This is a genomic window from Pyxidicoccus sp. M15, assembly GCF_056858435.1.
This window is the reverse complement of record NZ_CM166495.1, coordinates 971,642-1,028,525: the sequence shown is the minus strand read 5'-3', so window position 1 is coordinate 1,028,525 and position 56,884 is coordinate 971,642. Positions and strand designations below refer to the sequence as shown.

Below are 56,884 nucleotides of genomic sequence, written 5' to 3'. Positions count from 1 at the left end.
GCTCGCGCCGCCATCACCGCGGCGCGCACGGTGAACCTGCTCCAGTGGATTGCACCGAAGGCCCTGGAGAGGGACCGCGAGTGGGCCCCGGGCTTCTCCGAGCGCGCGGCGCTGCTGCGCCACCTCGCGCGCTGCCGCACCGTGCTGGAGCCGGTGAATCCCGTGCCCGCGCTGGCTCGCACGCTGGCGTCGCTGGAGTCGCGGCTCAAGGAGCGGTGGGCGGACACGCCCGCGTTCGTCTGGCCCGCGTTCCAGTAGGACGGCGGGCGCGATTCAGGACCTACCCGCCCGAGGGCCTGGGCTGCCCACCGGGCGACAGCGCCAGGTCCGCGCTGCCGTAGAGCGTGTAGACCAGCCCCAGTGGGTTGTACCGGAACATGAGCGCGCGGCGCGCCTCCAGCAGCGCCTGTCCCGCCGACGTCCGCTTCAGGAAGCGCTCGAAGAACAGGCGCGCCATCTCGGTCGCGAGCCCCTCCCAGATGGCCACCTCGGTTCCGATGATGCCTCCCGCGCGGGCCGCCATCAGGTTGAGGATGAGCTGCGCAGGCCGCGTGGAGTCGAAGGCCGCCGTGCCGCACCCGTTCAGGAAGAACAGCGGCTGGTGGCTCAAGGGCGGAAGGCTGGCGAACCCCGAGGCGGTAATCCACCCCACGGCCCCCTTGGCCCCCAGCGCCAGGTGGGGCTCGTCCGGCTGGGAAGCCGTGCCCTCCGGCGACGGCGGCCTCTTCGCGTAGGCGTGGCAGTAGAGGTAGACGACGTCCGGAGCGCCCTGCGTCGCCTCCAGCAGGTCCAGCAGGTCATCCCGCCCCTGCGCGACATGGAGGTTGGCCAGGCGCGGGTTCGTCTTCTCGAGCCAGTCCGTCAGCTCCGTGAAGTGCTGCGCGGCCAGCGACAGGCCCTCATGCCGGCCCGTGAGCACCGTGACGGGGTCGCCGCTGGGGATGACCGGAGGGAGCGGGCGGGGAGCCTCGCCCAGGTGCACCACCTGCTGCGGCGGCACCTCCACGATGTGCCGGAAGCCCCAGAAGTGACGCGGGCAGGCCACGGTCTTCTTCGTGTGGCCCGTCGTGGCCCGCTGCTTCTCGTGGAGCGGGCAGCGCTCGGACTCGCCGCACCGCGCGGCTCCCGGGCTCCCATCCGCGCCGGGCAGCGCCGCATCGCACGCGACGGGGGCGGGAGTCTGGCGATCCGCATCGAAGTCCCGGTCGTAGACGAGCGCCCAGGGGATGACGTTCTCCAGGCTCATGTGCGCCACGTTGATGACCTGCCCATCCTCGGCGAGCTCCCCCTGGACGGCGGCCCTGGCGACGGATGAGGGGACGAGCTGGGTGAACAGACTCCAGCCGTGCCGGGCCAGCTCGAGCAGCGTCGTCTTGAAGTGCGCGGGGTCGCCGCGGTTCAGCTTTCCCTGGAAGAAGTACCCATAGTTTCCCTGCGGGTTCTTCGAGGACTCCAGGAGCGTCTTCCGGAGCGCGTCCACCACCGGCCCCAGGTTGCCGCCGACCTGCACGTGGAAGAGCTCCTTCCCCTTGACGGTGACCACGTCCTGACCGGCGCTGCGGTTGACGGCGAAGCTCAGCGTCCGGGGCGGCGCGTCGGGGCTCTCCTGCAGCTCCCCCACCGCGCTGTATTCGAGCCGGACGAGGGAGCCCGTCTCTGCCACCCGGAGCACCTCCTCCACGTCCACGCCGAGCCCTTCCGCCAGCCTCAGGGCACGAGCCGCCCAATCCTCCTTTGTTGTCCCGGGGCGCCGCACCCGCGCCACGAGCCGGAACGACTGCAGCAGGTTGCCGCGCTGGTAGAGACACAGGCGCAGGCGGGCCACGCCCTCGACACGGGTCTCCGGGTGCAACGCGAGGGCGAAGACGACGGCGTCGCTCGGGCCCTGCCTCGGCAGCCAGAGTGGCTGGACGGGCGAGCCCAGCACGTCGAAGTCCATCCCCGTCACCCCGATGTCGAGGAACTGTCCCGCCTGGTCGAGCGTCCAGTGCAGCCCCTCCTCCAGCAGGGCCATGGAGCCGATGCCGGGAATGCCCTCACGCAGCGAGGCAATCCGCACGCTCAGGTGCACCACCTGCTCCGGCTCAAGCAGCGTGGAAGCCGCTTCGAGCTCGCGGAGCCCACCGTCCTCGCCTTCGACGTGCAGGGACGTGTTGACCTGCCGCGGTGGTGTGTAGGACTCCGGGATGGGGCTGGGCGAGGTGGACTCGAGCCCCGGCGTCCTGGAGAAGCTGAGGAGACCTGGCACCCGGGGCAGCGCGGCCTTCACATGGCTGCGCAGGGTTCCCAGGAGACGGGACAGCGGCAGCATGCCTCCCGACTCGTGGTCGAAGTTGAGCGAGGCCAGCAGGTTGGTCACCTCACGGAACTCCGCGCGAAGGACAGGCTCCGCCTTCGGGTTCGCACGGATGAGGTCCGCCTCGACGACCGGCCGTGCCAGCTCCGTGGCGATGGTGGACGGCCGCAGCAGGTCCTCCCGTCCCGCGCCCCCGAGGAGCACGCAACCGGGAGCGCGCAGCGCGTCCAGGGGCCGGTCGTGGACGAGCTGCTCGTAGAGCTGCGCGCGCCACCCCGGGTTCCCGGCCGGCCCGAGCAGCACCGCCGGCCCGCCCCGCCCCACCAGCGCGTGTGCAAGGCGGAGGAGGCCGAGCGCGTCCTCCTGGCCCTCATACTCGAGCACCACCAGCCGCGTCTGCCACGAGTCCGTCAGCCGGAAGAGCCAGCCCAGCGTTCCAGGCGTGTCCGGGGCAGCCGTCGACAACAACCTCTCCGACCGGAAGAACCCCGCATCCGAGAAGTGCAGTACCTGCACCGAGGGCCAGCTTCGCAGCCGGAGAAAGGGTTCGAGCACCTCGGGGTCACAGGCCTCCACGTCCACGGCCTCCGCCCAGCCCGGCAACGAGCCGAAGACCGAGGACACGAGCCCGGCGATGGCGCCTCGCCTCTCGCTTCGGGAGTCCAGCTCCATCACCCGCACCGGAAGCGTGAGGGGAATGCGCGCCACGCGGGGACGCACCGGAGAGACCCGGACGGCGGAAAACGTCATGGCGAGCCAGGACGCGAACCCGCGAGCCCTCGCCTCCACCGGCTCACGCAGTGCTTCCAGGTTGAAGACCTCCCACCTCGGGTCCCGGACCTCGAACACCAGTCGCGGCAGGGAGCGCTCCCAGGGGTCAGTGGGTTGCTCTCGGGAGTAGCGCGCCACGAGCCTCTGGGCCGCGTGTGGCAGCCGGAGCGCCTCGAGCAACTCATCCTCCGCGGGCCCCCTGACTGACTCCCACCGCTCGACCTCCTCCGGACTGAAGTGGTGCGCGAAGAGGAGGCCCCTCATCCAGGTCTCCGCCCGGGTACCGCCGTCCTCCGAGCGCTGGAGGACGATGCGGATGTCGAAGCGGCGGTAGCGAATGATTGCCATCTCAGCTCCCTCCCGCCGGAGGCGCGGGCGCGGCCGGCTGTGGCGTGCCCTGCGCCGGAGTGATGATGCGCTGGATGAGGGGCGCGAGCCCGGGGTGCACGAGCTGGTGGAGTCCGAATCCCCAGAGCAGCGCGACGAGCCAGTCGCCCCATCCGCCCCACATCAGGTCATCCACCCAGAGGAGCTTCAGTCCCACCAGCGAAGCCAGCGCGAGCGTGAAGACCATGACGATGAGGTCCGAGAGCCAGAGCCTCCTGCCAATCCAGGCCATGCCCTGCGCGGGCGTGCGCCCCTCGAGCCACGGCGTGCGCCCCAGCCGCAGGCTCTGGGACAGCGACTCGGGCAACGACTCCAGCGACACTCCGGCTGGCGTGGCCCCGGGCGCCGCCCCCCCGGCTCCCATCATTCCGCCCGCTCCCGCCGCCGGGGGAGCTGTGCCCACGTCGTAGTTGGCGCGGGCCTTCTCGTAAGCGACCTGCGCATCCGAGAGCTTTCCCTCCTCCGCGAGCCGCACCGCGTTCTCGGACCCGGTGCGCGCCTCCTCCAGGGCCTCCTTCGCCGCATCCGAGAGCCCGGCCGTCGGCAGCCCCTTCACCTTCTCGAAGAGCGCGGTTCCCACCGACCGCAGGTAGTGCTTCATGGCCTGCTCGTAGGCCGTGACGGCCGCCTCCGTGTCGAGCACGGGGCCCGCCCGCAGCGGGGCCAGGAGGCCGTTGACGCTCGCTCCGAGCGAGGCCCACTCGGCCAGCGTCATGAAGGCGGGAGGCGCGCCCGCGAGTCCGGCGGTCAGCTCGTCCGCCAGCAGGCTCGCATAGGCCGCCCGCGCGGTGTCGAGCGCCCGGGACGCGGCCTGGGAGTCACGGTCGAGCTCCCGCTCCGCGACCTCCAGGCTCGGCACCACCCGGCTCGTGAGCAGGAGGACCGTGTTCGACGTGGGCGCGGCCCGCTCGGCCGCCTTCACGCGGTCTCGGAGGCTCTGGATGCCCGTGGCGAGGTGCTGCCGGACCAGCTTCTGCAGCTCACCGGGAAGCTCCCTGAGCGTCTTCTCCGCGCCGTCCATGTCCGTGGTCGTCGCGTCCGGAGTCACCAGCTTCGCTCTCACCTCCTCGAGCTTCTTGAGGGGCTCGGCCTGGAGCTGCGCCGGCTGCATGGCGAGGACGGCCTTGCGCAGCCGGACCCAATTCCGCGCCGCCGTCACCTTCCGCTCCAGCACGTCCAGCTTCGAGCCGAGCGCGTCCACGCTCACGAGGACCTGCCAACGGGAGATTCCCAGGCGGAGGGTGTCGACCTGCTCCCGGAGGTTCTTCGCCAGCGTGCGCCCGGCGTCATCGCACTCGGGGGAGGCCGCCAGGTCATCCAGGGACTGGAGCTGGGCCAGCGTCCGGTGCTCGAGCAACAGCCGTGGGCGCTCCGACGTCTGGTAGGTGCGGATGCCGAAGGACACGAGCACGCCCAGCAGGATGAGCAGGAACGCCACCCAGGAGGACTGCCGCAGGTACAGGGTGAAGGTCGCATCCAGCGGCGGACCTCCGGCGGAGGCGATGCGCACCTTGCCCTTGTAGAGACCGGCTCCCGGCAGGTCCGAGTCGATGTCGAGCAGGACGGGCAACACCTGCCGGCGCCCGAGCACCAAGGAGCCTTCCGAGGCCGTTCCGCCATCGGCCAGCAGGGTCTTCGCCGTGGCGGGCACGTGGAACGCGGTGGCCGTGTCCGCGGCATCCTCCTGGAAGGTCAGGCTGGTGAGCACGGGCGGGTAGAGGCTCGCGGGAGAGCCTGCCGTCTCGCGCAGCGTGAGCGGGATGCGCACGGAGTCGTTGCCGGTGGTGTCCCGCACGCGAATCGCCGCCTCGGCGAGCTCGACGTTCAGGGCAGGTCTGGGCCAGGTGATGATGACCTCGGTGGCGGACTGCTCGCGTTCCCCCTGGAGCAGCGCGATGCGGCCACGGTACGTCCCGGGCTGGTCGAGGCTCGTCCGGAGCCTGACGGAGACGGACTCCATGGCACCGAGCGACACCGCGCCCAGCCCCGCGTCCTTCTCGTCCAGGAGTTCCACCGGGCCGGCGCTCACCCCCGACTCGTCCCGCAGTCCGCTGGCTCGCAGCCGCACGCCTTCAGCCCGGGCATTCCACATCTCGTCGAGCTGGAGCGTATGGGTCACCACTCCGCCGTCGCTCCAGAGCCGGAGGGGCTGTCCGTCGGAGTGGCCGCGGAAGACGACCTGCCCGGCCGCGAGCCCCGCGTCGGCGCCGCCGTCGCTCCCCGCGTCCACACCCGAATCAGGAACCGTGGGTCGCCCCGCGTCGGTAGCCGTGAGTCGTCCCGCGTCGGCAACCGTGGGTTGCCCCGCATCCTGTGCCGCCGCGGGCACCGCGAGCAGCAGCACCAGGATTGCCATACAGACGCCAGCGCCACCCCACGGACCGCCCGAATGCTCGTGCATCGAAGCCCCCAGCGAGAAACCGGTACGTCGTGCCCCCGGCCCCGCAGCATATGCCAGCGGTCATGCCCTGACGCGGGCGAACACGGATGTGTCCCCAAAGACCCGCCTCGGCGTTGCCGCGTCTGTGTATGGGGTTGCTCCCAGCCTGAGCGGCCGCGAGCGCCAGGCGGAAGCCGAGGCACGGCGCCACTTGCGTCTGCTCGGCCCCGAGCGCGAAGCCGAAGCGTGGCCCCACTTGCGCCAGGCGGAAGCCGAGGCACGGCGCCACTTGCGTCTGCTCGGCCCCGAGCGCGAAGCGTGGCCCCATTTCCGTTCCGTTCGGCCCGGACGCGGGGCGGAAGCCGTGGCGCGGCTCCTCTTCCGTTGAGGGCCGAGGGTGCGGCCGGGGGCCGGGCGGCCTTCTCGTGGAAGGAACGTTCATTCCACGGCCCGCCCATGCACGGCGGCCGCGAGGGCTTTATCGCCAGGGACGCCGATTCAACCCTGACGCAATCCACGGATTGCTCTGTTCCCACGCATGCCGATTCTCTTCCTCCTGCTGACGCTGGCCGCGATGCTCGGACTGGGCACCGCCGCACTGGCGGGCCGCCCCCAGACCGCGCCGAGAGAGACCACTCCGGCCGAGGCTCCAATCGCCCCGGCCGCCCTGCGCACGCCCATCCGCTATGCCGCCCTGGGCGCTTCCGACACCGTCGGCGTCGGAAGCCGCTCGCCCGCGAGCGAGAACTGGACCGCGCGCCTCCGCGCCGCACTGCCCGAGGGCACGGTGTATGACCGCTTCGCGCGCAGCGGCATCACGCTCGCGGAGGCGGAGGATGTCGAACTCCCCCGCGCCATCGCCTTCCACCCCACGCTCGTGACGATGTGGCTGTCGGTGAACGACGCCCTCCGTCCCGTGCCGCTGCCCACCTACCAGAAGACCCTCCAGGCCACGCTCGAGCGGCTGATGCGCGAGACGGATGCCCGGGTGGTGCTGCTCAACGTCCCGGACCTCGCGACGCTCGCCGGCTCACATGCCACGTCCGAGATGCGCGCGAAGCTCCGCGAGCAGGTCAGCGCCTGGAACGCGGCCATCAACGAAACGGCCCGCCCCTTCGGTCCGCGCGTCCTCGTCGTGGACCTGCTGCCCGCCTCGCGCGAGCTGGCCGTGCATGACGAGTGGCTCTCCGCCGACGCCTTCCACCCGAGCCCCGCCGGCTACCAGAAGCTCGCCGACGTCACGCTCCAGGCCATGCAGCGCGCCGGGTGGCTGCCGCCGGCGCACTGACCTTCCCGCGCCTCACCGCATCCAGCGCGCGCGAATCCGGCCGTTGACGACCTCCACGCCCATCCAGTCGTCGGCGAAGGCGGCGGAGCAGTCACAGCGCACCACCGTGAGGTACTCGCGAATGATGCGGAGCTTGAACCCCCGGGGCGTCTTCAGGACGGCCACCGCGCCGTCCTTCGAATGTCCGAGCCGCTGCTTCACGTCGAGCACCTTCCCCGTCGCCGCGTCGATGAGGACCACGCCCACCGAGTCATAGCCGGGGCGGTCATCCTCGATGAAGAACACCAGGGCCCGGTGGTCATCCACCGCGTAGGCGGAGGCGCCGCTGTTCGGCACCGCGGTTCCGGCGACCGTGCAGATGGACTCCCCGTTCGCGAGGTTGGAGATGGGGCCGTACCAGGCCTTCTCCAGCGGGACGTCGGCCTTCGCACCTGACTTCTCCACGAAGACCCGCATGTCGTCCTCGGGGCACTCTCCCGATTCGGAGTCGAAGCCCACCGAGAACGTGTGGGCTCCGACCTTGCACTCCAGGCGGAAGTCACAGTCGGACGCCGCGGGCTCGGAAGCGTGCGCCGTGAAGGCGCCACCTGTCAGGGCGCCCATCCCCAGCATCGACACCACCCGCCAGCCGCGCATCATCAAGGCCTCCATGAAGAGGCCCCACGCGGGCCCGCTCAGTGGCCAGCCTGATAGACTGCGTCGCGGAGGGCAACGGGGAAGGCGCCCCACATGCCCTCGAACGTGGTGTTGGTGAGGGCAACCACCGTCAGCCCCTGCTTCGGGTCCACGAACCAGCTGTGGCCGTACGCGCCCATCCAGTTGAACGTCCCCACCGACTGCGGGCTCTTCGCCTTCACCGGGTCCACGAGCACGCCGACGCCCAGGCCGAAGCCCCAGCCCGGCCCCGCACTCGCCGCCTCGGGCCCCACCTGGTCCGTCGTCAACTGCTCCGTGGAGGCCGCCTTCAGCACCGGCGCTCCCCCCGTGCGCAGCGCCTCCAGCAGCTTCAGGTAGTCCCCGCCGTGCCCACCATGCCCGCGCCTCCGGACGGGAAGGAGCGCGCATCGAAGGCGCGGCCCGGCACGAAGGTGACGCCACCGGCGCCGTTGGGCACCAAGAGCGACTCGCCGATGCGCACCGGCTCCGGCTTCCCGTCCGCGTACGGCGTCGCCAGCCGGGACGCGTCCTTCACATGGAACGCCGTGTCCTTCATGCCGAGCGGCTTCGTGACGAAGCGCTCCACCACGGCGGGCAGCGGCGCTCCCGCGGCACGGGCCACGACTTCACCGAGCACGTCGGTGGCCATCGAGTACCCCCAGCGAGCCCCTGGCGTGTAGACCAGCGGCGCCGAGGCGAGCCGGCGGAGGTTCTCCTTCATGGAGAGGCCCGGCTGGTCGAGCCCGTTGGACACGCGGGCCTTGTGGTACGGCCCGTCCGCCGGCTCCATGAAGTCGTACGTCAGGCCCGCGGTGTGCGTCATCAGGTGGCGTACGGTGATGACGGGCTCGGCGCCGTCCGCCAGCTTCGGACGGAAGGTGGGAATCCACTTCGTCACCGGGTCTTCGAGGCCGAGCTTGCCCTCCTCGAGGAGCTTCAGCGCGGCAACGGACGTCATCGCCTTGGTCAGCGATGCCAGGCGGAACAGCGCATCCTCCTTCATGGGCTTCTTCGCCTCGCGGTCGGCGAAGCCGGCGGCGCGCTGGTAGACGACCTTCCCGTCCTTCGCGACGAGCACGACGGTGCCGACGATGCGCTTCTCCGCGAGGGCGCGGTCGACGACGGAATCCACTCGCGCCTGGAGGGCGGCGTTTCCAGGCGGGGCGGCGGGGGCAAGTGCGAGGCTGGCGGCCACCACGAGGGCGGCGATGGCGGAAGTCATGGGGTGCTCCTGTGAGCGGTGACGACGACGCTCACGATGTACGTGGCGCCTCCGGGCCCGGCAGCCCATGATTCCGGAGGGTGCCTATACGAATTCGTATGGGGCGATGGGGAGCACCGTGGACTGGGACGATTTGAGAATCGCGCTCGCGGTGGCGAGACACGGCTCGCTGAGCGCTGCCGCGCGGGCCCTGGGGACGACGCAGCCCACCGTCAGCCGCAGGCTCGATGCCTTCGAGCGGCGTACGGGCGCGAAGCTGTTCGAGCGCGGGAAGAAAGGGCTCACGCCCACTCCGCTGTGCGCGGCCCTCATCGAGGGCATGGACCGCATGGAGGAAGGCGCGCTCACGGTGGAGCGCAGGCTCGCGGCGCGCGACACGGGCCTTCAGGGCAGCATCACCGTGACGAGCCTCGACTGGCTCGGAGACCACGTGATTGCGCCCATCATGGCGAGGTTCGGCGGGCGTCATCCGCTGGTGAGCCTCGCCCTCATCAACGATGGGCGGCGCTTCAACCTGTCCCGCAGCGAGGCCGACATCGCCTTCCGCCCCGGGATTTTCGACCAGGAGGATGTCGTCGAGCGCAAGGTCGCCGACGTCGCGTATGGCCTGTACGCCTCGCCTTCCTACCTGGAGCAGCACGGGCTTCCGGACTTCGCCTCGGGCTGCGCCGGTCAGTCCATCGTCGTGCTGCACGAGACGCCGCCCCGGGCTCCCATGACGGAGTGGATGCGGGACGTCGCGCCCAACGCGCGGTCCATCCTGCGCACCAACAGCATCTGGTCCCAGCTCGCGGCCGCCGAGGCAGGCGAGGCGCTCGCCGCCCTGCCCCGGGTGCTCGTGGACCGGAGGCTGACGCTCCGGCGCATCGAGACGCCGCGCCCGGGCCCGGTGCTCACCGTCCGCATGGGCGTGCACTCGGACATGCGGAGGACGCCGCGCGTGCGGGCCTTCATGGACTTCGCCGTGCGCGAATTGGAGAAGCGAGCCGCCGAGCTGAACCCGCGCTGAGCGTCCCCTGTGCGGTACACTGCGTACATGTTCAACCCCGCCCCCCTGCTGGCCCGGCTTCCCGATTTGCCTGACCGGGTCTGGCCGCGTGGCGCACTGCTGAACGCGGGCGCGGACGCCATCGCGTGGAGCGACGGCAGCTCAGCGCTGCTCAACGATGACGGTGAGGCCTGCATCGTGGGCAAGCCGCCCAGGCCGCAGCTCCTCGCGTTCCTGGAGCGGCTGCCTCCCGGCACGGAGGTGGTGCTGTCGCGGCAGAGCGCGCGGATGCTCGAGCCGCTGCCGGGCTGGGAAGAGGAGGTGGTGGTGGTCCACATCCAGCAAGGCCCACCGCCACCGCCGCCCGTCATCCGGGGCGAGGCACGGGTGCTCCAAGCGGGCGAGCCGCTGGACCTGGGCCATCTCCCCGAAGACCTCGCCAGGGAGCTCACGCACGCGCGCGCTTCCTCGCCGCTCGGAGTCGCCTTCACCGAGCAGGGCCTGCCGGTCGCCTTCAGCTACTCCGGCAGCGCAACGGAGACATGGTGGGACGTGTCCATCGACACGGTGGAGGCGTGGCGACGGCGAGGGTACGCATCGGCGGCGGCGCATGTGCTCATCGAATACATGCGCGCCAGGGGCAAACGCGCGGTATGGGCGGCACTCGAATCCAACACCGCGTCGCTCCAGCTCGCCGCCCGGCTCGGGTTCACCCCGGACACCCGGGTGGTCTCCCTCTTCCGCGAGGGCAGCGAGCGATAGCCGCCGCTCACCGGATGAACGCGGTGAGCGCCTTCAGCCAGATGACCACCGCCGCCGCGCCGGCATCAGGCACGCCGAGCGCACGCTCGCCCAGGTAGCTCGCACGGCCCAGGCGCGGCTGCATGCGTGACGTGGCCTCCGCGCCCTGCTCGGCCTCGCGGACACAGGCGGCCCAGGCATCAGCCACCGAGCGCCCCGCCTTCACCTCCCGGGCAAACGCATCCGCCGCCGGCCGCAGCGCGTCCAGCATGGTGCGGTCTCCAGGACGCGCACCGCCCAGCTCCGACACCGCATCCACTGCCACGCCAAAGGCCTCCGCCCACGCGGTGGCGTCCGGCGTCCGGTCCACCATGTGCCGCGCGGCCCGCAGCAGCGCGGTGGCATAGAAAGGCCCGGAGCTGCCGCCGATGCTGCGGCGCAACGCATTGCCCATCGCATTCAGCGCCCGTACGGGGCTCGTCCACGACGACTCCGGCAGCGCGCGAATCGCCGCCGCGCCGCGCTGCATGCTGAGCCCCAGGTCTCCATCCCCCGCCGCGCTGTCCAGCGCCGTCAGCCGGGACTCCGCCGCGTCGAGCGCATCCGCCACCGCCAGCGCCGCCTTCTGGAAGCGCTCCATCCCCGGCTGCCGCTCGCCAGCCTCCACCGGCACCTCCCGCTCGGGCGACACCCGCCGGGGCTCACGCACCGGCGCCACGCTCCCCACCCCCGGCCAGGCCGGCGCCGTCGTCGCGCTGTCCAGCCGCGCCAGCCGCGCGTCGTCCACCTTCAGCAGCGACAGCGAGCACCCCGGCATCTCCAGCGCGGACAGGAACGTCCCACTCCACGCCCGCTCCACGCGCACACCCGCCTCGCGCAGCACCGCCAGCGCCCGCCGCGCGACGATGGCCAGCTCCATGGGCGGCGTGCCTCCCAGCCCATTCACCAGCAGCGCCACCCTGTCACCCGAGGAAATCCGCCGGTCCTCCAGAATCGTGGTCAGCAGCGTGTCCACCAGCGCATCCGCCGGCTGCATCGGCACGCGCCGCACGCCCTGCTCCCCGTGGATGCCCAGGCCCAGCTCCAGCTCGTCCTCGCCCAGCGTGAAGCCGGGCCGCCCCGCCGCCGGCACCGTGCACGGCCCCAGCGCCACGCCCATGGTGCCCAGCTCCGCCGCCGCGGCCACGGCCTCGCGCGCCACCTCCGCCAGCGACGCCCCCGACGCGGCGGCCGCCCCGGCCACCTTGTGCACCAGCACCGTCCCGGCGATTCCCCGGCGCCGCGCGGGCTCCACCGTGTCGTGCAGGGCCACGTCGTCGGCCACCACCACCGTCTCCACCGGAATCCCCTCCGCGCGCGCCAATTCCGCCGCGAGCCCGAAGTTCAGCCGGTCCCCCGTGTAGTTCTTCACCACCAGGAGCGCGCCCGCCGGGCCGGACACCGCGCGGATGGCGGCCAGCACCGCGTCCGTGCTCGGCGAGGTGAACACGTCCCCCGCCACCGCCGCGTCCAGCATGCCCGCGCCCACGTAGCCCGCGTGCGCCGGCTCGTGTCCGCTGCCGCCTCCGGAGATGACGGCCACCTTGCGCTGGCGCACGTCCGGCGGCGTGTCCGCGCGCACCACCACCGTCTCCCCCTCCAGCAGGGCCTGTCCCGGAGCGAGCGCGACCAGTCCTTCGAGCATCTCCCGCACCACGGCGCGGGGCGCGTTGACGAGCTTCTTCACGGCGGTGTCCTCCTCGGTGAAGGGGGACGCCCAAGGTGGACGCGCCGCGTGGGCCCGTCAAGCACGACGCGTGTGGCTCGCCCTCAACACGTGCCCAAGCGTCACAATCCCATCCGCGAGTCCCGGTGATAGGGTCCGCCGCATGGCCAAGTCCCCGTGCCCCGTGACCCTGTCGCAGTTCCTCGAGAAGGCCGAGCCGCTGAAGGTCGTCATCAACGGCCAGGAGATGCTCGCCGAGGTGAAGTCGTTCTCCACCGGCTCGTTCGGCTGGTACATCAACGGCAAGACGCTCGTCACCGTGGATGGCAAGCCCGTCTCGGTCCAGATTGGAATGAACCTCACCGTCGTCGGCTCCAAGGAGGCCGACCGCGGCACGCCCAGCACTCCCAGCACCCCTCCTTCCGAGACGTAACACCCGGAGTGCACGGGAGGGCCCCACGCTCCCCGCGCACCGCGCGGCGCTTGTAGGATGTCGCCGCCTCTTCTCCTGGAAGTCATCGTCATGTCCCTGCTGGAGCGTCTGCGGTCCCTGTTCTCCGACTCCGCTGGCCCCTCGTCGTCCACCGACGCCGGGGCCGCGCCCGCGCAGCCCGGCACTCCGGGCGCGGCGGAGCCCCCCACGCCCGTGGTCACCCGCTTCCTCCAGGCGGGCCAGGTGGTGGTGAAGGAGGGCGACCCCGGCACGTCCATGTTCGTCGTCCTGGAGGGCCGCGTCGCCGTGGCCCGCGAGGCGCAAGGCCAGGAGCCCCGCATCGTCGAGCAGCTCGGCGCCGGGGAGTTCTTCGGTGAGCTGGCGCTGCTCACCGGCACCCCGCGCACCGCGAGCGTGGTGGCCCTGGAGGACGCCGTCGTCCTGGAGCTGTCCCAGACGGGTGACCGCGCGGCCTGGGCGGACTACGGCGTGGAGGGCGACAAGGTGGAGCGCACCGCCCGCGAGCGCTTCATGGCGGAGGCCATGCGCCTCAACCCGCTGCTCGCCACACTGTCACCTGAGTTGCAGAAACAATTGGGCCACGCCTTCGTCCCCGTCACGGTCCAGGCGGGTGAAACTTTGCTCACACGGGGTAAGCCCGGTGATGCGCTGTATCTGTTGCTGCGTGGCCAGTGTGAGGTGTTCCACACCCACGAGGACGGCACCCAGACGGCCTATCCCCGCCTGGAGGAGGGCGCCCTCTTCGGGGAGATTTCCCTCCTGCGCAGCCGCCTGGCCACCGCCACCGTCCGCACGCTCACCGTCTGCACGCTGCTGAAGCTGGAGCGGGAGGTCTTCGAGAAGACCATCATGACCCAGCCCAACCTGCGCGGCGCCCTGGTGCGGCTGGGGCTGGAGCGGCTGAAGCAGACGGTGCAGGTGATGGCCGAGCCGTCCCGTGCACCCGGAGACACGGAGTCCTGAGACGCCCGGTGGTTGGCAACGCGTTTGCTATGCCCTCCGCCGGGCAGCATGGGTTGGCGAGGTGGGCGATGGCGGCGCAGTCCGAAGTTCGCAGTGAGCTGGTGGCGAAGGCAGTGACTCTGTTCCCGAATGACACGGTGGTGCGAGCGCTCGCGGTGATGAAGCGCTACGGGCTGGAGCAGATTCCCGTCGTGGACGAGACGCGCGGAGAGCTGCTCGGCAATGTGACGACCGAGGACCTCCGGCAGGTGTGGGAGCACTCCCCGCTGGCCTGTATGTCGGAAATTCTTTCCCTGAAATCCTTGCAGGAGGACGTGGACGGCTCCTCCTGGCGCCCGCGGGTGACGCTCATCTCCCCGCTGGTGGACGTGTACCAGACCAGCAAGCGCTGGAAGCAGTAGCGCGTCGCCGGAGCTTCAACGGAGCTTCAGCGGAGCTGCTTCAGCCTCGCGCCGACCTCGACGATGGCGCGGATGGCCGGGAGCAGCTCCGCGCCCAGCTCCGTCAGCGAGTACTCCACCGACGGCGGAGAGGTGGGCAGGGCCCGGCGGCGGACGACGCCGCGCTGCTCCAGGGTCCGCAGGCGGGCGCTGAGGACCTTGGCGGAGATGCGGGGCATGTCCGCCCGCAGCTCGCCGAAGCGGCGCGGACCGGCACTCAGGTACCAGAGGACGTTGGGCGTCCACGCGCCACCGATGAGGGACATGCACTCCGTCAGCGCGCAGGTGGGCGGCGCAGGGGGGGCGCGGCTCTTTCGCCTGGGCAACGACATGGGCGGCCTCCAGTAACCGTCCGGTTACCACAAAGTGCGGTAACGCCTGCTTACACGCGGGGCGCGGAAGACCAGCGGCCCTTATCCTTGCCCCATGAGCGAGACATGGAGCGGCAAGGCAGGCAGCCAGACGGAGGCGGTGCGCCGCCTGGGCGTGAAGTACCCCATCGTCCAGGGACCGTTCGGTGGTGGACTGTCCACCACCCGGCTCGCGGCGACGGTGTCCAACCTGGGAGGGCTCGGCTCCTTCGGCGCGTATGGCCTGGCGCCGGACGAGCTGGGCCCGCTGACGAAGGAGCTGAAGTCGCTCACGGCGCAGCCCTTCGCCGTGAATCTGTGGGTGTCGGACCATGATGCCGGCGGGCTGAACCTGAGCCCGGAGGCGTTCGACCGCGCCTATGCGCTCTTCGAGCCCTTCTACCGCGAGCTGGGCGTGGACAAGCCCGAGCGGCCCGAGCGCTTCAGCCAGCGCTTCGAGGACCAGGTGGACGCGCTGCTGGAGGCACGGCCACCGGTGTTCAGCTTCGTGTTCGGCGTGCCGTCGGCCACCATCCTGGCGGAGTGCCGCAGGCGCGGCATCGTCACCGTCGGCGCGGCGACGTCGATTGCGGAGGCGCAGGCGCTCGACGGCGCGGGCGTGGACCTCATCGTGGCCACGGGCTTCGAGGCGGGCGGACACCGGCCGTCGTTCCTCGCGCGGGCGGAGGACTCGCTGATGGGGACCCTTGCCCTCACCCCGCTCGTCGCGGACCGGGTGAAGGCGCCCGTCATCGCCGCTGGCGGCATCAGCGACGCGCGCGGCCTGCACGCGGTGATGGCGCTGGGCGCGCAGGCCGGGCAGCTCGGCACCGCGTTCCTCGCGTGCGAGGAGTCCGGCGCCACGCCCGAGCACCGCGCCGCGCTGTTCAGCGACAAGTCCCAGGCCACGGTGCTGACGCGCGCCTTCTCCGGACGGCTGGCGCGCGGCCTGCGCAACCGCTGGAGCGACGAGATGAACGCCCGCGCCGCCCAGCTGCTCCCCTTCCCCGTCCAGGGCTGGTTCCTGTCGAAGCTGAAGCCCGCCGTCGTCAAGGCGGGGCGCACGGACCTCATCTCCCTGTGGAGCGGACAGGGCGCCCCCAACCTGAAGCACCGCACCGCGCCGGAGCTGATGGAGTCACTGGTGCGCAGCCTGACGCAACCGGGCATGTGACACGAGGGCGCTCCGGGTTTCAGCGCCCCCGGAGAAACCCTCCATCCGGCAACAACTGCTCCACCGAGTTGCAATAACTACCGCCTGGCGACGTTCCCTCTGTACCCGGACTTTCCCGGGAATTGCGGACAGGGACTCTCGAAGCCATGCAGAAGCTCATCCGACGTCCATTCATCGCACTGGGCTGCGCGCTCGCGCTGGGACTCCAAGCCTGTGGAGGCGCCACCGACACCTTCCCCGCGGGAGACGCTCCGCCCCCGGAAGTCGCGGCCAGCACAACCCCGGCCGCCCTCGACGGCGAGACGGACATCCTCGTCGCGCTGCGGTCCATCCCCGGCCTCACGGTGGTGCGCGAGACTCCCGTGCCGCAGCCCGGCTGGCGCTTCTTCGTCCTCACCTATGACCAGCCGGTGGACCACCGGCGCCCCCAGGGCGCGCGCTTCCAGCAGCGCCTGACGCTGCTGCACCGCGCGACGCAGAATCCCATGGTGCTGGCCAGCTCGGGCTACGGCATCGGCACGAATCCGGGCCGGACGGAGCCCACCTATTTTCTCGACGGCAACCAGCTCCTCGTCGAGCACCGGTTCTTCGGGCCGTCCACGCCGGTGCCCACCACGTGGGAGCACCTCACGCTGGGCCAGGCCGCGGCGGACCACCACCGCATCGTCACCGCCTTCAAGGCGCTCTACACCGGCAAGTGGGTGAGCACCGGCGCCAGCAAGGGCGGCATGACGTCCATCTACCACCGCGCCCTCTATCCGGATGACGTGGACGCCACCGTCGCCTACGTCGCGCCCAACAGCTACGGCCCGCAGGACCCGCGCTACATCCAGTTCCTGAGCCGCGTGGGCGACGAGGCCTGCCGCGAGCGCATCCGCGACTTCCAGCACGACGCGCTCACCCGGCGCGCCGAACTGGTGCCGCGGATGGTGCTGGCCGCCGCCGCGCAGGGGCTGAGCTACGACTTCCTCGGCGCGGACAAGACGTTCGAGTTCTCCGTCCTCGAGCTGCCCTTCGTCTTCTGGCAGTACAGCACCGCCGCGGAATGTCCCATCATCCCCGCGCCCGGCGCACCGGCGGACGAGGCGATTGCCGCGCTGGACTTCTTCGTCGGCCTCTACGCCTTCGCCGACGGCAGCATCGACTACTACGCGCCCTACTACTTCCAGGCGGGCACGCAGCTGGGCAGCTACCGCTCCGACGAGCGGCACCTGAAGGGGCTCCTGCACTACCCGCGGCAGTACGCGCCGGCCAGCCTCGTGCCCTTCTCGCTGGAGCCCTACCCGTTCGACCACCTGGCCATGCCGCTCGTCGCCGCGTGGGTGAAGACGCGCGGCGAGCGCATCCTGTTCGTCTACGGAGAGAACGACCCGTGGTCCACGAATGCCTTCGACGTGCGCGAGCGCAATGACTCGTACCGGTTCTTCGTGCCGGGCGGCAACCACGGCTCCTTCATCTCCACCCTCCCCGAGCCCCAGTACTCCCAGGCGGTGGAGCGGCTCACCACGTGGGCCGGCGTCTCGGCGCCGGGCGTCGCCTCCCGCGCGGCGTCCATCCCGCTCTCCGACGAGGAGCGCGCCGCGCTGGTCCGCGAGCGTCGCCGCGGGCCGCCCCAGGAGTAGGCCCACGCGCGTGACGGGCGGGTGATGTGGGTCCGCCCGTCACGGGCTTCCGGTATCCGTGTTTCTTTTGTACCTCGCATTGAATTCCGGACGCACTCCTCCGTCCACCTCCTTCTCTCGCAATGCCGGGCCGGAGGTATTTCGCGAGGTGGAGAGATGCATTACCGAGGTGTGAGAAGTCGTTGTGTCACGGGGCTCGTGGCGTGGATGACGCTGGCCGCCTGTGGTGAAGCGCCCCAGGCGTCGCAGGCCCCCGAGGGAGCGTCGACGGAAGCCGCGGCGCAGGCGCTGGCCACCGGGCCGGACTTCGTCGTGAAGTCGGTGACGGGGCCCGTGAGCATCCAGCCCTTCCAGCAGATGTCCCTCTCGGTGCGGGTCTGCAACCAGGGCACGCTGCCGGGCGGCGCGTATGTGGAGCTGTACCTGTCGAGCGACAACGTCATCACCCCCAACAGGCCGAACGCCCCCAGCCCCGACGCCTTCGCGGGAGTCGTCTACCTGTACCTCGACGTGGGCGAGTGCCGGACGGAGCAGGTGCCGGGCTACTCCGCGGCAGGCGCCGACGGGGCGTACTACCTGGGCGCCGCCGCGGACCCGATGAACGAGCTGGCCGAGACCAACGAGAACAACAACCTCCGGCTGGGCAGCCGCATCGGCGTGGGCAACCGGCCGGACCTGGTGGTGTCCTCCGTCTCGGGCCCCGTCAGCACGCAGCCGGGCCAGCCCTTCACGGCCTCCGTGTCGGTGTGCAACCAGGGCACGCAGCCGGGCGGCGGAAACGTGGAGCTGTTCCTGTCGCAGGACGCGGTCATCGTCCCGCCGCTCCCGCCGGGCACGTCCACCGACGTGCCGGTGGGGAACGTATCCGTCGCGCCGCTGGCTCCGGGCCAGTGCCGCACGGAGCAGGTGCAGGCCTGGCCCGGCGTGCCGGGTGACGGCGCCTGGTACGTGGGCGCGGTGGTGGACCCCGGCAACGCCACCCCCGAGCTCATCGACGACAACAACACCCGCGCGGGCAACCGCATGGGCGTGGGCTACCGGCCGGAGCTCGTCGTCACGGCCGTCACCGGGCCCGCCAGCGCGCTGCCGGGCGGCGCCATCAGCGTCACCGCGACGGTGTGCAACCAGGGCACGCAGATGGGAAGCGCGCCGGTGGAGTGGCACCTGTCCCAGGACACCGTCATCACGCCGCACGGCTCCGGGGACGTCTTCCTGGGAGTCGAGCCCCTCTCGCCGCTCGAGCCGGGGCAGTGCGTGACGCGCACGCGCGTGAGCGCCACCCCCAACGTCCAGGGCACCTGGTACGTGGGCGCCGTGGTGGACCCGGCCAGCTACGTGCAGGAGTTCTTCAAGGACAACAACACCCGCGTGGGCACCCGCATCGGCTTCGGCGAGCGGCCTGACTTCGTGGTGTCGTCCGTCTCGGGCACCACCGGCGTGATGCCCGGCTTTGGCATCAGCGCGGCGGTGCGGGTGTGCAACCAGGGGACGGCGCCGGACCAGGCCGACGTGGAGCTGTACCTGTCGCAGGACCCGGTCATCACCCCGACGACGACGCCGGGCCCGGGCTCGGACCAGCCGGTGGGCCTGGGCCACGTGGAGCTCGCGGCCGGCGAGTGCCGCACGGTGACGGTAACGGGCTCCGCGGGCGTCCCGGAGGGCACGTACTACCTGGGCGCCGCCGTGGACCCGCGCGGCTTGCGCACCGAGCTGTTCGACGACAACAACACCCGCGCGGGCAACCGCCTCGCCGTGGGCTTCCGTCCGGACTTCGTGGTGACGGCCGTCACCGGCCCGGTGAGCGCGCAGCAGGGCCAGAGCTTCAACGTCACCGCGACGGTGTGCAACCAGGGCACCCGCGAGGACAGCACCGACGTGGAGGTCCTCCTGTCACAGGACTCCGTCATCACCCCGAACAGCCCCCCGGGCAATGGCACCGACTTCCGCATCGCCTTCGGCCGCTCGAACATGCTCGCCCCGGGCGTGTGCCAGACGCTGACCCTGCCCGCCACCGGCTTCGGACCGGCGGAGGGCACGTACTACCTGGGCGCCGCCGCGGACCCGGCCGGCATGCTCCCCGAGCTGTTCGACGACAACAACACCCGCGCGGGCAGCCGCATGGGCCTGGGCTACCGGCCGGAGTTCGTGGTGACGTCCGTCACCGGCCCCACCGGCGTGCGGCCCGGCCAGCCGTTCAACGTCTCGGCGACGGTGTGCAACCAGGGCACCCGGGCGGAGAGCCTCACGGACGTGGAGCTCTACGTGTCCCAGGACACGACGCTCACCCCGAACCGCTCCGGCCCCGGGCCGGACTTCCTCGTGGCCTCCGGCCCCATCGGCATGCTCGCTCCGGGGCAGTGCCAGACGGTGACGCTGCAGGCGTTCGCGGGCATCCCGGAAGGTGCCTGGTACCTGGGCGCCGTGGTGGACCCGCGCGGCGTGGTCACCGAGTTCCTCGAGGACAACAACACGCGCGTGGGCAACCGCATCGGCTTCGGTGACAGGGCGGACTTCGTGGTGACGTCCGTCACCGGACCCGCGAGCACGCAGCGGGGGCAGACGTTCACCGCCTCGGCGCGCGTGTGCAACCAGGGCACCTGGGATGGCTTCACGGATGTGCGGCTGTACCTGTCCGAGGACAGCGTCATCACGCCGGACTCGCCGTCCACTCCGGCGTCCGACCTGTTCGTGGGCTCCGCGCCCGTCGCCAACCTCGCCCCGGGGCAGTGCCAGACGGTGACAGTCCATGCCTCCGCGGGCTTCAGCCTGTATGGCTCGCTCTACCTGGGCGCCGTCGTGGACGCGTACGGCCCCAGCAACAACGAGCTCATCGAGGACAACAACACCCGCACGGGTGGCCGCATCAGCGTCCTGCCCTGAGTCGCGGACGGCGGCGCGTGGAAGGAACGTTCCTTCCACGCACCACCTTGCGCGGTGGACGGCCCTCCTTCCGCGACGCGGGAGGGGAGGGCCCAGGCGTCAGAGCCCCAGCCCCTCGCGGATGCTCCGCACCACCACGTCGGGCGGCGGCGACACGTCCACCTCCAGCGCGTCCGCGGGCACCTCCAGCGCGGCCAGCTGCGTGTCCAGCAGCGACGGCGGCATGAAGTGGCCGTGGCGCTGGGACAGCCGGCGCGCCAGCACGTCATGCGGCGCGTTGAGGAATACCCACCGCACCCGCGCGGGCTCCGCCTCCAGCACGGCCCGGTAGGAGCGCTTGAGCGCCGAGCACGCCATCACCAGGTCCTCGCCGCGCCCCTGCGCGTCCTCCATCACCCCGCGCAGCACCTGGAGCCACGGCCAGCGGTCCTCGTCCGTCAGCGGCACGCCCGCCGCCATCTTCGCGATGCTGGCCTTCGGGTGCAGGTCGTCCGCGTCCACGAAGCGCCAGCCCAGCGCGGCCGCCAGCGCCTGACCCACCGTGGTCTTCCCCGCGCCCGACACTCCCATGACGATGACGACCATCCCGTGCGGCCTCCGGCGGCGGTGAAACGCACCGCCATCATTCGGCCACGGGCCCTCGCACGCCACCCCATTTGACGCCGAATGCACACCCCATCACGTCCTGGGAATGTCAGACCCCCCAGGTACTCTTCCTTTCGTCGCCGCGAGAGACGCGGCACGGAGGGGGAAGTCATGGCGGACATCGCGGACGGCGCGCAGCTCGCGCTCCAGGGTTCTGGCTCCAAGCCCTACATCCTCAAGAACACCGGTGGCGTGTACTCGTGCAGCTGCCCGGCGTGGCGCAACCAGTCGATTGCGATTGAGCGGCGCACCTGCAAGCACCTGCGCAAGGTGCGCGGCGACGCCGCCGAGGACGCGCGCACCGGCGCCGCGGCGTCCGGCACCGCTCCCGCCGCGAAGGGCGCGGGCAAGGCGAAGCAGGCCGGCGAGTCCTCGGAGTCCAAGGACGCCAAGGACAAGGCCCCGCCGCTGCTCCTGGCGCACTCGTGGGAGAACGACGTCGACCTCACCGACTGGTGGATGAGCGAGAAGCTCGACGGCGTGCGCGCGTACTGGGACGGCCAGCGCTTCTGGTCCCGCCTGGGCAACGAGTTCTTCGCGCCCGCGTGGTTCACCGCGGGGCTGCCGGACTTCCCGCTCGACGGCGAGCTGTTCGGCGGCCGCAAGCGCTTCCAGCGCACGGTGAGCATCGTCCGCCGGCAGGACCGCAGCGACGACTGGAAGGAGCTCTTCTTCGTCGCCTTCGACGCGCCGTCCGTGGACGCGCCCTTCGAGAAGCGGCTGGAGCACTGCCGCAAGTGGATGGAGGACGCGAAGCCCGCGTACGCGAAGTGGCACGCGCACGAGCGCTGCCAGGGCACGCCGCACCTGCGCGCGGAGCTGGAGCGCGTGGAGGGGCTGGGCGGCGAGGGGCTCATGCTGCGCAAGCCGGGCTCTCGCTACGAGGCGGGCCGCTCGCACACGCTGCTCAAGGTGAAGAGCTTCAAGGACGACGAGGCGCGCGTCGTGGGCCACGTCGCGGGCGCGGGCCGGCACAAGGGCCGCCTGGGCGCGCTGGAGGTGGAGCTGCGCAACGGCAAGCGCTTCAGCGTGGGCACCGGCCTGTCCGACGCCGAGCGCGAGGCCCCTCCGGCCGTCGGCACCGTCATCACCTTCCGCTACCAGGAGCTGTCCGACGACGGCGTGCCCCGCTTCCCCTCGTACGTGGGCGTGCGCATCGACGCGGCCCCCTTCGCCGCGGCGCCGAAGGCGAAGTCGAAGGCCCGCGCGTAGCGGCGCGAGCGCCTCGCGCCCCCGGGTGCAGCCCCCGGTCCGCTGGTCGACGGTGCGGCCTCGCAGTGCCCGCTGGCGAAAGGCAGGCGGGTTCAGCGAGCGGAGGCGTGCACGAATGCGCTGGACGAACCGCGCGCAAGCCGCCTTCTTGGAATCCAGCACATACAGCAGACGACCTCCGGATGGGTGTGCGCTAGCGGTCATCGCAACGGCGCGAACCGGCGTCTCGTACCGGAGGCCATCGTCCCGGGGCTGTGTGGGCGGTCTACAGACCAACGGTGCACATCCACCGTGCGGACACGGGAACCCGCATCCTGGTGTCTGCTTGAGCCGACCATGCGCTGCGAGCTCTGTCTGTCTGACCATCCCGAGGACGTGCTGTGCGAGAACGTGCACTGGACACAGGCGGCGCGGTCCACCCAAGAGGTGGAGCCGCCGACCGTGGACCTCACCGGCCAGACGCTCGGCCACTACCGGCTGATGCGCCGGCTGGGCGCCGGCGGCATGGGCACGGTGTACCTGGCGGAGCAGACCCGCATCTGCGCGCGGGTCGCGGTGAAGGTGCTGCACCCGCACCTGGCCCATGACGAGAGCCTGCGCGCGCGCTTCTACGCGGAGGCGCGCACCGTCAACGTCGTGGGCCACCCGCACATCGTCCACATCTTCGACATCAACGAGGCGCCGGGCGGCATCCACTACTTCGTCATGGAGTACCTGGAGGGCGTGCCGCTGTCGCACCTGCCCCGGCCGCTGGACGCGGGGCAGCTCGTGCTGCTGCTGGCCCAGGCGTGTGACGCGCTGGACGCCGCGCACCGCTGCGGCGTGGTGCACCGTGACTTGAAGCCCGACAACCTCTTCGTGGTGCGGCACGCGACGGAGCCGCCGTCGCTGCGGGTGCTGGACTTCGGCGTGGCCAAGGCCCACCGCCCGGACAACGAGGACGTGACGGCGGCGGGCATCGTCCTGGGCACGCCCGCCTACATGGCGCCGGAGCAGTGGGCGGGGCAGCCGGTGGACGGGCGCGCGGACATCTACGCGCTGGCGGTGACGGCGTACTACGTGGCCACCGGACAGCTGCCCTTCGAGCGCGGACAGATGGCGGAGCTGGCGCTGTCCCTGGGGCCGGTGGGCCCGCTGCCGCCGCACGTGCTGGTGCCGTCGGTGCCTCCCGCGCTGTCGGAGGTGCTGCTGCGCGCGCTCGAGCGCCGGTGCGAGGACCGCTACGCCACCGCGCTGGAGTTCAAGGAAGCGCTGCTCGCCGCCGCCGCGCCGCCCTCGGCCCGGCAGCACGCGGACATGCCTCCCATCGGCGACACGCCGGTGCCCGCGCCTTCACTCGTGGTGTTGGACGCGGACGCTCCGGCGCGCGAGCCGAGCGACGTCACCCCGCCGCTCACCTGGCTGGCGCGGGTGCGGCGTCGCGCGGGGACGGACGCCGTGGAGGTGCGCTGCACGGAGCTGAACAAGGGCGGCCTCTTCCTGTGCTGCGCGGAGCCCTTCCCGCGCCTGTTCCACCGTCTGGAGTTCACCCTGCTGCTGGCCGGCGAGGAGGTGGAGTGCGCGGGCGAGGTGGTGCGGCACGTGGACTCCGCCCAGGCGCGCGCGTGGGGCATGTCCCCCGGCGTGGGCGTGCAGTTCATCAGCCCCTCCGCCCGGCTCCGCGAGCTCATACACCGCGTGCAGCCCCACCGCCCGGGCACGCCGGCCCCGCCCGCCCCACCCCCAGAAGCCCACCTTTGAGCAGCGCCGTCGTCCTGATGGACAGGGTCCTCGGTGCCTGCCCGAAATCCACCATCGCCCTCCAGGGCCAGCGTTCCCTTCCCGACGTGCGCGGGCTTCCGTCGGCACGCGAGGCTTCCAGGCAAAACACAATCCGCTAGCCTTTGCGCATCATGAATCACGAGGTTGCCCACGAGGGCCGGAGGTACGTCCGGGCCACACGAGCCGTCAGTCTCCTGAGCGCGCTGTTCCTGCTGGCGACGAGCGCGTGCCAGGACGCGGCGACGGCGGCGGGGACGGCGCTGTACGTCACGGCGGAGTTCAACCCGCTTTTGCAGCTCACGCAGCTCCAGGTGTCCGGCACGGTGGAGGGTGGCGAGGCCATCAGTCCCACGCTGCTGCCGGAGACGCCAGGGCGCATCCTGCAGAGCGGGGAGACGTTCCGGGTGCTGCTGCCCGACGCGCCGGACGGCGCCCGGGTGACGCTGCGGCTGGAGGGGCGCAGCGGCACCGCGCTCGCGGCGCAGGGCACCGCGGAGGCGCAGCTCATCGCGGGGCGTGAGGTGGACGTGCAGGTGCGGCTGGAGCCCTCGTCGTCGGGGACGCCCGACTCCGGCACCCCGGGCGGGGGCGATGGCGGCACGTCCTGCGGCCCCGGCTGCGAGGGCTGTTGCCAGGACGGCCAGTGTGTCTCCACGGCCTTCACCCGGTGCGGCGCGAATGGCGAGGCCTGCGCGGCGTGTGACCCGGACCGCGCCAGCGCCTGCGCGCCGGACGGCTTCTGCGCCTGCGGTAGCGGCTCGGCTTGCACGCGTCCCGAGGTGGACCGGTGCGTGGCCGGCGAGTGCCGGTGCGGCACGGGCGCGGCGTGCGGCCCCAACGAGTCGTGCCTCAACGGCCGGTGCTGGTGCGGCACGGGCAGCGCGTGTGGCCTGGGACAGGTGTGCCAGGACGGCGCGTGCCGGTGCGGCGACGGCAACGCCTGCGACGTGGGCCAGGCGTGCATCAACGGCAAGTGCGCGTGCACCCCCGAGTCCTGCGCCAGCGGGTGCTGCTCCAACGGCCAGTGCATGCCGGGCACCGCTCAGAACCAGTGCGGCACTGGCGGCGCGGCGTGCCAGCAGTGCCGCAGGGAGTGCACCCCGGAGCGCATCTGCAAGTAGGACGCGCGCGGGCCGCCCCCCGGTGACGAGGGGCGGCCGCGGTGTGCAGCGAAGGCCGCGCTACTCCTTCGGCTTGTCCTTGTCCTTGTCGTAGCCCTGGTCGCCGGAGCCGCCGACACCGGAGGCGGGCTCATCCCCCCAGCCCGGCTCGAAGAAGGCCTTCCACTTCCACTGTTCGCCCTCCTTCACCAGGAGCCCGGCGCTGCGGCCGCTGCGCTTCACCCCGCCCACCGTCATCGTGTACTCGTCGGTGAAGGTGGCGAGCGAGTCGGACAGCACGGTGATGTTGCGCTTGTGCTTCACGTCCTTGACCTCGGGCCCCTGCTCCATCATGGGCCTCATCATCTCCGTGTACTTCTGCTGGTCGTACTCCTCGGCCTTCGGGACGCCCTTGCTGTCGTCGGTGGCCATGTAGATGGGGAACGCGCTCCGGGTGATGGTCGCCTGGAAGTCGCGCCGCTTCATGATGGCGTCCTCTTCATCGAGGAACTTCACCACCTCCTTCTTCGTCTTGGACTCCTGGGTCGGCTTGCGGGTCCACGGCCCCACCTTCGACATGTCCATGGGCGCGCCCGAGCCACCGGTGGCCGGGGGAGACTCCTGCGCCTCATCCTGGGCCCAGACGGGCGAGGTGAGCGCGAGCGAGACGAGACACACTGCGATTCGACGCATCATGTGATTTCCTCCTCGCCCGAAGGTGGTGGCGGCTCGCATCCCCGCAAGCCGGCCCGCCCAGGCCGCCCCGGACCGGAGGTCCTCCCGGGTGCGCGCTACCGGACGGAGAAGGCGCGCGACGCCCCCGAGTAGGGGCGCACGCGCCCATCCCACCCGGACTTCCAGTTCCCCTCGTGGACGAGCCGGTACGTGCCCGGCGCGGCGTCCGCGGGGATGTCCCACTCCGCGGTGACGTGCGAGCACGCCAGCGTGGGCACGCAGTTCTCCCGCCGCCACCGGTAGCGCGTCTGCCACGCGCTGTCGTCCGCCACGTCCCGCCAGGCGCCGTCCGGCTCCCGCCGCTGCACGCGCAGGTAGGTGCCCTCCAGGCGCAAGTCATTCTTCGGGTGGCCGCCCCAGAAGGTGACGCCCACCGTGTCGCCCCGCGCATAGGCGGCGCGGGCGTCGGTGACGACGTCGCCGAAGTCCACCCACAGGAGCTTGTCGTCGAACACCACGCCCGGCTGGAGGCTCGTCTGCACGGCGCGCAAGTCGCGGGGCGTGGGGCCCGGCGGCACGGGCCGCCCGTCCCGCAGGGCCGCGGCGAGCCCGTCGAAGCCCTGCTGGAGCGCGGCCAGCGTCCACGGGCCGAAGTGCGTGGAGGCGCCCTCGTAGGCCTGGCGCGCGTACTCCTCGCGGGTGGCGACATAACCCGCGTAGTCGTTGGCGAGCCCGGCGATGACCACCTCCGTCACCCCCATGGAAGCGAGCCGCTCCTGCACGGTGCGCCGCAGCCGGCGTCCGGCCATGGTCGTCAGCTCGAAGGGCACCGCCACCAGCGCCAGGCTGCCCACGGTGACGAGCTGCAGGGGCAGCACCTCGGGCGTCCACGGGTAGGGGCGCAGGCCGCCCGGCTCCAGCACAATCGGCTTCTCCGCCTGGCAGGGCGTGGTGAAGACGGCGCAGGTGAACTGGCTCCAGAGGTCATGGATGGCGGCGCACGACGCGCCCTCCGCGCCGAAGCCCGGCCCGTCCTCCGCGCCCGCGAGCATGGACAGGCCGATGGCGGCGGTGCAGGTGCGGCGCGGCGTGCCGTCCGTCCACGCGGGCGCCACGTCCACCGCGTCCAGCTTCACGTACGTGTGGCGGTACTCCACGCCGCCGGTGAGGGGCGCGTTGGCGATGGCCCACAGCCGCGCGGCGAAGTCGTACTGGCTTCGGGCGGACAGCTCCGTGTCCTCGAAGTCATTCGCGCCGCCGCCCCGCGTCCCCCCGAGGACGTTGGGCGTGACGTCGCCCGCGTTGGAGTTGGCGAAGGCGGCGACGAAGGTAGAGCCGCCGCCGGTGGGGCGCTCCCCGCGCGCGCCCTCGAAGAGGTACGCGGCCAGGCCCTTGTTGTCGCCGCTGATGAGCGTGTTGTCGTTGCCCATGGACGTGGCGTGCACGGCGAACCAGTTGATGAGGCCCACCTCGGTGCCGTCCGTGCGGGTGAGGCGCAGCAGCGTCATGCGCGTGTCCACGTCGGAGGTGTACAGAGCGCGCTCCGCGGGCGGGTTGAGGCGGTAGGCCTCCGGCGAGCGGTTGCGGCTGGCGCCGACCAGCTCCCCGGAGGACAGCCGCAGGGTGCCCTCCGCGAGGCGGCCGTCGGCGCGGACGATGGAGGTGACGATGCCGGAGACGATGGCGTCGAAGTTCTGCGGCACGAAGCCGAACGACGTCAGGTTGTAGAAGGTGTAGTGCGAGAACCCGCCGGGCCCCGAATGGGTGTGCGTGGCGCTCAAGAGGACGTTGTCGTCCGTGTAGCGGTCGCCGAAGCGCGCGCGCAGCTTCTCCAGCACCTGCTGCTTCACGCCCTGGAACACCATGGCCAGGTCGGCGCTGACGAAGGCCACCCGCCGGCCGTTGCACGGCGAGGCGATGACGAAGGCGCGCGAGCGCAGCCGCTGGTGGATGCCGGACGTCTGCTGTCCCACCTGGCCGTAGCCCATCATCCCCACCTCGGCGGCGGGGCCGGTGATGTCGCCGGTGCCGGCGCCGATGAGGAAGCGCTGCTGGCCCGCGCACGCGCCCGCCAGCCCGGCCCCCGTCCCCTCCGGAGGAGGCGGGGAGGCGGGGCTCGTGGCCCCGGCCGCCGTGGCGAGCACGAGGGCAAGAGCCAGCGGGAGCCGGACGGATGGAGTGCGCATACGAGCCTCCGGGGCGCCTGGGGAGGACGCCGCCACGGGAGACAAGGTGGTGACGGCCCCGGCGCGCGTGCAGGGCCCGCGCGGGAGCGCCGTCGGGCGGCCTACAGTGTCCGGACTTCCCGGCCCCGGCAAGGACTTCGGGTGTGCCCGCCACCGTCGGCGGGGACGCGGGACTTCCGCGCGCCGACACGGGCCCTGGACTTCCGGGCCCCACCGGGGGCTTCAGGCCTCCGCGCGCGGCCCAACACCGCGGGGGGAGGCGCCGCTCACACGCCCGGCCGGCTCGCCGTTTCCTTCGGCGGGGCGACACTCAGGGCCACGCGGAAGGTGGTGCCCGCTCCCACCGAGGACTCCACGGAGATGTGGCCGCCCATCCCGTTGACGATGGTGTCGCAGATGGACAGCCCCAGGCCCGTGCCCACGCCCGAGGCCTTGGTGGTGAAGAAGGGGTCGAAGATGCGGCGCAGGTGCTCCGGGGGGATGCCGTGCCCGGTGTCCCGCACCACCACCATGACGTGTCCGCCCTCGTCCAGGTACGTGGTGAGGCGGATTTCGTTCGTCTCGGACTGGCCCTCGTCGATGGCGTGCGCGGCGTTGATGACGAGGTTGAGGAACACCTGGAACAGCTTGCCCTCGTTGCCCCTCACCGGGGGCACCTCGCCGTATTCCTTTATCAACCGTGCGCGGGCGCGCACCGTGCTGGCCGCCATCTGCGTCACCGAGTCCAGCACCCGGTGCACGTCCACCGCCTCCTCCTTGCCGTCCTCCACGCGGGAGAAGACGCGCAGCTGGCGGACAATCTGCCGCATGCGCTCGGCGCCCTCGCGGGCGTCGTCCAGCACCTGGCGGCACTCCACCAGCTCATCGTGCGTGAGGGGCCGCGAGCGGGGCCCCACCGTGCCGTGGAGGTAGTCCAGGTTGGACAGCACGTAGGCGAGCGGGTTGTTCAGCTCATGGGCAATGCCCGCGGCCAGCAGGCCCATGGAGGCCATGCGGTCGGTGAGCATGAGCTGCGCCTGGGTGCGCTTGCGCTCGGTGAAGTCGCGCGCCACCGTCACCCGCGCGGGCGCGCCGTCGATGACCACGGCCAGCGTCACCAGGTCCGCCACCACCACCTCGCCGTCCCTGCGCATCAGCGGCATCTCCACCGCGCGCGCCGAGCGCTGGCTCTCCATCGCCTGCCCCAGGTGGAGCTGCGCCGCGCTCCGGTCCTCCGGCCGCACCAGCTCCAGCACGTGGCGGCCCACCAGCTCCGAGGGCTCGCGGTAGCCCAGGTACTGCACCAGGGCCGGATTCACGGACAGCAGCACCCCGTCCCCCACGTGCACCATGACGGGGTCCGGGAAGGCCTCGATGAGCAGGTGGACGCCGGCCTCGGTGCGCCGCAGCGTCGTCTCCGTGCGCACGCGCAGTGCGTTGTCGGTGCGCTGCTCCAGCGCCAGCGACAGGGCGCCGGCCGCGCCGGACAGGAGGTTGACCTCGACGGGCCCCCACGGCCGCGCCTCGCGGCAGTTGTCGAAGCCGATGACGCCGAAGAGCTGCCCGTGCACGTGCAGCGGCAGCAGCAGCACGGAGCGCACGCCCTGCGCCTCCACCACCGAGGCCAGCATGGCGGGGAAGTCCCGGGGCAGGGCCTGCACCGGATCCCCGCGCATGAGCCGCGCCGCCTGGTGGGGGTGCAGCGCCTCCATCAGCGGGAGGCCGTGCATCTCCGGGTCCTCCAGGTTGGGGGCGATGCCGGGCGCGCACCACTCCGCGCGCTGGGAGCCCAGCAGCGCGCCGTCCGGGGAGCGGTGCATCTCGAAGACGTAGACGCGGCTGGCGGCGGACACGTGGCCCAGCGGCTCCACGACGGCGCCGTACAGGTCCAGGGGGAGCTGGTGCGGCATCATCCGCCGCTGCACGTCCACCATGGTCTCCAGGTAGCGCTCGCGCGTGGTGATGGCCTGCTCGGCCTGACGGCGCGAGGTGACGTCCGCCAGCGTGCCCACCACCTCGCCCACCGAGTCCGGCAGGGCCCGGGCGGACAGCACCACCCAGCGGGTGCCGCGTCCCTCGGCCGCCTCCATGCGCAGCTCCTCGCGCGGCGCCAGGCTGCGCTGGGCGGCGGCGGACTCCAGCAGCGCGCGGGCGCGCTCCCGGTCCTCCGGGTGGAAGGCCTCCCACAGCGGGCGGCCCATCCACCGGGACACCAGCATGCCCGTCAGGCGCTCCCAGGGCTTGGCGAGCCAGGTGAGGCAGCCCTGCGCGTCGAGCTGGAAGGGCACCTCGCGCATCAGCTCATCGAGCACACGGATGCGCCGCTCGTCCAACGAGGCGATGGCGGCGGCAGGCGACTCCAGCGGCGCACGCGCTCCGCCCCCTCCGGGGTACGGCTCGGGAACCGGCCCTGCGGGGGCCTCGTCTGGCCCCGTTTCCCGCTGCTCGTCCGCCAAATCCGGCCTCCTGCGCCCTCGGAGAGGGGCCGGTGTCCTGACAGCGCACATGGCTGCCGGGAGCGATACCAGACCCTGTCCCCTCCCGGTGGCGACCTCACCCGAAGCATACGGCGACCGAATGTCTTGAAGTCAATGAAGGCGCGAGCGGTTCACGCTCCGTCATCGGGCTCCCACCCACCGGGAGCACCCGAGCGAGGGCGCAGTCGGCGGTCCCCCATGACGCGGGCAGGCACGCCCCCGACGATGGACCAGGGGGGCACGTCCCGGGTGACGACGGCCCCCATGGCCACCACGGCGTGGTCCCCCACGGTGACGCCGTCGGTGATGCCGGCGTTGGCGCCCACCCAGACGTCCGCGCCGATGACGACCCCGCGCGACGTCACGGGCTGCTCTCGCACGGGCCGGTCCGGAGCGAGCCCGTGGTCGAAGGCGTACACGGTGGCGCCGGTGGCGATGCGGGTGCCCTCGCCGATGCGGATGCCGGCGGCGCCGCCGTCCAGGCTGGCCCGGGCGTTGATGCTGACCTTCGGGCCCAGCACCACGGGCCCGTGGATGAAGACGTCGGCGGCGATGCTGCAGCCGGGGCCAATGGACACGGTGCGCCCGGGCTCGGCGAAGATGCGCGCCTGCGGGGCGATGAAGCACCCCTCCGCGATTTCGACGGTCTCCAGCTCGCGCAGTCGCTCCTGCACCTCGCGCTGCCAGGCGTCCGCCCACTCGCGGTGGCGGGGCTTGAGCACGAAGTAGAGCCACGGCATCCAGGAGAGCCGGAGCTTGTGCTGCTCGCGGCGGAGCGCGTCCAGGTCCACGCCTCCTGACTACCACGCCCGGGGGGCTCCCGGTCCATGCCCGCTCGCCCGCCCCTGCTGCCGCCGGGTCCCAGGCCTGCATGGCCTCGCGGCCATCCCCATCCTTCCGTCCAGGAGGTTCCGAGGGACATGGCACCCGCATTGCCGAAGCGAGCCTGGGGATGGGGCAAGGCCCACGTCTTCGCGGTGGGCCATTCCACGCGCACCGCGGATGAGCTGGTGGCGCTGCTGGAGGCGCACGGCGTCCGGACGCTGGCGGACATCCGCACGGTGCCGCGCTCGCGCACGAACCCGCAGTTCAACCTGGACACCTTCGCGCGGACGCTGGCGCGGGTGGACATCCACCACCAGCACCTGCCCCGGCTGGGTGGGCTGCGCAGGCCCCGGCCGGACTCGCCCAACACGGCGTGGCGCAACCGCAGCTTCCAGGGCTACGCGGACTACATGCAGACGGAGGAGTTCGCGCGAGGGCTGGAGGAGCTGCGCGTGCTGTCTCGCGAGGGGCCCGTGGCCCTCATGTGCGCAGAGGCGCTGCGCTGGCGCTGCCACCGCTCGCTGGTGGCGGACGCGCTGTGGGCCCGGGGCGTGGAGGTGCAACACCTCCTGAGCGCCACCCGCTCCGAGCCACACCGGCTCACCGCCTTCGCGCGGGTGCATGGCACGCAGGTGCTGTACCCGGGCTCACCGGACGAGGCGCGGCTGGTGCCGGAGCCTGGCGCGCACGCCTAGCTCGCGCCCTCCACCGTGAAGTGGCAGCGCTCGCGCTCGGCGGCGATGACTTCCACGTCCGCCGCCGAGGGCTCCAGGCGCGACACCATGTCGTCCGGCTCCCACTGATACGGCTCACCGTTGAGGAGCACGCGGCCGTCCACCACCGCGCGCGTCATCTCCAGCATCGGGCGGCTCGCCAGGTCCCGCACCATGGCCTCGAAGCGGCCCTGCCGCAGCGGGTCCGCGAAGCGGAAGCGGAAGCGCGCCAGCGCCGCCAGGTGGAACCACATGGGACGGAAGGCCACGCCCGCCAGGCCCACCCGCTTCGCCATCAGGAGCAGCATCTCCGAGGCCTCGCGAGACAGCCCGAGCCCCGGCACGTCCTGCCCCGGCAACTGCGGCCGCCGCTCGCTGAAGCGCGCGCGCGGGTGCCGCAGGCTCAGCCAGTTGACGAAGAGGAACGTTTCGCCCGCAATCGAGCGCCGCTCCACCACGCAGTCCACCAGCAGGTGCTCCTGCCCACCGGTGCGGCCCAGCACCTTGATGCGGTCCCCCGCCCCCGTGGAGCCCACCTCCACGCGCAGCCGGCTGTAGCCCAGCCGCTCCACGTGAGACAGCAGCCCGTAGCGGAACAGCGTGTATTCCAGCGCCTGCGCCGTGTAGTAGCCGAGCACCCGCGGCTGCAGCTCGCCGCCCAGCCTCAGCGAGCCCTCCAGGTCCTCCAGCGTCAGCGGCTCCTCCAGCGGTGTCACCTCCTGCGTCAGCAGCCGTGAGATGCGCTGGTAGCGCGCGCTCAGCGGGTCATACCGCGCGGTGATGCGCCGGGAGCCCATCCCCGCCAGCACCAGCACCGTGCCGGCGAAGACCTTCCACGACTCGGCGTGGTAGCCGCCGCCCGGCAGCCACACGCTCGGCACCCCGCGCAGCGCGTGCGCCAGGGCCCTGTCCCGCCGCCGCGTCCCTTCCAGCGTCAGCCCCACGCGGCCGAAGCGGTCTCCGGCCAGCACGTCCCCGCCGGCAATCACGAAGGCCATGTCCGGCCGGGGCATGCGCGACAGCAGCCCCTCCAGCAGCGCGAGGTAGCCGCTGTCGCCGGTGCCCTCCGGCACGCGCGTCTCGTCCACCTCCAGCGGGAGCGCGCCCCAGTCGCTGCCGGACAGCGAGCCAATCCACGCCCGCTCCTGCCCCGCCAGGCACTCCGCCGTGCCGTCCGGCGGGTGCGCGTCCAAGTCGAGCACCACCACCTGCCCGTCGAACCCGTCCGCGTGGAGCGCCGCCAGCGCCACCGCGATGTCGTTGACGGCGCAGAAGCCGCCGCCCCGCCCCGGCGCCGCGTGGTGGAAGCCGCCCGCCATGTTCACCACGGGGCCCCGGCGCGCCAGCGCCAGCCGCGCCGCCCCGAGCGTCCCGCCGCACACCAGGCGCACGTTGGACAGCAGCGTGTCCACCGGCACCTCGGACGGGTCCGTGGCGAAGATGCGCGCCAGCGTCTCCGGGCGGCCGAGCGACTCCAGGTACTCCGCGTCATGCACCCGCGCCAGCTCCGCGTAGCTCACCGGCAGCGGGCGGTGCACGTCCCGCGCGCGCACCACGCCCTTCTCCAGGAGGTACCAGGTGGTGAAGTCCACCCCGCGCGGCTCGATGCCCACCGTGGACTCGATGCCGCTGAGCGGCAGGCGGTAGCTCTCGTCGTAGAAGACGGGCACCCTCGAAGCGCTCCCGGGGACCCAGCGCCCGAGCCAATCCCAGACGCTCATGCGAGGCACCTCACGCGGGGCTGGACGGAGGGCGACGGGGACGGGGGCGAGCAGAGGTCGGGCACGGAGGCGGCGAGCTTCGCGCAGTGGGCGGCGTCCCGGGGCGTTTTTTCATGCCCGGCCGGGGTGCTGGCATGCGGTCTACCTGGAGAACCTCGCGGAGGCCCCGCAGCGTGGTGCCTTCGGCAGCCGGGGCGCTTCACTCCACCGGCTTGCTCGCCTCCGCACGCAGCGCCGGGCTGCGCCGCCGCAGGGCGCGGGCCAGCATCACGGTGAACAGCGCCCACGCGAGCCCCGCCACCCAGCCGCCGAGCACGTCCGTGGGGTAGTGCACGCCCAGGTACACCCGCGTCAGCCCCACCATGAAGGGCAGCAGCACCGACAGGCCCAGGATGTACGCCTTGAGCCGCCGCCGCTCCGCCAGCTGCGCCAGGAGCCCTCCCAGCGTGAGGTACACGGTGGCCGACAGCATGGCGTGCCCGCTCGGGAAGCTCTGGGTCATCACGTCCGTCAGGTGCGGCACCACCGAGGGCCGGGGACGGGAGAAGAGCTGCTTGAGCAGCGTGTTCAGCACCGCCCCGCCCACCGTCGACACCAGCACCAGCAGCAGCGTGCGGTAGCGCCGGGCCAGCAGGAGGAAGCCGCACACCATCAGCGTGACGAGCGACAGCACCGTCACCCCGCCGAGCGACGTCACCTCCTCCGCCGACACCGCCAGCCACCACGGCCCGCGAGGCACCGCCGGGTCCTCCGGGCTGCGCAGCGCGCGCAGCACCCGCTCGTCCACGTCCTGCGTCTCGCCCTCGGAGACCTCGTCCGACAGGGCGACGAACCCCAGCAGGCACGCGGCCAGGAGCAGCAGCATCCCGAGCAGCCGCGTCACCGTCACGTCCAGCCCCGAAATCCAGTTCCACCCACTTCGCCACATGTTCGTGACACTACGCACCCGGGGCCCATGCGGGACCCCGGAGTGCGTGGAATGTCGGATGTTGCCCACGGCCGGCTACTCGGTGAGTACGCCCAGCTCCTCCGCCCCCGCGGCCTTCGCCCCGTCCAGGGCCGCCACCAGCCGGCCGTAGCCCGCGCGGTCCGCCATCTTGAAGAACACGTGCCGCTGGCCCCGGGGCCGTGCCTCCAGGATGCCCTTCAGGCGCGGCACATAGTCCGCGTCGTCCACGGGCTCGTCGTTCAGCGTGAGCTTGCCCTCGGGCGTCAGGCCCACCACCCAGAGCTTCTCGTCGGGCCGGGACGGTGGCGCCTTTGCCTCGGTCTGCTCGGGGAGCTGCACGGAGAGGTCCTTGTTCATCAGCGGCGTGAGGACCATGAAGATGATGAGCAGCACCAGCACCACGTCCACCAGCGGCGTGACGTTGATGTCCGAATTCACATCGGCCTGGGGCCGCACGAAGCTTCGCTTCTGAGCGCGCATGGGGTGACTCCTCACTTCGCCTCGAGCGATTCCACGCCGAACGACACCCGCTCCACCCCGGCGGCCCGCGCCAGGTGGATGACCTTGCGCACGTCCCCGCACGAGAGGGACTGGTCGGCCTTGAGCAGGAAGCGGCGCTCCGGCTTGCGGACCAGCTCCTCGCGGAGCCGCGCCTGGAAGGCCGCGTCGTCCGCGTAGGCGTCCGCGTCGACGAACACCTTGCGGTCCGGCGTCATGGAGAGGACGAGCGCGTCCTGGCCGGCCTCGTGTTCCACCTGGGCCGCCTTGGGCAGCTCCACGGCCTTCCCCGACTGCATCATCGGGGTGACGACCATGAAGATGATGAGGAGGACGAGCACCACGTCGACGAGCGGGGTGACGTTGATGTCACTGCGGATGCCACCCTTGCGACCACCACCGGACATTGCCATGTGCGGCTGTTCTCCTTGTTGGAGGGGACAGCCTCATGGGAGCACGGACGCGGCGGGGCGTTGGCGGGCGCCCGGCCAGCGTTCGGTCACGGTTGCGTCATGACGGACGCTTTGCGGACCCGCCGCCGTCAGACGACGCGGACGCGGTCGGTGCCCGCCCCGCCGAGCGCCGCGCCCGCCACGCAGAGGACGTGGAGGATGATGCCCGGCACGACGAGGAGGAAGTAGCCGAGCCCGACCATGCAGAACCACACGATGGCCCGGATGAGCTGCCCCTTGTAGAGCTGGCCCAGGCCGGGAATCACGACGGACAGCACCCCGGCGATGAGGGGGTTGAAGCGGCGTTCGCGAATGAGGTCGGGCATGGCGGTCTCCTGTCCTTGCCCCGGCTTATAAAGGAGGCGGCGTCCGGGCGAAAATGAAGTGCGCGGCCGGACGCTCGGCCGACGAGCGGCGTTGTCTCCCCGCGCCCGGCTGCTATCACCCCGGTTCCAGGAGGGAACCCATGGCCATCGCCACCATCGACCCGACGACGGGCAAGACGCTGCGCACCTTCGCCACGCATACCGCCGAGGAGCTGGAGGCGAAGCTCCAGCTGGCGGCGGACACGTTCCGCACCTACCGGAACACCTCGTTCACCGAGCGCGCCACGTGGATGCGCCGCGCCGCGGAGCTGCTGGAGGCGGAGGCGCCCCGCTACGGCCGCATCATGACGGAGGAGATGGGCAAGCCGCTGGAGGCGGCCAAGGCGGAGGCCCGCAAGTGCGCGAGCGCGTGCCGCTACTACGTCTCCAAGGCGGAAGGGCTGCTGAGGGACCAGCCGATTGAGGTCGGCGGGGACAGGGCCTTCGTGCGCTACCAGCCGCTGGGGCCGGTGCTGGCCATCATGCCGTGGAACTTCCCCTTCTGGCAGGTGGTGCGCTTCGCCGCCCCGGCGCTGATGGCGGGCAACGTGGGGCTGCTCAAGCACGCCCACAACGTGCCGCAGTGCGCGCTGGCGCTGGAGGAGCTGTTCGTCCAGGCGGGCTTCCCGAAGGGCGCGTTCCAGGCGCTGATGATTGAGACGTCGGACGTGAATCGCGTCATCGAGGACCCGCGGGTGAAGGCGGTGACGCTGACGGGCAGCGAGGGCGCGGGCCGGGCGGTGGGCGCGGCGGCGGGCCGGGCCATCAAGAAGGTGGTGCTGGAGCTGGGCGGCAGCGACCCGTTCATCGTCATGCCGAGCGCGGACCTGGACAAGGCGGTGGAGACGGCGGCGACGGCGCGGCTCATCAACAACGGCCAGTCGTGCATCGCGGCCAAGCGCTTCATCGTCGCGGAGAGCATCGCCGCGGACTTCGAGAAGCGCTTCGTGGAGCGCATGAAGCGCGTCACCGTGGGAGACCCCATGGACCCGAAGACGGATTTGGGGCCGCTGGCCACCGAGGGCATCCTCAAGGGGCTGCACGCGCAGGTGGAGGAGAGCGTGAAGGCCGGCACACGGCTGCTCCTGGGAGGCAAGCCGCTGGAGCGCCCGGGCAACTTCTACCCGGCCACCGTGCTGGCGGACCCGCCGCCCCAGGCGCCCGCCTTCCACGACGAGCTGTTCGGCCCGGTGGCCACGCTGCTGCGGGCCCGGGACGTGGACCATGCGATTGAACTGGCCAACGCGACGCCGTTCGGCCTGGGCGCCAGCGTGTGGACGCGCGACGAGGCGGAGCAGCGGCGGTTCATCGACGGCGTCGAGTCCGGCATGGTCTTCGTCAACGAGATGGTGGCGTCGGACCCGCGGCTGCCCTTCGGCGGCGTGAAGCACTCGGGCCACGGGCGCGAGCTGGCGGACGTGGGCATCCGCGAGTTCGTCAACGCGAAGACGGTGCGCATCGCGGTCAGCACGGGCGCGCAGCAGCCGCCCGCGCCTCGCAACGCGGCCAGTGAGTAGCGTTCGCCTACCGCGTCCGCACCCGGCCGTCGGGCGGGCGGTGGACCTCTTCCAGCGCCTGCGTCACCGCCTCCACCTCCGAGCCGAGCTTCTCCACGCTCTGCCTCAAGCCCGCGCCGGCGAGGTCCTCGCCGGCCGAGTCCGCCGAGCGCACCCGCAGCACCTGCGCGTACAGGCCCTCCAGCGTGTAGTAGAGGCGCGTGTGCTCGGCCTCCAGCCGGTTGGCCGCGGTGACCAGCTCCGCGCGCTGGCGCCGCTGCTCGTCCAGCGCGGCCAGCGCCCCGGCCAGCCGCTCGCGCACCACCGCGTCCTCCTCGGTGGACACGCGCGTGGCCAGCGCCTCGCGCTCGGACTCGAGCCGCCGGGACTCTTCCGGCGTCGACAGCGCCCGCAGCTCGCGCTCGCGGCGCACCAATTCGTGACACCCCTTGCGCAGCGCCTCCACCGTGCGCTCCGGCGCGTGCACCACCTCGCGCAGCACGACGGGGCCCGCGCGCAGCTCCTCCATCAGCTTGCCGCACAGGGCATCCACCTTCGCCACGCGCGGGTCCACGGACGCATCCGCTTCGGGGGCCTGCCCCCGCCCCGCCTCGCGCGTGGAGGTCCGCTCACCACTTCTTCCCGAATCCCTCCGGACGGGCTCCGCCTCCGCGTCCAGCCGCCGGGCCTGTGCCTCGGTCTCCTCCACCGCATCCCGCAGGGCGTCCCTCCGCGGCCGCCCCAGGTGCTTCGCGGCCGACATGAAGAACGACAGCGCAATGAAGACGAGCCACCACAGCCGCACGGGCTGCGCCATCGCGATGAGCACGCACGCCACGGCCACGGCCGCGAAGATGCCCCCGCGCACCGGGTCGCGGTTGCGCTCCTGCCGCGCCAGCCGCTCGGCCCGCTGCGCCTCGCGCCTCGCATCCCGCCGCCACTTCTTCTCCCACCTGCGGCGCACCTTCCGGGACGGCAGCTCGCCGGTGCGCCGCACCCACTCCTCCACCCAGGCCTCCTCCCTCGCGCGCCCCTCGGCGAGCGCCGCCTCCAGCCGGCGCAGGCGCTCATCCTGGGTGCGCGGAGACGTAGGGAGAGGTGGCTGGTCGGGTCCACTGGGCACGAAATGACGATAACGACTTCCCCGGTGCCGGGGGAGGCGAACCGCTCTCCCCGCTGCCTGCTCCAGGGCCGGGCATGTCCATTCCGGGGCCGGGACTTAAAAATTGGAAATGCTCAATCGTTTGCTTTCGCCCTCGAAAAGCATGAAAGAGAAGGCGGCGGGCCGGGGGGATTAAAAGGGGATTGAGTGTGGTGAGCATGGAGGAGAAGGGGGAGCCCCGCGGGTTGGGCCCCGCCGTCATCCGCGCGCTGCGCGGAGAGCAGAGCCGGGCAGCGTTCGCCCGCCTGCTGGGCGTCACTCCCCTCACCGTCTACCGCTGGGAGCTGCCGGACGACGCCCCGCAGGCGCGCCGCCCGCGCGGCCGGGTGGCCCAGGCACTCCGCACCCTCCTCGAAGGCGGCGCCTCTCCGGCGGCCGCCCCTCCCCAGCGACAGGAGCTGCGGCCCGAGGAGTCCGCGCGCCTGGCGCCCTGCCTCGCGCACTTGAAGAAGGCGGAGTGGCGCGTGGCGGAGGAGGAGCTGCTCGCGCTGCTGGGCTCGGGCGTGCTGCGCACGCCAGGGGCCCGGGCGCTGGCGGCGGTGGGGCTCTCCTACCTCCAGCGCTGGGGACGCGGAGACCCCCGGAGCGCATTCGCAACCCTGTTGCCGCACCTGGACGAGGCCTCCGCGGGCCTGCTGCCGGAGGACGTGGAGGTCCAGGTCCACGCCCTGGCTGCCCACCTGTACGCCTCGCCGGACGGCAAGCTGCTCGACGTGGCCCGGTCCGCCGCGCACGTGGCGCGCGCCGAGGCGCTGCTGGCCGTGCGCGACGACCCGGACGTCCGCTGCCACCTGCGCATCGCCGAGCTGGCCAGCGCCTTCTACCTGGGCGAGGCGGAGCGGGTGGCGCGCCACACCGGGCGGCTCGCGGCGGTGCTGCCCTCCGTGACGGACCCGGTGCTGCGCCTTTTGGCCGAGGACGCCTGCGCGCACGAGGCCACCATCCGCGGCGAGGCCGCACAGGCCACGCGCCGCTTCCGCGAGGTGGCCGAGGGCGCCGCGCGGATGGGCTACTCCTACCTGGAAGCGCGCAACCTGGCCTTCCTCGCGCAGCGCCGCCTGGAGGAGGCGTGTGACCCGGCGGAGGCGCTCCAGCTGGTGCGCCGCGCGCGCGACGCCGCGTACGGCGGGCGCATGGTGCGCGGCTTCTCCTTCATCTTCGCCGCGCGCGCGGAGGCCGAGGCCCTGCTGCGCCTGACGCGCTACGCGGAGGCCGAGGCCGTGCTGGACGAGGCGGACGCGGTGGTGGAGGAGCTGAGCTGGACGCCCATCCACCTCGTGGTGCCGCGGGTGATGGTGAAGCTCGTCACCGGCCGCCACGCGGAGCTGCGCCGGTACGCCGAGCGGCTGGCCGCCTATGACGGCCCCATCCAGCGCAACCTTACCGGGGCCTACGCCCTCTTCGCGGAGGCCATGGCGGACCTCTCCGAGGGGCAGCCCCGGCGCGCCGCGGACCGCCTGGCCGAGACGGGCGCGCGCGTGACGGAGCTGGGCGGCTGGCCCTTCCTGCGCCGCGAGTGCCTCGTCTACGAAACGGGCGCGCGCGCCTTCGCGGGCCAGCTCGCCGAGGGGCGCGTCATGCTGCGCCGCGCGCGTGTCTTCCTGGAGCGGATGCCGTCCGCCGGCCACACGGCGGTGCTCAACCGCTTCGAGGGCATGCTGCTGGCGCTGGAGGGCCGCCCGCGCGAGGCCCGGGAGCAGATGGAGGCCTCGCTGGGCACCTTCCGCCTCGCGGGCGACATGTCCATGGCCCTCTTCACCCGCCACCTCCTGGCGCTGGTGGCGAAGCTGGAGGGAGACCCCGCCGCCGAGGAGCTGCTGTCGGCCAGCGAGGCGGAGTTGCGCCGCGCGGGCATGACGCCCCCGCAGGACTTCACCCGCGCCATGTCGCACCCGCTGCACACCGTCCCCGCCGTGCCCGCGGGCCCGGCGCGGCTGGGCGCGGAGGCGCTGGTGGTGCCCTTCGAGCGGCTGTCCGTGCGCGGCATGGGCACGTCGCTCCTCCAGCGCGAGCTGCTCGGCGTGGTGGAGGGACTCTTTCCCGGCTGCGCGCCCCGGCTGGAGGAGCTGGACTCGCAGGGCCGCGCCACGCTGCTCGCGGGCCCCGCGTCGGTGCCGGCCACGGACGAGGTGGAGTTCGGAGACGGGTGCGGCCGGCGCCTGCGCCTGGGCGTGACGGGCCCGCTGCCGGCGGACGGCCGCGCGTTGCTCACCGCGCTGTCCCGCCTGGGCGGCTTCGCGCTGGAGGTGGCGGCGCTGCGCGGCTTCGCGGAGGTGGACGGCCCCGCCGTCAACGTGGGCGACGTGGAGTCGGTGCGCGACGCGGAGCTGCCCGGCTTCATCGCCGCGTCGCCCTCCATGAAGCGGCTGCGCGCGGAGCTGGCCAGCCTGTCCTCCAGCCGCGCCACCGTCATCGTCACCGGCGAGTCCGGCTCCGGCAAGGAGCTGGTGGCCCGCGCGCTCCACACGCTGTCCACGCGCTCGCAGCGGCCGTACGTGGCCTTCAACTGCGCCGCCGTCCCGAGGGACCTCTTCGAGGGACAGCTCTTCGGCTACCGGCGCGGCGCCTACACCGGCGCGACGACGGACCACCCCGGCGTCATCCGCGCCGCGCACGGCGGCACCCTCTTCCTCGACGAGATTGGCGAGCTGCCCCTGGAAGTGCAGCCCAAGTTGCTTCGCTTCCTGGAGAATGGAGAGGTCTTCCCCCTGGGGGAGATGCGCCCGGTGGAGGTGGACGTGCGGGTGGTGGCGGCGACGCACCGGGACTTGGGCCAGCTGGTGCGCGAGGGCCGCTTCCGCGAGGACCTCTACTACCGCCTGCAGGTGGTGCCGGTGCGGGTGCCCCCGCTGCGCGAGCGGCGCGAGGACGTGGTGGCGCTGGCCCGGCACTTCGTCCGGATGCTCACGCCCGAGGGCGAGGAGCCGCCGCAGCTGGGGCCGGACGCGCTGGCGGCGCTGGTGGCCCACCCGTGGCCCGGCAACGTGCGCGAGCTGCGCAACGTGATTGAGCGCTCCATGGCGTACGGGCCGCTGCCCGCCCTGCTGGGAGCCGAGCAGATGCGCATCGCGGGCTGAGACAGAGGAGAAGGACCCCAACCCGCGATGCGCTCCGCCCTGTTTCCCCACACCCCTGTGGGAATCGGGCCAGAGGTCGCACTCCGGGCCGAGGAGGGGGGAAACCCCGACCCGGAGCGCCTTGCTGCCAGTGCCTCTGAAAGAACACACCCGCGGGACGGAGAGGGGGGAACTCCGGCCCGGGGTGCCGGGGCCACCGAAGCGGCCACCAACGAAAGCCTTGTTGATGTTGGGTAAAGCACCTCGCGTGCCAGCGCGCGAAAGGCCCCGGGGCCCAAACGGAAATCATCCTTCGGGGTAGGTGCAGGGAGCAGACATATCCAATGGGTCGGGTGGGATATCCGAGCGGCCCTTTCCGGATATGTCGGACGGTGGAGAAAGGGTGGGGAGCGAGCAACCGCGCTGATGGCCGGGGTGAGACTGGATGAGGGGGGCCGGGGAGCACCCGGGGGGCGAAGTGGGTTAAGGGGAGCGCAATGACTCACGCTGCCTCGTCCCGCCGGTTCCAGGTCTTCAGCCTGGGGGTGCTCGCCTACACGCTGGGCGTGATTCTGTGGGGTGCCTTCGTCCGGGCCACGGGCTCGGGCGCGGGCTGTGGAGCGCACTGGCCGGTGTGCAACGGGGAGGTCGTCCCGCGAGCGCCGACGGTGGCCACGCTCATCGAGTACACGCACCGGCTGACGAGCGGAGTGGCCATGGTGCTCGCGCTGGCGATGTGCGTGTGGGGCGTACGGGCCCACGTGAAGGGGCACCCGGCGCGGCGCGCGGCGGGGTGGGCGCTCGTGTTCATGGTGACCGAGGCGCTGGTGGGCGCGGGCATCGTCCTCCTGAAGTACGTGGCGGACGACGCGTCGGTGGGCCGCGCGCTGTGGATGGGCGTGCACCTGGTGAACACGTTCCTGCTGGTGGGCGCGCAGACACTGGTGGTGTGGTTCTCGCGCGGGCGCGCGCCGCTGACCCTGCGGGGCCAGGGACTGGTGGGGCTCCTGCTGGGCACGAGCGTGGCGGGGCTGCTGCTGTTGGGCGTGAGCGGCGCGATTGCGGCGCTCGGCGACACGCTGTTTCCCGCGGAGAGCCTGGCGCACGGGCTGAGCCAGGACCTCTCCGAGACGGCGCACGTGCTCGTCCGGCTGCGCGTGCTGCACCCGGTGCTGGCGGTGGGCCTGGGCGCGCTGGTGATGCTGCTGTCGCGGTGGGTGGCGCGGCTGCGGCCCTCGGCGGAGGTGCGGCGGGCGTCCACGGCCATCGTCATCGTGTACGCGGTGCAGCTGTGCGCGGGCGTCATCAACCTGGTGCTGCTGGCGCCGGTGTGGATGCAGCTGGTGCACCTGCTGCTGGCGGACCTGGTGTGGATGGCGCTGGTGCGGCTGTGCGCGGCGGGGCTGGCGGCGGATGCGCCGAGGGCCGTGCCCGTGCCCCAGCCCGAGTCCCGCGCCGAGCCGGTATAGGCGCTCAGCGCGACTCAGACTCGGCGCGCAGGCGCAGGCCCTTGGGCACCACCGCGCGCTCGATGACCTCGAACAGGCCGCTGGCGAGCAGCGCCAGTGCGGCGGCGGGCACGGCACCCTCCAGGATGAGCCCCACGCTGTCGAGCCGGATGCCGGTGAGGATGGGCTGGCCGTAGCCGCCCGCGCCGACGAGCGCGCCCAGCGTGGCGGTACCCACGTTGATGACGGCGGCCGTCTGGATGCCGGCGAGGATGGACGGCGCGGCCATGGGCAGCTCGATGCGCCACAGCCTCGCGAGCGAGGGCAGGCCGAGCGCCTCGGCGGACTCGCGGACCTCCAGGGGGATTCCCGCGAGCCCCGCCGCCGTGTTCCGGACGATGGGCAGCAGGCTGTAGAGGAACAGCGCGGCGATGGCCGGCCGCGAGCCGATGCCGAGCAGCGGAATCATCACCACCAGCAGCGCCAGCGAAGGCACCGTCTGGATGATGCCGGCCAGTCCCAGCACGCCCTGCCCCAGCCGGGGCCTGCGCGCGGCCAGCACGCCCAGCGGCACCGCGAGGGCGATGGCCGCGAGCAGCGACACGCCCACGAGGAACAGGTGCTCGCGGGTGCGGCGCCAGACGCGCGTGGAGAGCCCCTCACCGTGGACCTCGGAGCTGATGCCGAGCGCGCTCGCGAGGAAGTCGGAGGCCACCTGGGCCTCGGGTACGCGCTCCAGGCGGGTGCGGGCGTTGAGCTTCACCATCTCCGCCTCGGACAGGCGCCCCGACAGGCGGAGCATCGCCGCGAGTGCCTCCGGCGCCCGTGACTCCACGTCGGCGCGGTAGAGCAGCACGGCGTCGTACGCGGGGAAGTGGCGCAGGTCGTCCTCCAGCACGCGCAGCCCATACGCGGCGATTTCGGCGTCGGTGGAGTAGAGGTCCGTGACCTGGATGGCCCCGCTCTCCAGCCCGCGATACGCGAGGTCGTGGTCCAGTCCGCGCACGTCCTTCTGCGGGAGCTGGTAGCGCTCTCTCAGGGCGGGCCAGCCGTCGGTGCGGTCCATGAACTCGTTGCTGAAGCCGAAGCGCAGCTCGGGGTGCGCGCGCAGGTCGGAGATGCGGCGGAGGCCCAGGCGCTCGGCCTCGGCCTCCTTCATGCCGAGCGCGTAGGTGTTGTTGAAGCCCAGCGGCGCGCTCAGGCGCAGCCCTTCCGCGGCGAGGGCGGTGCGCAGGGCGCCGTCGTCCGGCAGGTTGCGGCCGGACAGCAGCTCCTGACGGAGCGTGCCGGTGTACTCGGGGTACACGTCCAGCTCGCCCCGGCGCAGGGCCTCCCAGAGCACGGTGGTGCCGCCCAGCTCGCGCCGGTGCTCCGCTCGCGAGCCCGTGCTCCTCGCGAGCTGCGTCACCATCTCCCCGAGGATGACGGACTCGGTGAACTTCTTGGAGCCCACGCGCACGCCGGGCACGTCGTCACCGGCGGACGGCGGGGCGCCACCGCAGGCGGACAGCACCGTGAGCAGGAGCATCAAAACGCACGGAGCCCTCACGTTGCCGCCCCTCCGCCGGGCAGGGGCCGCTGCGCCTGGATGAAGCGCGTGACGAACGGGTCCGCCGGGCGCGCCTCCAGGTCCGCGAGCCCACCCTGCTGCACCACACGCCCATCGCGCATGAGGAGGATGTCGTCCCCGAGGAAGCCCGCCTCCGCCAGGTCATGCGTCACCAGCACCACCGTCTTGCGCAGGCGCGCGAAGATGGCGCGCAAGTCCCCTTGCAGCTCGTGACGCACCAGCGGGTCCAACGCGCCCAGCGGCTCGTCCAGCAGCAACACGTCTGGGTCCAGCATGAGCGCGCGCATCAGCGCCACGCGCTGCCGCTGCCCACCCGAGAGCTGCGCGGGATACCGGGCCAGCGCATCCGCCGGGAAGCGCGTCAACTCCACCAGCGCCTCCAGTCGCTCGCGCGTCCGCCCGGAAGCCCAGCGCAGGTGCCGGGCCATGAGGGTGACGTTCTCCTCGCCCGTCAGGTGCGGGAAGAGCCCGCCGCCCTGCAGCGCGTACCCGACGCGGTGACGCACGGTCAGCAGCGCAGCTCCTTCGGACGGCAGCGGCTTCCCGTCGAACAGCACGCGACCGGTGTCCGGATGCAGCAGACCATTGAGCAACCGCACCAGCGTGGACTTGCCGCAGCCGCTCGGGCCCAGCAGCACCGTGGTGCGTCCCGTGGGCAGTCGCAGGCTCAGGGGGTGCAGCGCCTGCGTGGAGCCGAAGCGCTTGGAGACGTCCTGCAGTTCGTACACGAAGGACCCGGAGTCAGGGCAGCGAGAAGGCACCGTTGCAGGCGGCGGGGAACGCGGCTTCGGAGGCCGGGAAGATGCACGAGGCGAAGAGGGCGCGGTCCTCCCACTCCACCGCGGCGGCCCACACCACCCGCGGGCCGTGCTCGGTGGGGGCGGTGAAGCGCGCGCAGCGCGTGGGCTGGCCCTCCAGGAGACATGGCACCTCCTCCACGGGCCCGGAGCCCGGCAGCGCCTCCGCCAGCTCCGCCACGCCCTGGCCCCTCCAGCGCGCCGTGACATTGGTCCGCGCGGGCCGGTAGACATTCCAGTCGAAGGACGCCTCCCCGCAGCGGATGCGCCCCGCGCGGTTGGTGGACATGGTGAGCTGACAGCCCTGCGGCGCGGCCAGCGTGCGCCACGGCAGGCGCGGCGGGAGCAGCAGCGCGTCCGCATCCAGCACGTCACCCTCGGGATTTCCATGGGACGCGACGTACTGGAGCAGCTCCAGGCAGCGCGCCAGCAGGGGCCGCGCATTGCCCCGCGCGATGCACCCGAGCCCGCGCACCCGCCCGCCCGTCGCGGAGACGGCCGTGACGTAGCCCCCGGCGCGACAGCTGTCCCCGGTTCCTCCGTCCGCACGCGAGCACGCGGAGAAGCGACTGGAAGGCCATGGGCCTCCCACGAGCGGCAGCTCCCCCCTCACCCCCACCACGTCCTTCCCATAACGCCCCGTGACGCGCTTCCAGGTCCGGGTGAACATCTCGGCGAGGCTCCCGCGCTTCGCCTCGGCCATCCATACCGACACGTCGCCACAGAGGTACGTGCGCGAGTCGGCGCTCTCGGGCACGGACGTGCAGCCCTCGAAGAGGGCGCGGGCCTCGGGGACGAAGGGGCCCACGGAGGTGGCGCCCTCGGCGGGAGTCACGGGAGGCACCTTCGGCGTGGGCGCCGTGCACGCGCACAGCACCCCCAACAGGTACGCCGACAGCAACCACGCAGCGGTCCGCATGACACCGGGATTAGGCGCCACCGCGAGCCACGTCAACCCGCCTGAAGGCACGGCGACCAGCGCCGTACAGACTCAGGCCGCCACGGCCTCGGTGATGCTGAGCGCGGCCGGCGTGTGGATGACGCGGGACAGCCGCAGCCCCGCCTGGGCGAACAGCTTCCCGAACTCCTCCTCCGTGCGCTCGCGTCCGGGGAGCGACGCCATCATCATCACGTCCAGCACCTTGCCCCCATGCGGCCCGTTGCCGCGCGGAATCACCGTGTCCACCACCAGCACGCGCCCGTTCGGAGCCATGGCCGCGCGGCAGTTGCGGAGGATGCGGACGCAGACGTCGTCACTCCAGTCGTGGAGGATGCGCTTGAGCACGTACGCATCCGCGCCCGAGGGCACCGACTCGAAGAAGTCCCCTTCCACCAACTCGCAGCGGTCCGAGAAGCCGGCCTGCACGATGCGCGCCTCGGCGAGGACATGGCGGTGGTCGAACAGCACGCCGCGCACTCCGGGCGCGGCCTTGAGCACCTCCAGGAGGAAGCCACCGTGGCCGCCGCCCACGTCCACCACCCGCTGCAGCGGCGTGAAGTCATAGGCCCCGGCGATGGCGCCGTTCTCCAGGTCGGAGAGGCTGGACATGCCCCGGTGGAAGACGGCGCCCTGCGTGGCATCGCTCGCGAGGTAGTCGAAGAAGGGCTTGCCGAAGATGCGGTCGAACGGGTTCTTCCCCGTGCGCACCGTCTCCGTCAGCTCACCGGTGGGCGCCCAGAAGATGCGCTGGGTGAGCATCAGCACCGCGCTGCGCAGCGAGCCCGGCACGTCCGAGCGCAGGTACTCGGCGGCGGGCGTCAGCGCGAAGCGGCCGGCCTCATCCTCGGCGAACACGCCCGCGCTCGCGAGCAGGCGCAGCACGCGGTACAGCGACTGCGCATCCGCCCCCAGCTCCTCCGCGAGCGAGGCGGCACTCCGGGGCCCCTGCACGAGGCGGTCCGCCACGCCCAGCTCCGTCGCGGCCGACAGCGCGCCAGAGAGGATGAAGCCAAAGCCGAGGTCGACAATCTGCTGCGCCGGATGGACGGTGGGTGAAGTCATGCCTCGCATCCTGCGCCAGGGCACAGGTGCGAGGTCAATGTGAGCGCACACCCACCGTGAACGCGGCGCGCCGTGTCAGTCGACGACCTTCTCGACCTGCTTCCCGCGCTCCAGGTTCTGCTCAATCTGGTTGTAGGTGTGATTGAGCAGCAGGCCGAAGGAGGCATCGGCGCGATAGGTGTCCAGCCCGTCGGCCACCAGGTCCCTTCCATCCTCCTGGTCATCCGCGACGCGCGAGAGGAAGGCCTTGTCGAAGTCCCCGGCCTCCTTCTCCCGGAGCTCCTTCAGGTCCTCCTTCGCGTCGACAATGGCCTCGTCGAGGCGCTTGTCCACGCCGACCATGCGCTCCTCGTAGCCCTCCTGGACGCCCGCGCTCCCGGAGCCGCCCGTGCCCTGCTCGGACTGGGTGGTCAGGTCCACCGCGGCCACCTCGATGCGCCGCTGCTCCGCCCACGCCTCCAGGTCCTTCATGTGCTTGCGATGGTCCGCCACCAGCTTCTTCGCGAACTGGCGCACCTGCGGGTCCTGCGACCGCTCGAGCGCCAGCTCGCCGAGAGCAATCTGCTTCGCATCGAAGACGACGAGTTCGCCCACGTACTCCTCGCGGTCCGCCGCGGCCTCGCCGATGCGGCGCTCCTGCTTCTCCGAGTTCTCCGCGTGGGCCGAACAGCCGACCAGCAGACCGACCACCAGCGCCGCCATGAGACTTGCCGCGCCACCGCCGCTACGCACTCCAGTCATGTCTACCTCCAGACGAAGCCATGCCCGAAGGTGGCCCCCCGTGTGGAGGAACCGCAAAAGCGCGAAGCCCGTCCGAGCCTCCCCGAGGAACGAGTCACCCTGACCGGCAGTCCCTCCGCCCGCCCTCCTGCTCGGAAGGAAGCAGCCGCGCCCGCCCGCTGTCCTCCACGGGAGCCACGTTCTGCTTGACCGGACGCGGGCTCCGTATCAATACTCCATCCGGATGAACGGATTGAGTCTCCACCACCCATGAGCGCCGCCGCCCCCGCCATACTGGGCTGGATGACGTCACTGGCCGACCCCACCCGCGTGCGCCTGCTGCGCCTGGTGGAGCGGCACGAGCTGACGGTGGTGGAGCTGTGCGCGGTGCTCCAGCTGCCGCAGTCCACGGTGAGCCGGCACCTCAAGGTGCTCGCGGACGACGGCTGGGTGGAATGGCGCCCGGAGGGCACCAGCCGGCTGTACCACGTGGCGGAAGGACTGCCTCCCGCGGCGAAGCGGCTGTGGACGCTGACGCGCGAGCAGATGTCCCAGGCGCTCGCCGCCGAGCAGGACGACCAGCGACTCGCCCCCGTGCTCGCCGAGCGGCAGAGCCGCAGCCAGGCCTTCTTCTCCAGCGCCGCGGGCCGGTGGGACAAGCTGCGCCGCGAGCTGTTCGGCGAGCGCTTCGACGTGCTCGGCCTCCTCGCCCTCCTCGAGCCGACATGGCGCGTGGGCGACCTGGGCTGCGGCACCGGCCAGACGTCGGAGATGCTGTCGCCGTACGTGCGCAGAATCGTCGCCGTCGAGTCCTCCGCGGCCATGTTCAAGGCGGCGAAGGCGCGGCTGGGCGGCCTGTCCAACGTGGAGTTGCACCGGGGGGATTTGCACGCGCTCCCCGTGGATGACGGCACGCTGGACGTGGCCATGCTGCACCTGGTGCTGCACCACGTGGCGGAGCCGCCGGCCGTGCTGGCGGAGGCGGCGCGCGCGCTGGTGCCGGGCGGCCGCATCCTCCTCATCGACATGCAGCGGCACGAGCGCCGCGAGTATCAGCAACAGATGGGACACGTCTGGCTGGGCTTCGAGCCGGAGCAGCTCACCGGCTGGCTCACGGACGCCGGCTTCACCGACGTCCGCATCCATCCCCTCCCCGCGGACCCCGCTGCCAAGGGGCCCGCGCTGCTGTCCGCCGTGGCGGTCCGCAGGAAGTGAAGCAGCACCTTTTGAACCCGTAGCCCTCTCATGGAGTCGACGATGAGCACTGCGCTGAAGACGAAGACGGACACGGCCCGCCCGGCCTTCAAGGTGGCGGACCTGAGCCTGGCCGAGTGGGGCCGCAAGGAAATCATGCTGGCCGAGGACGAGATGCCCGGCCTGATGGCCCTGCGCTCCCGCTATGGCCAGACGAAGCCCCTCAAGGGCCTCAAGGTCATGGGCTCGCTGCACATGACGGTGCAGACGGCGGTCCTCATCGAGACGCTGTCCATCATGGGCGCCGACGTGCGCTGGTGCTCGTGCAACATCTTCTCCACCCAGGACCACGCGGCCGCCGCCGTGGTGGTGGGCCGTCCCGAGACGGGCGGCACCGTGGAGAACCCCAAGGGCACGCCCGTGTTCGCCTGGAAGGGTGAGAACCTGGAGGAGTACTGGTGGTGCACGGAGCAGGCGCTCATCTGGCCCGACGGCTCCGGCCCGGACCAGATTGTCGACGACGGCGGTGACGCCACGCTGCTGCTGCACAAGGGCCTGGAGTTCGAGAAGGCCGGCAAGGTCCCCGACTTCAACGCCGCCACCGAGCCCGAGGAGTGGGGCTTCATCATCGCGCTGCTCAAGGACCTGCAGAAGCGCGACGCGAAGCTGTGGCAGCGCGTGGCCCCCAAGGTGCGCGGCGTGAGCGAGGAGACCACCACCGGCGTGCACCGTCTGTACGAGATGCAGAAGGCCGGCACGCTGCTGTTCCCCGCCATCAACGTCAACGACAGCGTCACCAAGAGCAAGTTCGACAACCTCTATGGCTGCCGTCACTCGCTGGTGGACGGCCTCAACCGCGCCACGGACGTGATGCTGTCCGGCAAGGTGGCCTTCGTCTTCGGCTACGGCGACGTGGGCAAGGGCTGCGCCCAGGCGTTCAAGGGCCAGGGCTGCCGCGTCATCGTCGCGGAAATCGACCCCATCTGCGCCCTGCAGGCCGCGATGGAGGGCTACCAGGTCGACACGATTGAGAACTGGGTCGGCAAGGCGGACATCTTCATCACCGCGACGGGCAACCGCGACATCGTCACCGCGGAGCACATGTCGAAGATGAAGGACAAGGCCATCGTCGCGAACATCGGCCACTTCGACAACGAAATCGACATGGCCGGCCTGAAGAAGGTGGCGGGCATCAAGCACACCAACATCAAGGCGCAGTACGACATGTGGACCTTCCCCAAGGGCAACAGCGTCCTCATCCTCGCCGAGGGCCGCCTGTTCAACCTGGGCTGCGCCACCGGTCACCCCAGCTTCGTGATGTCCACCAGCTTCACCAACCAGTGCCTCGCGCAGCTGGAGCTGGCCACCAACCTCAAGTCCTACGAGAAGAAGGTCTACACGCTGCCCAAGAAGCTCGACGAGGAGGTGGCGCGCCTGCACCTCGAGAAGCTCGGCGTGAAGCTGACGAAGCTCTCCCCGGAGCAGGCCTCGTACATCGGCGTGCCCGTCGAGGGCCCGTTCAAGCCGGACCACTACCGCTACTAAGCCGGTAGCGCGGTGTGATTCGCAGGCCCGGGATGCCCATCAGGCTCCCGGGCCTGTTGCGTTTGCGGAGTCAGTGGCAGGTGCCGCGCACATGAATCCTGGTTCACTTTGCGTGTGACCGGGGTTGTGGCGCGGAAGGTTACGAATCGGGCGAAGCTGTGACGGGCCGCGCTACTCGGCGGGGGCTTCTGACGCGGCGCTCGGGCGGTCCCCAGACGGAGCGACGCATCGCGGCGGCCGTGGCTCGGAGGGTGCATTCGCGCGCGGTGGGTCTTCAGCGGACCCACACGCAGTCGTCCCCCCAACGAGAGAGATTCATCCATGACCAGCAAGATGACGGGCCGCCTTCTGGCGGCGGCTTTCTTCAGCCTGACCGCGGCGGGTTGCCAGGGCGAAGAGCAGACGCCCGCAGGTGACTCGCTGGCGACGCAGGAAGCGAAGGCCGAGCAGCAGTGCATCGAGGGCTTCGGGGGCATCAGGAACTGCGCGACGGGCCGCGCGTCGCTGGCTCGCTCCGGCAAGGGCATCGCGGTCTCCGGGCTGGAGGACGTGAAGACGGACGGCTTCTCCAGCGAGTTCTCGGGGGCCGCGACGTGGGAGCTGACGGCCCAGCTTGGAGGCCTCGCCGAGAAGGGCCAGGGCCTCACGCTGGCGGCCCGTGAAGGCGACCAGGTGGTCAGCACGATGCGCGTTGGCATCGGGAGCACGCCGAACCAGGTGTTCTTCGCGCCCTCGTTCACGGGCACGCCGGGCGGCTCGGCGTTCCGCGTGAACGTGTACCAGTACGGCATCCTGCAGGGCTACAACCGCTTCGATGGGCCCGGCTACGAGGTCGGGGGCTGGTGGTACAACATGCACATCGGCCTCACGCGCACCGTCTTCAAGAACCACTTCTCCCTGAGCGCGTTCGACGCCATCAGCACGGGCGCCTGCGTCTGGGGCTTCCAGGGTGGCCCGGGGGCTTTCACGCTCGACATCAATGGCAAGCGCGTCAGCGGCGACTACGTCGAGTTCGTCGAGGAGATTGGTGACGGCGCCTACCCGTACACCCAGTTCACGGGCATCGACGTGAAGGCGGCCGCGAGCAGCTTCACCATCGTGGACGAGTCCATCGTCCAGGCGAAGCGGTAGTCAGCTCCAAGCGCCGGACAACCGCGGCGTGAACGAGGCCCAGGCACCGAGGTCCGGTGTCCTGGGCCTTTCTCATTTCTGGCATCGCGACGATAGGGTCGGGCGCCGGGTGCATGTCCGTGGATGCGAATACCCGCACGCCCTAGATTCCGACTTCATATGCCCGCAGCAGGCCGCCAACGAAAGCCGATGTCTCTTCTGGGGCGACCCGACAGACTCCCCCGGTGGGACGTCCTGGAAGTGCACCTGGACGAGGCAGCCTTCCTTATTACCCAGTGGGAGCGGGCGCTGCGAAGTGCCACCCACAACCTCCAGAGGGTGAAGGCGGGAGTCGAGCAAAGACTTCAAGCCCACCTGGATGCACTCACGGTCGCAGGGCCCGTAGCTGCTGAGCGCCTCCTGTTATCCGCCCTCACGCGAGACGATGCCGAGTGTATCCGCGCTGCGGCGCTGGCGCTGTTGAGGATGGGTGAAGCAGCCCACATGGATGCTGTCATTCAAACGCTCCTTGAAGGCGAGCCGGCCTCACGACAGGAAGCCCAGTGCGCGCTGCAACTGGAGTGGCGCGAGGGATTGCTGGAGCGCCTGCGGCCCTTGCTCTCGACAGCGAAGCCCTCTGTTCAGGCCGCTGTGCTCGACATCCTGCGCTTCCACCAGCTCTCTTCCGGAGTGAGGCTGTCCAAGTGGTTGGAGCGCACGGAGCAACCGGAGCTCCAGGCCGCGGCGCTGCGTGCGGCATGCTTCACTCCGGAGGAAGCAGTGGAGTCAGCCCGGCTGGGTGAGCTCCTCCAATCACCGGAGGTGCCGGTGCGTGAGGCGGCCCTGGTGCTGGGCCTGGTGCGCGGGCAGCGTGTGGCGTGGCAGGCATGCCAACAGCAGGCAGAGGCCTCGGATGGCGCGGGCCGGCTGGCGCGGCTCCTGCTGGCGATTGGAGGAGAGGACAGGGAGCTCGCGCGACTGATGGAACTGCTCCAGGTTCCCTCGCTCCGAGCGGACGTGCTCTGGGCACTGGGCTTCAGCGGGCGGCGGGCCGCCGCCGAGGCCTGCCTGCCATGGATGCATGAAGCGGCGCTCGCCAGCATCGCGGCGGAGGCCTTCTGTTCCATCGTCGGCCTGAAGCTGGAAGGAGCCCTGGTGGGTCAGAGGGTGGCGCGAGATGAGGAGCTTGTTCCCCTCGAAGAGGACCTGACGCGCGACCTGCGATGGAAGGAAGAGGACTCCCTCGTTCCGCCAAATCCCGAGGCGGTCGGGTCCTGGTGGGCCAGGGCAAGCAAGAATTTCGAGCCGTCAGGAAGGTACCTGGGAGGGAAGCCCTTCAACCCTGGAAGCCTGCCCACGGTGCTCATGGAAGTGCCCATGCGCCGCCGGAAGCCGCTCGCGCTGGAGTTGGCCATCCGCAGCCAGGGGAGCTGTGTGGTGGAAGTCCGTGCCTGGGCGTACGTACAATGTGAGCGATTGGGCGGCATACAGGCAGTGCCAGGCCGGCTGCCAGGAAAACCGTTTGCCGCCTGGTTGAGGTCCTGAGGACGGCGTCCGCGCGTCCACGCGTGCCTGGAACCGAGCGTATCGGGGAGCGTCATGGGAACGACCGTTGGCGTGAACAAGATGTCGGTGGTCCACAAGGATTCCAATGGTGTGACGGTGGCCATGCCAGATGTCTGCAAGACGCCTGGTCCGGGCGGCCCGGTTCCCATTCCCTATCCGAACATCGCGCGTTCCGCGGACACGGCGAAGGGGAGCGAGACGGTGGCGGTGGAAGGCAAGCCCGTCTGCCTCAAGGACTCGAACTTCAGCACCAGCACGGGGGATGAGGCCGGGACGGCGGGAGGTGGCGTGGCCTCGGGCAAGACGAAGGGGAAGGCGGAGTTCGTCAACTACTCCTTCGATGTGAAATTCGAGGGAAAGAACGTTGCCCGGGCCATGGACCTGATGACCCACAACGACAAGAACACGCCGCCCTTCCCGCTCATCCAGCCGCCCGTCATCACCTAGGGTCAGGGACCTGATGACTCGAAGTGCGTCTGCTGCAAGAAGCCCGTCTAGGCCATGGAGCGCGTCCGGTGCGGCTGACCGTGACAGGGGTGGGGATGGTGACCGCGCTGGGATACGGCGCGGTCGGTAGTTGTGCGGCCATCCGCTCGGGCCTGTCGCGCCCGCATGGCCTGTCGGGCCTGGAGGTCGGGGATGGTCAAGGAGGCTCCCAGCCCGTCACCGGTTTCCCGGTATCGGGCTATGCGGAGGGCTTCTTCCTCATCGGCGCATGGCTGCGCCTGGCGGCAGGCAGCCTGGACGACCTGCGCCATGCAACGCAGTGGCCCCCGGCTTCCGAGACTGCGTTCTGGCGCCGAACCGGACTCATCGCGCTCACTCCCTTCATCGACGCACCACGGTTCGGCTGGTCCCTGGAGGAGCGCCCGCGAGCCCTCCTGGAGGATTTCGTCCGCCCGCTGCTTTCGCTCCAACGTCTGCCCGTCGCGGCGGAGCACAGCCACGCCCTGGCCTCGGGACACTGCGGGCTGGCCACCGCGCTCATGGAGGCGCGACGCCTCCTGACCGAGCGAAGCCTGGAGCGAGTCATCATCGTCGCGGCGGACTCGTACACTGATGCTCCGAGCCTCGAGTGGATTGACGGACAGGGACGGCTCAAGCAGCCGCTTCGCCCGGTGGGGCTCATGCCGGGTCAGGCGGGCGCCTGTCTCCTGGTGGAGACAGACAGTGCGGCGAAGGCGCGAGGCGCGCCCCGGAGCATCCACATTGGAGGGATGTCCTTCGCGGCGTCGTCCGGACGCCGGAACAGGGCACCCGAACTGGGCCGGGCGCTCGCCGGGTCCATCCTCCAGGCGCTTCGCACAGTCCGGGTCCCCCTGCCCTACCTCGGGAGCCTGGTGCTGGATTTGAATGGCGAGGAATGGAAGTCCGCCGTCTGGGGACATGCCCAGGTGCACCTGAGGGAGCATGTCGACTTCGAGCGCTGCCGGATGCGGGTTCCCGCGGAGTCCCTGGGAGAGGTGGGTGCGGCAAGCGCGGTGGTGGGAGCCGGAGTCGCCATCTCGGACCTGCTCCGCGAGGAAGCCCCGGATGCGAGCGCCATCGTCTGCTCCCTTTCCGACCGGGGAGAAACCGGCGTCGTGCTGTTCCAGCAGATTCGCGAGACGTGACTCACGAGGAGGCGGTCATGGCGCTCAGTTCCACGAAGGCACATATCCTCTGGAGCTACCCGCTGAAGGCGGTGCTGTACCGCACGAACGACTACCGCAAGAACGGCATCACCGACATCGAAGGCAACGGGGGCAAGCTCTCCCGCGTCTACAACAACGACGACAAGATCACGGCGCACCTGAAGCAGCACGGCGTCGAGACTCGCGTCGCGGGAGCGACGGCGGGAGACGCGCTGCACGCCGCTGGCTATCACTTCAAGCACTTCACCGCGGACAACGCGGGCACGCCCTACCCCAACGCGGGCCACCACATCCTGCCCTGCGAGCTGTTCAGCCGCAGGAGCGAGGACGGAGGCAAGCAGGGAGGGATTTTCGGGGCCGAGGAGTTCCGGGTCCTCTACCGCCTGACGTACGACGTCAACAACGGCAACAACGTCATCTTCCTACCGGCGCTGACCACCGCCTGCGGCATCCATCAGTTGCCGTACCATGTTGGCAGTCACCCGGCCTATACCGCCACGGTGTCGAGAGACCTTGAACAGGTCAACGCCCTGCTCAAGAAGAGCCTGGAGCAGCCCTGTGAGGATTGGACGCCGCCTGAGTCCATTCCGAAGGAGCTCAAAGCCTACGAAGATAAATACTGGAACTGGATCGTCGTGTTTGGTGAGACCGAGCTGGGCTCCAGCATCAACGTATTCCGCAAGTTGGTGGACAGGCTGACGAAGGCAAAGGAACCCCGGAAGGGCAGAATGCAGAAGTCGCATTGACGACCCCGACCACCCGCCGAGCACACGCCACTCATGAACTTCCTGCCCTGGCTCAATGACGACGAGAACGACGCCTTCGCGTGGGTCACCTATGCGCCCAATTCATTGAGGAATGAACCCAAGGAGTGGGAGCTGCATGAAGGAGTTCCGGTGCAGCGCTGGTTCCCCAGGGAGGTCACCTTCCCACTGGCAGAGGATTGGGGCATCGAGCTCACGGACTCTCTCCCCAACTCCCTGAACCTCATCTTCGCGTCAGAGCGCCTGAAGTCGTTCCTCCAGGAGCATGCGGGCGCCCGCATCGAGTTCCTTCCCATCCGCTTCCAGGACCAGAAGGACCGACTCGTTCCAGAGCCCTACTTCATCATGAACCTGCTGGAGGTTGTGGATTGCGTCGACGTCGAGAAGTCGAAGTTCCGGCGGTCGGAGATGGATCCGGACTTCATCGCTGACGTCTACCTCCTGGTCCTGGACGAGAAGCGCATTCCCCCACACGCAAAGCTCTTCCGCCTCAAGGAGAAGCCCAACCTCATCCTGGTCCGGGAGGACCTCGCCCAGTCGCTCGTGGATGCGGACTTCACCGGAATGATGTTCCTGGACCTCGAAGAGTACGGCAAGGAATGGGGACGTCGCTGACCGCGGACGGCCCCGATGCAACGCCATGGTTCATCACGAAGAGAACGCTGTCTCCGCCATGCACCTCCTGACGAGGGACCTCGAGAGCGAGCCTCGCGCTCCCGAGGAGCGCGAGCGCGTTCTCTTCCACCTGTCGCGCTACTGCCGCCTCGCCGCCATCAGCGGACTGCTGGGTCGGGCGGACGTCATGTCCTTCCACGAGCGCCTGCGGCTTTCAGGGACCTGGCGGCTGCGCATGCTCCGGGAACGTGCCACACAGGCACGACCCTTCAGCCGTTTCACGGGGACTGCCCAGCTCGCGCCGCTGTGTGACGCCCTCGCCGCGGGGG

Annotated in this window: 47 protein-coding genes and 1 pseudogene (2 of these 48 cut by a window edge); 26 read left to right on the top strand and 22 right to left on the bottom strand. The window is 71.3% G+C overall.

Going from position 1 to position 56,884, the window contains the following annotated elements:
* Window positions 1-258 carry the 3' end of a phosphotransferase gene (locus ACX9TP_RS04130; RefSeq protein ID WP_482978395.1) on the top strand. Its footprint begins 828 nt before the window's first position, so only the last 258 of its 1,086 coding nucleotides appear in the window; the start codon falls outside the window, past its left edge; the stop codon is at window positions 256-258.
* A 22-nt stretch (window positions 259-280) separates the two neighbouring features.
* Here ACX9TP_RS04130 and ACX9TP_RS04125 read toward each other — a convergent pair whose 3' ends face one another.
* Window positions 281-3,415 carry a hypothetical protein gene (locus ACX9TP_RS04125; RefSeq protein WP_482978394.1) on the bottom strand — a complete coding sequence of 1,045 codons (3,135 nt, stop codon included), beginning with the start codon at window positions 3,413-3,415 and terminating at the stop codon, window positions 281-283.
* A gap of 1 nt (window position 3,416) precedes the next feature.
* Complete coding sequence (locus ACX9TP_RS04120) at window positions 3,417-5,810, bottom strand: hypothetical protein (protein ID WP_482978393.1); 2,394 nt, start codon at window positions 5,808-5,810, stop codon at window positions 3,417-3,419.
* Window positions 5,811-6,372: 562 nt separating this feature from the next.
* On the opposite strand from ACX9TP_RS04120, the gene ACX9TP_RS04115 reads away from it, so the two are divergent.
* Window positions 6,373-7,122: a GDSL-type esterase/lipase family protein gene (locus tag ACX9TP_RS04115; protein ID WP_482978392.1), complete on the top strand. Its 750-nt coding sequence runs from the start codon at window positions 6,373-6,375 to the stop codon at window positions 7,120-7,122.
* A 12-nt stretch (window positions 7,123-7,134) separates the two neighbouring features.
* Here the strand turns inward: ACX9TP_RS04115 and ACX9TP_RS04110 are convergent, their stop codons facing one another.
* Together ACX9TP_RS04110 and ACX9TP_RS04105 are read right to left on the bottom strand one after the other, a co-directional pair.
* The gene (locus tag ACX9TP_RS04110; RefSeq protein WP_482978391.1) at window positions 7,135-7,761 is read right to left on the bottom strand and encodes a hypothetical protein; all 627 of its coding nucleotides are present in this window, start codon (window positions 7,759-7,761) and stop codon (window positions 7,135-7,137) included.
* A 35-nt stretch (window positions 7,762-7,796) separates the two neighbouring features.
* Window positions 7,797-9,001, bottom strand: a pseudogene (locus tag ACX9TP_RS04105) (serine hydrolase domain-containing protein).
* Between the two features lie 67 nt (window positions 9,002-9,068).
* On the opposite strand from ACX9TP_RS04105, the gene ACX9TP_RS04100 reads away from it, so the two are divergent.
* Both ACX9TP_RS04100 and ACX9TP_RS04095 read left to right on the top strand, forming a co-directional pair.
* Window positions 9,069-10,010: a LysR family transcriptional regulator gene (locus tag ACX9TP_RS04100; protein WP_482978390.1), complete on the top strand. Its 942-nt coding sequence runs from the start codon at window positions 9,069-9,071 to the stop codon at window positions 10,008-10,010.
* A gap of 27 nt (window positions 10,011-10,037) precedes the next feature.
* On the top strand, window positions 10,038-10,751 hold the full coding sequence (locus ACX9TP_RS04095; protein WP_482978389.1) for a GNAT family N-acetyltransferase: 714 nt from the start codon (window positions 10,038-10,040) through the stop codon (window positions 10,749-10,751).
* A gap of 7 nt (window positions 10,752-10,758) precedes the next feature.
* Here the strand turns inward: ACX9TP_RS04095 and dhaL are convergent, their stop codons facing one another.
* Window positions 10,759-12,456 (bottom strand): dihydroxyacetone kinase subunit DhaL, encoded by a 1,698-nt coding sequence (gene dhaL, locus ACX9TP_RS04090; protein ID WP_482978388.1) that lies wholly within the window; start codon window positions 12,454-12,456, stop codon window positions 10,759-10,761.
* A gap of 142 nt (window positions 12,457-12,598) precedes the next feature.
* Between dhaL and ACX9TP_RS04085 the strand changes: the two genes are divergently transcribed.
* From ACX9TP_RS04085 to ACX9TP_RS04075, 3 genes are all read left to right on the top strand, one after another.
* Window positions 12,599-12,868 carry a hypothetical protein gene (locus ACX9TP_RS04085; RefSeq protein WP_163997780.1) on the top strand — a complete coding sequence of 90 codons (270 nt, stop codon included), beginning with the start codon at window positions 12,599-12,601 and terminating at the stop codon, window positions 12,866-12,868.
* A gap of 57 nt (window positions 12,869-12,925) precedes the next feature.
* Window positions 12,926-13,852: a cyclic nucleotide-binding domain-containing protein gene (locus ACX9TP_RS04080; protein WP_482978387.1), complete on the top strand. Its 927-nt coding sequence runs from the start codon at window positions 12,926-12,928 to the stop codon at window positions 13,850-13,852.
* A gap of 68 nt (window positions 13,853-13,920) precedes the next feature.
* A complete protein-coding gene (locus ACX9TP_RS04075) occupies window positions 13,921-14,253 on the top strand; it encodes a CBS domain-containing protein (RefSeq protein ID WP_482978386.1) in 333 nt (110 codons plus the stop codon).
* Between the two features lie 26 nt (window positions 14,254-14,279).
* On the opposite strand, the gene ACX9TP_RS04070 is transcribed toward ACX9TP_RS04075, so the two are convergent.
* Window positions 14,280-14,624, bottom strand: a complete 345-nt coding sequence (locus ACX9TP_RS04070) for a winged helix-turn-helix transcriptional regulator (protein WP_482978385.1) — start codon at window positions 14,622-14,624, stop codon at window positions 14,280-14,282.
* Between the two features lie 94 nt (window positions 14,625-14,718).
* Here ACX9TP_RS04070 and ACX9TP_RS04065 point away from each other — a divergent pair, with 94 nt between their 5' ends.
* The 3 genes from ACX9TP_RS04065 (at window position 14,719) to ACX9TP_RS04055 (ending at window position 20,318) form a co-directional block, all read left to right on the top strand.
* Window positions 14,719-15,816, top strand: a complete 1,098-nt coding sequence (locus ACX9TP_RS04065) for an NAD(P)H-dependent flavin oxidoreductase (RefSeq protein WP_482978384.1) — start codon at window positions 14,719-14,721, stop codon at window positions 15,814-15,816.
* Window positions 15,817-15,962: 146 nt separating this feature from the next.
* Window positions 15,963-17,438: a S28 family serine protease gene (locus ACX9TP_RS04060; RefSeq protein ID WP_482978383.1), complete on the top strand. Its 1,476-nt coding sequence runs from the start codon at window positions 15,963-15,965 to the stop codon at window positions 17,436-17,438.
* A gap of 171 nt (window positions 17,439-17,609) precedes the next feature.
* A complete protein-coding gene (locus ACX9TP_RS04055; protein WP_482978382.1) occupies window positions 17,610-20,318 on the top strand; it encodes a CARDB domain-containing protein in 2,709 nt (902 codons plus the stop codon).
* Window positions 20,319-20,417: 99 nt separating this feature from the next.
* Here ACX9TP_RS04055 and ACX9TP_RS04050 read toward each other — a convergent pair whose 3' ends face one another.
* Window positions 20,418-20,903 (bottom strand): gluconokinase, encoded by a 486-nt coding sequence (locus ACX9TP_RS04050; RefSeq protein WP_482978381.1) that lies wholly within the window; start codon window positions 20,901-20,903, stop codon window positions 20,418-20,420.
* A 171-nt stretch (window positions 20,904-21,074) separates the two neighbouring features.
* Between ACX9TP_RS04050 and ACX9TP_RS04045 the strand changes: the two genes are divergently transcribed.
* The 3 genes from ACX9TP_RS04045 (at window position 21,075) to ACX9TP_RS04035 (ending at window position 25,057) form a co-directional block, all read left to right on the top strand.
* The gene (locus ACX9TP_RS04045; RefSeq protein ID WP_482978380.1) at window positions 21,075-22,175 is read left to right on the top strand and encodes a DNA ligase; all 1,101 of its coding nucleotides are present in this window, start codon (window positions 21,075-21,077) and stop codon (window positions 22,173-22,175) included.
* 336 nt (window positions 22,176-22,511) lie between these two features.
* On the top strand, window positions 22,512-23,915 hold the full coding sequence (locus ACX9TP_RS04040; RefSeq protein WP_482978379.1) for a protein kinase domain-containing protein: 1,404 nt from the start codon (window positions 22,512-22,514) through the stop codon (window positions 23,913-23,915).
* A 152-nt stretch (window positions 23,916-24,067) separates the two neighbouring features.
* Window positions 24,068-25,057, top strand: a complete 990-nt coding sequence (locus tag ACX9TP_RS04035) for a hypothetical protein (protein WP_482978378.1) — start codon at window positions 24,068-24,070, stop codon at window positions 25,055-25,057.
* 60 nt (window positions 25,058-25,117) lie between these two features.
* On the opposite strand, the gene ACX9TP_RS04030 is transcribed toward ACX9TP_RS04035, so the two are convergent.
* The 4 genes from ACX9TP_RS04030 to ACX9TP_RS04015 form a co-directional block, all read right to left on the bottom strand.
* Window positions 25,118-25,732 (bottom strand): hypothetical protein, encoded by a 615-nt coding sequence (locus ACX9TP_RS04030; protein WP_482978377.1) that lies wholly within the window; start codon window positions 25,730-25,732, stop codon window positions 25,118-25,120.
* A gap of 95 nt (window positions 25,733-25,827) precedes the next feature.
* Complete coding sequence (locus ACX9TP_RS04025) at window positions 25,828-27,897, bottom strand: neutral/alkaline ceramidase (RefSeq protein ID WP_482978376.1); 2,070 nt, start codon at window positions 27,895-27,897, stop codon at window positions 25,828-25,830.
* Between the two features lie 266 nt (window positions 27,898-28,163).
* A complete protein-coding gene (locus tag ACX9TP_RS04020; RefSeq protein ID WP_482978375.1) occupies window positions 28,164-30,332 on the bottom strand; it encodes an ATP-binding protein in 2,169 nt (722 codons plus the stop codon).
* Window positions 30,333-30,484: 152 nt separating this feature from the next.
* A complete protein-coding gene (locus ACX9TP_RS04015; protein ID WP_482978374.1) occupies window positions 30,485-31,144 on the bottom strand; it encodes an acyltransferase in 660 nt (219 codons plus the stop codon).
* A 129-nt stretch (window positions 31,145-31,273) separates the two neighbouring features.
* Here ACX9TP_RS04015 and ACX9TP_RS04010 point away from each other — a divergent pair, with 129 nt between their 5' ends.
* Window positions 31,274-31,873: a DUF488 domain-containing protein gene (locus ACX9TP_RS04010; RefSeq protein ID WP_482978373.1), complete on the top strand. Its 600-nt coding sequence runs from the start codon at window positions 31,274-31,276 to the stop codon at window positions 31,871-31,873.
* On the opposite strand, the gene ACX9TP_RS04005 is transcribed toward ACX9TP_RS04010, so the two are convergent.
* From ACX9TP_RS04005 to ACX9TP_RS03985, 5 genes are all read right to left on the bottom strand, one after another.
* On the bottom strand, window positions 31,870-33,612 hold the full coding sequence (locus tag ACX9TP_RS04005) for a histone deacetylase family protein (protein WP_482978372.1): 1,743 nt from the start codon (window positions 33,610-33,612) through the stop codon (window positions 31,870-31,872). The genes ACX9TP_RS04010 and ACX9TP_RS04005 overlap by 4 nt on opposite strands.
* A 199-nt stretch (window positions 33,613-33,811) precedes the next feature.
* The gene (locus ACX9TP_RS04000; RefSeq protein ID WP_482978371.1) at window positions 33,812-34,540 is read right to left on the bottom strand and encodes a phosphatase PAP2 family protein; all 729 of its coding nucleotides are present in this window, start codon (window positions 34,538-34,540) and stop codon (window positions 33,812-33,814) included.
* A 75-nt stretch (window positions 34,541-34,615) separates the two neighbouring features.
* Window positions 34,616-35,041: an ExbD/TolR family protein gene (locus tag ACX9TP_RS03995; RefSeq protein WP_482978370.1), complete on the bottom strand. Its 426-nt coding sequence runs from the start codon at window positions 35,039-35,041 to the stop codon at window positions 34,616-34,618.
* 11 nt (window positions 35,042-35,052) lie between these two features.
* Window positions 35,053-35,472, bottom strand: a complete 420-nt coding sequence (locus ACX9TP_RS03990) for an ExbD/TolR family protein (RefSeq protein ID WP_482978369.1) — start codon at window positions 35,470-35,472, stop codon at window positions 35,053-35,055.
* A gap of 128 nt (window positions 35,473-35,600) precedes the next feature.
* On the bottom strand, window positions 35,601-35,837 hold the full coding sequence (locus tag ACX9TP_RS03985; RefSeq protein ID WP_163997762.1) for a DUF5683 domain-containing protein: 237 nt from the start codon (window positions 35,835-35,837) through the stop codon (window positions 35,601-35,603).
* A 140-nt stretch (window positions 35,838-35,977) separates the two neighbouring features.
* On the opposite strand from ACX9TP_RS03985, the gene ACX9TP_RS03980 reads away from it, so the two are divergent.
* Entirely contained in the window at window positions 35,978-37,393 is a 1,416-nt protein-coding gene (locus ACX9TP_RS03980) for an NAD-dependent succinate-semialdehyde dehydrogenase (protein WP_482978368.1), read from the top strand.
* 7 nt (window positions 37,394-37,400) lie between these two features.
* Here the strand turns inward: ACX9TP_RS03980 and ACX9TP_RS03975 are convergent, their stop codons facing one another.
* The gene (locus ACX9TP_RS03975; protein WP_482978367.1) at window positions 37,401-38,495 is read right to left on the bottom strand and encodes a hypothetical protein; all 1,095 of its coding nucleotides are present in this window, start codon (window positions 38,493-38,495) and stop codon (window positions 37,401-37,403) included.
* 197 nt (window positions 38,496-38,692) lie between these two features.
* Between ACX9TP_RS03975 and ACX9TP_RS03970 the strand changes: the two genes are divergently transcribed.
* A complete protein-coding gene (locus ACX9TP_RS03970; RefSeq protein ID WP_482978366.1) occupies window positions 38,693-41,611 on the top strand; it encodes a sigma 54-interacting transcriptional regulator in 2,919 nt (972 codons plus the stop codon).
* 476 nt (window positions 41,612-42,087) lie between these two features.
* A complete protein-coding gene (locus tag ACX9TP_RS03965; RefSeq protein ID WP_482978365.1) occupies window positions 42,088-43,059 on the top strand; it encodes a COX15/CtaA family protein in 972 nt (323 codons plus the stop codon).
* A 4-nt stretch (window positions 43,060-43,063) separates the two neighbouring features.
* Here the strand turns inward: ACX9TP_RS03965 and ACX9TP_RS03960 are convergent, their stop codons facing one another.
* The 5 genes from ACX9TP_RS03960 to ACX9TP_RS03940 all read right to left on the bottom strand — a co-directional run bounded on the left by ACX9TP_RS03960 (window position 43,064) and on the right by ACX9TP_RS03940 (window position 48,148).
* Window positions 43,064-44,566, bottom strand: a complete 1,503-nt coding sequence (locus tag ACX9TP_RS03960) for an ABC transporter permease/substrate-binding protein (protein WP_482978364.1) — start codon at window positions 44,564-44,566, stop codon at window positions 43,064-43,066.
* Between the two features lie 17 nt (window positions 44,567-44,583).
* Window positions 44,584-45,336, bottom strand: coding sequence for an ATP-binding cassette domain-containing protein (locus tag ACX9TP_RS03955; protein WP_482978363.1), 753 nt, complete (start codon window positions 45,334-45,336; stop codon window positions 44,584-44,586).
* 13 nt (window positions 45,337-45,349) lie between these two features.
* Complete coding sequence (locus ACX9TP_RS03950; protein ID WP_482978362.1) at window positions 45,350-46,324, bottom strand: hypothetical protein; 975 nt, start codon at window positions 46,322-46,324, stop codon at window positions 45,350-45,352.
* Between the two features lie 72 nt (window positions 46,325-46,396).
* Window positions 46,397-47,407 carry a methyltransferase gene (locus ACX9TP_RS03945; RefSeq protein ID WP_482978361.1) on the bottom strand — a complete coding sequence of 337 codons (1,011 nt, stop codon included), beginning with the start codon at window positions 47,405-47,407 and terminating at the stop codon, window positions 46,397-46,399.
* A gap of 75 nt (window positions 47,408-47,482) precedes the next feature.
* Entirely contained in the window at window positions 47,483-48,148 is a 666-nt protein-coding gene (locus ACX9TP_RS03940) for a DUF4142 domain-containing protein (protein ID WP_482978360.1), read from the bottom strand.
* A 249-nt stretch (window positions 48,149-48,397) separates the two neighbouring features.
* Between ACX9TP_RS03940 and ACX9TP_RS03935 the strand changes: the two genes are divergently transcribed.
* The 9 genes from ACX9TP_RS03935 to ACX9TP_RS03895 all read left to right on the top strand — a co-directional run.
* The gene (locus ACX9TP_RS03935) at window positions 48,398-49,342 is read left to right on the top strand and encodes an ArsR/SmtB family transcription factor (protein WP_482978359.1); all 945 of its coding nucleotides are present in this window, start codon (window positions 48,398-48,400) and stop codon (window positions 49,340-49,342) included.
* A 54-nt stretch (window positions 49,343-49,396) separates the two neighbouring features.
* Complete coding sequence (ahcY, locus tag ACX9TP_RS03930; protein ID WP_482982364.1) at window positions 49,397-50,866, top strand: adenosylhomocysteinase; 1,470 nt, start codon at window positions 49,397-49,399, stop codon at window positions 50,864-50,866.
* 321 nt (window positions 50,867-51,187) lie between these two features.
* Window positions 51,188-51,997 carry a hypothetical protein gene (locus ACX9TP_RS03925; RefSeq protein ID WP_482978358.1) on the top strand — a complete coding sequence of 270 codons (810 nt, stop codon included), beginning with the start codon at window positions 51,188-51,190 and terminating at the stop codon, window positions 51,995-51,997.
* 123 nt (window positions 51,998-52,120) lie between these two features.
* Entirely contained in the window at window positions 52,121-53,521 is a 1,401-nt protein-coding gene (locus ACX9TP_RS03920; RefSeq protein ID WP_482978357.1) for a TIGR02270 family protein, read from the top strand.
* Window positions 53,522-53,575: 54 nt separating this feature from the next.
* Window positions 53,576-53,989, top strand: coding sequence for a DUF4150 domain-containing protein (locus ACX9TP_RS03915; RefSeq protein WP_482978356.1), 414 nt, complete (start codon window positions 53,576-53,578; stop codon window positions 53,987-53,989).
* 95 nt (window positions 53,990-54,084) lie between these two features.
* The gene (locus ACX9TP_RS03910; protein WP_482978355.1) at window positions 54,085-55,155 is read left to right on the top strand and encodes a hypothetical protein; all 1,071 of its coding nucleotides are present in this window, start codon (window positions 54,085-54,087) and stop codon (window positions 55,153-55,155) included.
* Between the two features lie 17 nt (window positions 55,156-55,172).
* Window positions 55,173-55,922, top strand: coding sequence for an AHH domain-containing protein (locus ACX9TP_RS03905; RefSeq protein WP_482978354.1), 750 nt, complete (start codon window positions 55,173-55,175; stop codon window positions 55,920-55,922).
* A 33-nt stretch (window positions 55,923-55,955) separates the two neighbouring features.
* Entirely contained in the window at window positions 55,956-56,555 is a 600-nt protein-coding gene (locus ACX9TP_RS03900; protein WP_482978353.1) for an imm11 family protein, read from the top strand.
* A gap of 58 nt (window positions 56,556-56,613) precedes the next feature.
* Window positions 56,614-56,884: the 5' end (the start) of an Imm49 family immunity protein gene (locus ACX9TP_RS03895; RefSeq protein WP_482978352.1), read on the top strand. Its footprint extends 446 nt past the window's final position; the window shows 271 of its 717 coding nt (coding positions 1-271); it begins with the start codon at window positions 56,614-56,616; the stop codon falls past the right edge of the window.

Bases quoted from the DNA above. Each gene is read 5' to 3' on its own strand.
- ACX9TP_RS04050 (WP_482978381.1), bottom strand. From the start codon at position 20,903: ATGGTCGTCATCGTCATGGGAGTGTCGGGCGCGGGGAAGACCACGGTG.
- ACX9TP_RS04010 (WP_482978373.1), top strand. From the start codon at position 31,274: ATGGCACCCGCATTGCCGAAGCGAGCCTGGGGATGGGGCAAGGCCCAC.
- ACX9TP_RS03910 (WP_482978355.1), top strand. From the start codon at position 54,085: ATGGTGACCGCGCTGGGATACGGCGCGGTCGGTAGTTGTGCGGCCATC.
- ACX9TP_RS04115 (WP_482978392.1), top strand. From the start codon at position 6,373: ATGCCGATTCTCTTCCTCCTGCTGACGCTGGCCGCGATGCTCGGACTG.
- ACX9TP_RS03935 (WP_482978359.1), top strand. From the start codon at position 48,398: ATGAGCGCCGCCGCCCCCGCCATACTGGGCTGGATGACGTCACTGGCC.
- ACX9TP_RS04070 (WP_482978385.1), bottom strand. From the start codon at position 14,624: ATGTCGTTGCCCAGGCGAAAGAGCCGCGCCCCCCCTGCGCCGCCCACC.
- ACX9TP_RS04030 (WP_482978377.1), bottom strand. From the start codon at position 25,732: ATGATGCGTCGAATCGCAGTGTGTCTCGTCTCGCTCGCGCTCACCTCG.
- ACX9TP_RS03915 (WP_482978356.1), top strand. From the start codon at position 53,576: ATGGGAACGACCGTTGGCGTGAACAAGATGTCGGTGGTCCACAAGGAT.
- ACX9TP_RS03945 (WP_482978361.1), bottom strand. From the start codon at position 47,407: ATGACTTCACCCACCGTCCATCCGGCGCAGCAGATTGTCGACCTCGGC.
- ACX9TP_RS03925 (WP_482978358.1), top strand. From the start codon at position 51,188: ATGACCAGCAAGATGACGGGCCGCCTTCTGGCGGCGGCTTTCTTCAGC.
- ACX9TP_RS03990 (WP_482978369.1), bottom strand. From the start codon at position 35,472: ATGGCAATGTCCGGTGGTGGTCGCAAGGGTGGCATCCGCAGTGACATC.
- ACX9TP_RS04060 (WP_482978383.1), top strand. From the start codon at position 15,963: ATGCAGAAGCTCATCCGACGTCCATTCATCGCACTGGGCTGCGCGCTC.
- ACX9TP_RS04085 (WP_163997780.1), top strand. From the start codon at position 12,599: ATGGCCAAGTCCCCGTGCCCCGTGACCCTGTCGCAGTTCCTCGAGAAG.
- ACX9TP_RS04025 (WP_482978376.1), bottom strand. From the start codon at position 27,897: ATGCGCACTCCATCCGTCCGGCTCCCGCTGGCTCTTGCCCTCGTGCTC.
- ACX9TP_RS03965 (WP_482978365.1), top strand. From the start codon at position 42,088: ATGACTCACGCTGCCTCGTCCCGCCGGTTCCAGGTCTTCAGCCTGGGG.
- ACX9TP_RS03950 (WP_482978362.1), bottom strand. From the start codon at position 46,324: ATGCGGACCGCTGCGTGGTTGCTGTCGGCGTACCTGTTGGGGGTGCTG.
- ACX9TP_RS04120 (WP_482978393.1), bottom strand. From the start codon at position 5,810: ATGGCAATCCTGGTGCTGCTGCTCGCGGTGCCCGCGGCGGCACAGGAT.
- ACX9TP_RS04125 (WP_482978394.1), bottom strand. From the start codon at position 3,415: ATGGCAATCATTCGCTACCGCCGCTTCGACATCCGCATCGTCCTCCAG.
- ACX9TP_RS03940 (WP_482978360.1), bottom strand. From the start codon at position 48,148: ATGACTGGAGTGCGTAGCGGCGGTGGCGCGGCAAGTCTCATGGCGGCG.
- ACX9TP_RS04075 (WP_482978386.1), top strand. From the start codon at position 13,921: ATGGCGGCGCAGTCCGAAGTTCGCAGTGAGCTGGTGGCGAAGGCAGTG.
- ACX9TP_RS03970 (WP_482978366.1), top strand. From the start codon at position 38,693: ATGGAGGAGAAGGGGGAGCCCCGCGGGTTGGGCCCCGCCGTCATCCGC.
- ACX9TP_RS04080 (WP_482978387.1), top strand. From the start codon at position 12,926: ATGTCGCCGCCTCTTCTCCTGGAAGTCATCGTCATGTCCCTGCTGGAG.
- ACX9TP_RS03900 (WP_482978353.1), top strand. From the start codon at position 55,956: ATGAACTTCCTGCCCTGGCTCAATGACGACGAGAACGACGCCTTCGCG.
- ACX9TP_RS03985 (WP_163997762.1), bottom strand. From the start codon at position 35,837: ATGCCCGACCTCATTCGCGAACGCCGCTTCAACCCCCTCATCGCCGGG.
- ACX9TP_RS04065 (WP_482978384.1), top strand. From the start codon at position 14,719: ATGAGCGAGACATGGAGCGGCAAGGCAGGCAGCCAGACGGAGGCGGTG.
- ACX9TP_RS04005 (WP_482978372.1), bottom strand. From the start codon at position 33,612: ATGAGCGTCTGGGATTGGCTCGGGCGCTGGGTCCCCGGGAGCGCTTCG.
- ACX9TP_RS03960 (WP_482978364.1), bottom strand. From the start codon at position 44,566: ATGCTCCTGCTCACGGTGCTGTCCGCCTGCGGTGGCGCCCCGCCGTCC.
- ACX9TP_RS04100 (WP_482978390.1), top strand. From the start codon at position 9,069: ATGATTCCGGAGGGTGCCTATACGAATTCGTATGGGGCGATGGGGAGC.
- ACX9TP_RS04035 (WP_482978378.1), top strand. From the start codon at position 24,068: ATGAATCACGAGGTTGCCCACGAGGGCCGGAGGTACGTCCGGGCCACA.
- ACX9TP_RS04110 (WP_482978391.1), bottom strand. From the start codon at position 7,761: ATGATGCGCGGCTGGCGGGTGGTGTCGATGCTGGGGATGGGCGCCCTG.
- ACX9TP_RS04040 (WP_482978379.1), top strand. From the start codon at position 22,512: ATGCGCTGCGAGCTCTGTCTGTCTGACCATCCCGAGGACGTGCTGTGC.
- ACX9TP_RS03920 (WP_482978357.1), top strand. From the start codon at position 52,121: ATGCGAATACCCGCACGCCCTAGATTCCGACTTCATATGCCCGCAGCA.
- ACX9TP_RS04095 (WP_482978389.1), top strand. From the start codon at position 10,038: ATGTTCAACCCCGCCCCCCTGCTGGCCCGGCTTCCCGATTTGCCTGAC.
- ACX9TP_RS03980 (WP_482978368.1), top strand. From the start codon at position 35,978: ATGGCCATCGCCACCATCGACCCGACGACGGGCAAGACGCTGCGCACC.
- ACX9TP_RS04000 (WP_482978371.1), bottom strand. From the start codon at position 34,540: ATGTGGCGAAGTGGGTGGAACTGGATTTCGGGGCTGGACGTGACGGTG.
- ACX9TP_RS04045 (WP_482978380.1), top strand. From the start codon at position 21,075: ATGGCGGACATCGCGGACGGCGCGCAGCTCGCGCTCCAGGGTTCTGGC.
- ACX9TP_RS03995 (WP_482978370.1), bottom strand. From the start codon at position 35,041: ATGCGCGCTCAGAAGCGAAGCTTCGTGCGGCCCCAGGCCGATGTGAAT.
- ACX9TP_RS03905 (WP_482978354.1), top strand. From the start codon at position 55,173: ATGGCGCTCAGTTCCACGAAGGCACATATCCTCTGGAGCTACCCGCTG.